The sequence below is a fragment of the Crenothrix polyspora genome (genome assembly GCF_900163755.1).
In the GTDB taxonomy this organism is placed as follows: domain Bacteria; phylum Pseudomonadota; class Gammaproteobacteria; order Methylococcales; family Methylomonadaceae; genus Crenothrix; species Crenothrix polyspora.
This window is the reverse complement of record NZ_FUKI01000159.1, coordinates 1-45,890: the sequence shown is the minus strand read 5'-3', so window position 1 is coordinate 45,890 and position 45,890 is coordinate 1. Positions and strand designations below refer to the sequence as shown.

Below are 45,890 nucleotides of genomic sequence, written 5' to 3'. Positions count from 1 at the left end.
CTAAAGGTAACGCCATGATATTAGCTAGCTTTGGCTTGGTTTAAAAAGTGTACGGTACTGAAAGGGGCGTAATACTTATGTCAGTCAGCCCTCAAGCGAACGGTCATCTTCCCGTAACATAAGTTTGATAGTGTGTTAAAAAATTAACGACAACGACAGAGTGTGGTTATGGCAGTTATTAAGATAGTTCAGCCTACCGGCAATAAAGCCGCTATAGCTTTGGATGGGATTTGTCACCAGGTCTTGGCGCTTGGGGAATTGGTCGAGCAACAAATGGATCTGGCCATGATGGCATTGACGAAGGGGGACTTTAAGGCGGCCAAAAAAAGCTTTAACCTCATGGATCAAATTAATTCAGACAAGGCCTCGTTGGATCATCAATGCTACCAAATGCTGGCTTTAAACCAATTGGGTGGATTTGACCTAAAGCTTTTAATAACCGTGATTAAAATCATTCATGAATTGAAATTGATAGGCCAATTAACCGAGGCTTTTGCAAAAATGGCTATCCAATTTTCAAACGACCACGGAATACCCAGCATTTACCATGAAATAGAGACCTTGTTTAACAGGGTAAAAGAGCGGTTGCAACTTACGTTGGATGTTTTTTCTAAAATAATCATTATCGATATTGCTGTTACCCATGTGCATAAAAATGACGATTGTTCGTATACTATGTTTTTGCAGTTGACGACACAGATAATGAACGATGCCAATCACATTAAACGCAACCTGCGTATTCTTAGCATGGCAAAAACGTTAGAGCGTATAGGCGATCATGCTTTTCATATTTATAAAGAGCTTGAGTATTTAACAAGAAGCCAGTACACCATTGAACAGTAAGGTTGAGTGTGAATTTTTTATTTTAGCCTGTTGATTTATGACGTTATTAGCTGATTATTTATCTTAAGGCCTGCCGATACAATAATACTGAATATTTTTAGATTTTAGCTGTGCTGGCTGGTACAGGTTTCGGCCATCAAAAATAACCGTATCGCGCAGTTTGTGTTTTATGGCATCAAAATCAGGGCTCCAAAAGTTTTTCCATTCGGTAACAATGCATAAGGCATCCGCATGTTCCAAGGCTTCATCTTGGGTATTGCAAAGGCTCAATCCCTGTTTGTCACCATAAACACGGCGTATTTCTTCCTGTGCTTCTGGGTCATAAGCCTGTACTTTTGCATGGGCCGCAAGCAAGGCTTCAATCAATACGCGACTGGGTGCTTCTCGAATATCATTGGTTTTGGGTTTAAATGCTAACCCCCATAATGCAAACGTCTTGCCTTTAATATCCCCTTGGTAATGGTGCATAATCTTTTCAAATAAAACCTGTTTTTGGCGATTATTAATATTCTCTACGGCCACTAATAATTCCGTGTTATAGCCAACATCGCCCGCTGTTTTTATAAGCGCTTTAATATCTTTAGGGAAACAAGAGCCACCATAACCGCAACCAGGGTATATAAACTGATAGCCTATTCGACTATCAGAGCCAATGCCTTGCCTGACATTTTCTATATCAACCGCTAAAAATTCAGCCAGATTGGCCAATTCATTCATAAAGCTGATTTTAGTGGCCAACATGGCATTGGCGGCATATTTGGTAAACTCGGCATAACGAATATCCATCGCAATAATACGCTCGTGGCTGCGGTTAAAGGGCGCATACAATACTTTTAATAATTCAGTGGTTCTGGGGTTATCAGTGCCAATAATAATGCGGTCAGGCTTCATGAAATCAGCCAGTGCTGCGCCTTCTTTTAAAAACTCCGGATTAGAGACGACATCGAATTGAATATGTTGGGTGTTTTTATCCAGTGTGTCTTGCACCAGGCATTTAACCTTATCGGCTGTACCGACCGGCACGGTAGATTTGTTAATGATAATCCGATAACCCTGCATGTGTTTTGCAATGCTGTGAGCCACATTCAGTACATATTGCAAATCGGCAGAGCCATTTTCACCCGGCGGGGTACCCACAGCAATAAATTGAAACAAACCATGCTCTACGGCGTGCTTGATGTCGGTTGTAAAATGTAAGCGCCCGGCCTTTTGGTTGTCCCGCACCATGTTTTCTAGGCCGGGTTCATAGAGGGGGATAATACCTTGTGCCAGTTGAGCAATTCTGGCGACATCAATATCCACACATAAGACATCGTTACCCACTTCTGCCAGGCAACTCCCCGTAACCAGGCCGACATAACCTGTACCAAATACAGTGACTTTCATTGTGCAGCCCTCAACGTGCTTATTAGGTAACAGGTACTAAATTATTTAAAAATTGTGCGGAACAGTTTTGCCACGAGTAGCCCAGCGCCTGTTGCCGACAATCTTCGCTGTGTAAGGCCAATGCGCCGTAAAAGGCCTGCTGTAAGTCTTCTTGCATGCAGCCGGTTTTGTTATTAATTAAGATATCGATAGGGCCTTGCACTGGGTAGGCGGCTACTGGAACGCCACATGCCAGGGCATCCAGCATTACAATACCAAACGTGTCTGTCCGGCTAGGGAACACAAACACATCGGCCGCCGCCATGGTTTTGGCCAAATGCTCTCCGGTCTGAAACCCCGTGAAGACCACATCGGGGAATTGTTTTTTTAATTTATGGAGTTGCGGGCCATCACCCACGACAATCTTAGTGCCCGAAACAGGCAAGTTAAGGAAAGCGTGCAGATTTTTTTCAATAGCCACTCGGCCCACATACAGGGAAATAGGTCGGCGGTAGCTAATGAAATTTTTATCCCTCGGCCTAAAACGATCAACATCCACCCCTCTGGACCAGCGTACACATTGTGCTTTATCAAAGCCTCTATTAACCAAGTTGGCTTCTACGCGAGCGGTGGCGATCATGATATGGCTTGCCGGTTTATGAAACCACCGTAAAAAACGATACCCAAGGGCAACAGGCATACCGAAACGCAGGTTGATATATTCGGCAAATAAAGTATGGAATGACGTGCTGAACGCCAGCTTATATTTCAGGCAATACTTACGTGCAGCGAGTCCTAATGGCCCTTCTGTAGCAATATGGATACGGTCAGGGGCAAATTCATTCAGTAACCGCCTGACTTTGGGATAGCAAAAAATAGCCAGCTTAATGGAGGGGTAGCTAGGACAGGGTATCGTATAAAATCGGTCTGGGGTGATCAAAAACACGTCGTCACCCCCGTTATTAAGAGCCTTACAGGTGTTCTCGATGGTGGTGACCACCCCGTTAATTTGTGGATACCAGGCATCGGTAATAAAGGCGATTTTTAAGCCCATATGCGTTTTCCATACTTGACAAATATTACGACTGAAGCAGCATGGTAAAACCTTGATATGAAAAAATGATGACAGCCCTGTGACGATTTGATGACGGACAGGTTTTAGGTATCGGGTGTTGGTTAGTCGATTAATAAAAATGCAGCTGACATATTGATGACACAATAAAGCGTTAGTCTAGTGATTCCACTGTCAAGCCTTAATGGAGTCATAATGTTCAGTAAAAAATCAAAAATAGTCGGTGCTTTGGTGTTATCACTCAATCTCCCCTTTACAATTTGCAATGCTGGCGAAGCTTATGAATCGCCTGTTTACAGCTTTGCACTGTGGGGTGACATGCCTTATGCAAAAGCCAACGATGCCCCAAAAATTTCGGCATTGATCAATAACATCAACGCGTCCAATGTCGCCTTCACCGTATTCGATGGTGATATCAAAGATGGCAGCTCACTGTGTGAGGATAGCCAGTACGCCAATGCTATCACCTATTTCAATACCTTTAAGAAACCGATGGTATATATCCCAGGGGACAATGAATGGACAGATTGCCATCGCACCAATAACGGCGGTTATAATAATCTGGAGCGATTGACGCACATTCGGCAAGTGATGTTCAATACACCTTTCAGCTTTGGCCAACATAAGCTTAAGTTGGAACACCAAGGCTGGCTTGCCGGTGAATATGCTGAAAATACACGCTGGACACGCGGCAAGGTGGTGTTTGTTGGCCTGAACATACCCGGCAGCAACAACAATAAAGTGAATTCTGATAGCGAATGCACCAGCAAAAGTGCCCGTACCCTGGCCGATTGCAGTGCGGATAATACCGAATATCGGGCGCGTGATGCAGCCAATATAGAATTCCTGAAACAATCATTCCAGTTGGCCAAAAACAAAAAAGCCAAGGGGATAATGATTACTATCCAGGGCGATCCTGGTTTTGACCTGCCAGAAACCGAGACCGTCAACGAGCGCACTTTGCCAGGGGTTGATGGTTACAGCAACTTTTTGGCGGCGCTGGTTGAGGAAACCAATACGTTCGGCGGCGAAGTAGTGCTAGTGCATGGTGACGTGCATTTTTTCAAGATCGATAAGCCGCTGGTTGACCAAGCCCATCTGGTCAAAAACTTTACGCGGGTAGAAACCTTCGGTAGCCCGAATGTGCATTGGATAAAGGTGAACGTTAACCCCTACGCCCGTAATCTGTTTAGCTTTGAACCCATGCTGGTGCCGGGCAACTAAAGTCCATCGGCACAGTCTCAGTAAGGTATGGCCGTGTTGTCATATCTTACTGCTTCACGCGCAGCTACCCCTCATTTCCCATCTGCGACTAATGGGCGGTGTTGTCACGCAACTGTCAACAAGCCTTCATATTGCTGTCATATTACCGATTTACTCTGTCTACCATTCTAATGGGAAATTACAGTACCCATTCTCTTTGCTTTCCGGCTATAGGTACAGATCATGAAACTTTTATATGCAATACATCACTATGACACCGTTGTTTTTTTACGCTTTATCAACATGTGTTTATATCAGCCTTTGTACAAACTGTGCCGGTGGGTTTCCAAATCTGCCGATGGTTACTTGTATGTGTTGATCGCCTTTGGCGTGGTATGGAAAGATGGTGTGAGCAACCCGTTTGTTCAGGCGCTGGCAATCGCCTTTATGGTTGAACGCCCGTTATATTTCGTATTAAAAAATGGCTTAAAACGTGACCGCCCACAAGCGGCATTGAATAATGTCAAAAGCTTTATTGTGCCCAGTGACCAATTCAGCTTTCCCTCCGGCCATACCTCGGCGGCTTTTATGATGGCAACTTTATGCAGTGCGTTTTGGCCGTCACTGGCAGTCGTGCTGTATGGTTGGTCTATTAGCGTTGGTTTTTCCAGGGTGCTGCTGGGGGTGCATTTTCCCAGTGATGTGGTGATTGGCGCTGCTATGGGTACGGGTATTGCCTATTTAAGCCTATACAGGGTGGTGTTATGAAAATATTTTACGGCGTACAAGGTACGGGCAACGGCCATATTACCCGTGCGCGGGTAATGGCAAGGGAACTGGCTTATGCAGGCATGGACGTGACCTTTATGTTTACCGGCAAAAATACCGCGCATTATTTTGACATGGAAGTTTTTCAACGTTATCTGGTTAAGTCAGGACTGACATTCAGCATGCGTAACGGCCAGGTACGCTACCTTAAAACCGCTGTTGATGCGAAACCTATCCAATTTTTAAAAGATGTGGTTGCCTTGGATTTGGGAGATTATGATCTGATTATCAGTGATTTTGAACCGGTGACGGCTTGGGCGGCTAAACGCTATAAAAAAACCGTGCTGGGTATCGGTCATCAATACGCATTTAATCATGATATTCCCAAAACAGGTTCTGACCCTATTGCCAACATGGTGATGAAAAATTTTGCGCCGGTGGATGTGGGTATTGGTTTGCATTGGCATCACTTCAACCAGCCTATTTTGCCACCCATTATTGAAATAACCGAATCCAGCTCCAATATTAACAAGAGAAAAATCATTGTCTATCTGCCTTTTGAAGAGCATGAGACCGTGATGAAGTTTTTAACGCCGTTTGTAGATTTTGAATTCCATGTGTACATTTCAGCTCAGGTAATGAGTCGTTTGAGTCATATTCAGTTCAAGCCGTTATCGCGTGATGGTTTTAGGCGCGATTTTCATGACTGCGCGGGTATCATCAGCAATGCCGGTTTTGAGCTGGCCAGCGAATCGTTGCTGGCAGGGAAAAAAATCCTGGCCAAGCCCCTGCACTCACAAATGGAGCAGCTCTCCAATGCGTTTGCCTTACAGCAATTGGGGTATGGCCAAACCATGTATGAGCTTGACACGAAAGTTGTAGCCGCCTGGTTATACGATCAACACGCCGTGCAGATAAATTACCCGAATGTCGCCCAAATCATTGTGCAATGGATAGGGCAGGGCATGCCCAAAATGACCAATGAGTTTATTGCCTCAGTTTGGCGTAAGGCAGAGGTAACTAAAATACTGCATTGATGATGACCGTCTTTTAAACACCCCAGCAGCTAATTTGATATGTTTGGCTTCAGGCGGCCTACTAGCCTGTCAACACGCTTGCTATCTTTTGGAAATTATTAAGTTGTCTATAATGAGTAACAACAAAACTAACGATACGTCGCACTATGCGCACCGCCTTCACCTTGAAATGTTAGACAGCTTTGATGAAGAGTTGGAAATGGAAGTCGACGATTACCCGATTAATGCGTTAACAACCGATGCTATGGGATTTGATGAACAAACCGACATAGACCGACATTTTTATTTTAATGAACTGTTTCGCTTGCAAGGCGAATTGGTAAAACTGCAAGATTGGGTTACGCATAAAAAATTGAAGGTGGTTGTGTTATTTGAGGGACGTGATGCAGCAGGCAAAGGAGGGGTGATTAAGCGCATTACCCAACGCCTCAATCCGCGAATTTGCACAGTGGTAGCCTTGCCAGCCCCCAGCGAACGTGAACGCACACAATGGTATTTTCAACGCTATGTCCCCCATCTCCCTGCTGGGGGAGAGATCGTTTTGTTCGACCGCAGCTGGTACAACCGCGCGGGTGTAGAAAAAGTCATGGGGTTTTGCAACACAGAAGAATACGAAGAGTTTTTCCGTTCCGTGCCAGAATTTGAAAAAATGTTGATCCGCTCCGGTATTATTTTGATTAAATACTGGTTTTCCATTTCCGACGGCGAACAGCACGTACGTTTTATCAGACGCATCCACGATCCGCTTAAACAGTGGAAGCTAAGTCCGATGGATCTGGAATCTCGACGGTTTTGGGAGCAATACACTAAGGCCAAAGAAACCATGCTGGAACGCACGCATATTCCTGAGGCACCGTGGTGGATAATAGAAGCCGATGACAAGAAAAAAGCTCGGCTTAATTGTATCCGGCATTTCTTGAGCCAAGTGCCTTATACTAAAATTGAACGGGAACCCGTTGCTTTGCCTCCCAGGCTACATAATCCGGATTATTTGCGTAGGCCGCTACCTGGTGAGATGTTTGTTCCAGATTTCTATGATCTCTAAAATCATGCTGTGGATAAGCTTAAAAAACCAGCGGCTGTAAAATGTTGATTTTTTATCGCCTCAAGATTGGAATGGAGACTATACTGTGGTTTCGTTCAACCAGAGTAAGGGATATGCGTAATGAGTACAGTAAAATCGAAATCAACCAAAGCAGTAGCCGTCGCACCTAAAGCCCTAGCAACTACAGAGCATCCAATAGAAAAGGAAGCTATTAAAAAAACACCTGGCAAGCCCTCGCCAGCCAAAAAAACCAAGGCTGCCGACATTCAACCGATTGTTGAGCCCATTGAACATGACGTTATCACCGCCGTTGAAAAGCGTGACAAGATAAAAATTGTCAAGCGTAGCTTTCCGTTTCCAGAACAGGATTATTTGAAAGTTGTCGAACTTAAAAAAATCTGTTTGGCGGAAGGTATCCTTGTTAAAAAAAATGAGCTGATTCGTGTAGGGCTAAATTTATTACTAACTCTAAGTCTGGCAGAAATTAAACAAGTCGTTGATAAGTTAGATAAAATATAATATATAAGCCAGATCCCTATTCAATCGACGGGGCTTCTTTTTCGACACATCCGTAACGGGCATTAATCTTCATCTTCCACCAATGTTTTTGGTTGGGTCATGGACAACAAGGTGGCACAGCCTTGATTCAACAAAGACCAGTCATCCGGTAAGCTCAAACGAGCCAATGTACCCGTAGGCAACAGTTTTTTAACTTCAAACAGTTCGCTGTCGTATACCAGGCAGGTTACCAGCTTTTCCAGTTCTGGGTTGTGGCCTACCAATAAAACACGGCTAAACTGTTTCGGGCAATCGGCCAGCACTGTTTTAACTCGATATAAGCCTTCATCATACAAACGGTTTTCTTGCCGGATGTCCTTATGGTTTATGCCGATGACATCACAGACTATTTTTGCCGTGGCAATGGCTCGCAGGGCAGGGGAACTGATGACAACATCAGGCCGTAAATCATTTTCGTTTAGCCATTGTCCTATCAGGGTGGCATCACGCTTGCCCCGTTTTTTTAGGTTGCGGTCAAAATCTTCAGCGCCATTAAGTTGTTCAGCCTTGGCGTGGCGTAAAAGCCATAATTCTCTGCTCATCGTATTAGTCCTGTTTTTTTTATAAAATCGCTTGAGTGTTGATATGTTAATGAAGAATGACATAGCTTTCCGCACGGTTATTTATGACGGATTAACGCAGTTGTCATCAAAGATTAACACAGGAATATTACAGTGACGTGTCGAGACAATAACTAAGAGGCCTTGCATAATAGATAGCAACAGATTTTGAGTTACCCACAAATTTAACAGAAGAATTGCTGATTGTGTTGGGCATCCGTAAATACGGCTACTCACTTAAGGTGGGACAGTTTCAGGTTAAGCCGTTCATGGTGAGCTTGTCGAACCATGATCGGCTTAACCGCCCACTCTTCGACAGGCTCTGGGCGCACGGTTAAGCCTTACACCGTGCCTCGCCTTCAGTGGGTAGCCGTAAACACCAAACATTTTGTCCAGATAGCAGGATTGTTACTTGAACGCTATCTGCTAGAAAAATAACCCAAAAGCTGAATTATTTTTTCTGCACGTAAAAAATAATGCTGTCAGCGTGCTTGATAAATTCAATAATCTGATGCCCAGCTTGCTGGCAATACACGCCAAAATCCAAATGCGCGGCAGGATCAGTGGTGATTATTTTGACGGTTTCGCGGCTGCTCATTTCCATTAAGGCTTTTTTTAAACGCAACAAAGGCAGCGGGCACATTAAGCCGCTGGCATCAACTTCCAGGTGAGTTTCAATCATGAGTAAAGTAAGTTTTCCTAATCATTTGCAGGGACTTATAATAACACTCTCAGTCGCTCACTTTTCTATTGTCAATGGATTATTTCCCGATTTTTGTCAAACTTACCCATCAACCGTGTTTAGTCGTAGGTGCGGGTGAAATCGCCGCTCGAAAAATTGATTTATTATTACGCGCGGGCGCACAGGTTACGGTTATTGCACAAAATATAGGTACTGCGGTGGCTGTATTGCAAGCACAGCAATTGATTACTGTGTTGCAAAAAGCATTTGCTGTTGACGATATCGGTGCTTATCGATTAGTGATCTCAGCAACTAATGATGCTGCAACCAATCAATTAGTCGCTAAAATTGCCCATGAGCGCGATATTTTGGTTAACGTAGTGGATAAGCCTGCGCTGTGCAGTTTTATTTTTCCGGCTATTATTGACCGTTCGCCAATTATTGCCGCGATTTCGTCCGGTGGTGCGGCACCGGTTTTGGCCAGATTGTTACGTGCTAAAATAGAAACGCTGATTTCACCTGCCTATGGGCAACTGGCGGTGCTGGCAGAAAAATTCCGCACACCGGTTAAGCAAGTTATTAAGCAACCTGCACAGCGCCGTGTGTTTTGGGAGCGGATTTTCCAAGGCTCGGTGGCCGAATTGGTGTTTGCCGGTAACGTAGCAGCGGCAGAAGCGCAATTGCACAAGCAGCTGATTGATGACCAAGACAGTGCCTCAGTAGGCGAAGTATATTTAATTGGCGCAGGCCCAGGTGCGGCGGATTTATTAACCTTTCGTGCCTTACGCCTGATGCAGCAAGCCGATGTGGTGGTGTATGATCGCTTGGTATCGCCAGAAATACTGGATTTGGCGCGACGTGATGCGGAAAAGATTTATGTTGGCAAACAGCGGCAAAACCATGCGTTGCCGCAAGAATCTATCAATGAATTACTGGCCAATCTCGCCAAACAAGGTAAATGTGTCGCACGGGTAAAAGGCGGTGATCCGTTTATTTTTGGTCGTGGTGGTGAAGAGATAGAAACCCTCATGCAACAAGGTATTCATTTTCAGGTAGTGCCGGGTATTACGGCGGCTTCTGGTTGTGCCAGTTATGCGGGTATTCCGCTTACTCACCGCGATCACGCGCAATCGTGTACTTTTGTAACCGGGCATTTAAAAGATGATTCGGTTAATTTAAACTGGACACAATTGGCAGCACCCAATCAAACAGTGGTTATTTACATGGGCTCGGTGGGCTTAGATAAAATCTGTCAGGCGTTGATAGCGCATGGCAGTGCCAAAGACTTACCGATTGCACTTATACAGCAGGGCACAACCGTTAATCAAAAAGTGATTATCGGAACATTGGCAACAATTTCTGCGTTAGTGGCTAATCAGCACATTAAAGCCCCCACTTTAATTATAATAGGCACAGTGGTAACCTTGCATAACAGTTTGGCGTGGTTTTCGAATGAGTCATCCGCATAATTGGCTGCCCATTTAAGTTGGAGGTGTTGTAGGTTGGGGTGACGCTGGGGTTCATTCCTTACCCCAGCCTACAGAAGTAACATTACACTGTGTTCCACCTTAAGAATATTGCCCTTAAAGTAAGTGATTACGCCTGCCCACTGGCTAAAAATAGCAGGAAAAATTCAGCCATTGTTCATATACGCTCGATGATAATATGGCTAAGTTAGAAAACAGTGGTTGGTAATAACAAAAACAATTGAATTATTTCGTCAAATTCCCTATCCTTTGCGGGTTTGACTTTTAACTGAACTGTGTAAAGCAGTACTTTTTTAACTATAAGAGAGGTTGGTATGAAAAAATTATTAGGCGTATTGGCAGGTGTGGTATTGGTAGCGTTAAGTGGCCAAGTGGTAGCAGATGAAGCAAATGACATCGGTAAGAAAATTTATGACCGCGCTTTTGGCCGTGGTTGTGGTACTTGCCATGATATCGCGTCAAACCCACAATTGACTGCCAATATTAAATCAGGTGCTTTAACCAGAGCCGGCTTTGAAGAAGTTATTAAAAATGGCAGAGGCGGTATGCCGAAAGCGATTGATGAAATCATGAAAAATGGCGCTGTTAAAACTGCCGGTTACGGCGAAGTGCAAGCGCTGGATGCATTATTTGCCTATATCAGCAATAAGTAAAATTTAAGTCTGCATAAAACAAAGCCGCTTTAGCTAATTGGCTAAAGCGGCTTTTTTGTTTGAGCAATAATACAGCAGAGACAGTATCAGTGTTTGCCCAAATAACGGGTAATGACTTCTGGTTTTTTAAATGGCAGTTGTTTACGATTTTTAATCCACGTTCCTGCAATTGCTGCAATCATCAACCCGCATGAGCTGAGGGTAAGATAAATAAGATTTCTTAAGTGCGACATTTCTTTCATTAGCTGTGCATTAGACACCACCGTGCTGTTTTCGGGTGTACTAGGCTGTGAATACGCACGCAGCACTTTAACGTCATTTTTTAAATCTTGTATTGTGCCCAAAGAATTACTGACCGCACCGACACGGATATTATCTTCCAAGGTTTTTAACTTGTTTTCAATAGAGCCACTGATTAAACCAACAAACTGACCTTTCAGGTTATTAATTTCCGAAGACAGCACAGGATTGGCTGGTGTAGCAACGTGTTTAGTCATGCGAACAGTTGTTTCCATGTTGTCATCAGGTGACACTGCAAAGCCTAGCGCTATTACCACAGCCATTGCTGCAAGCAGCGCTGTAACACGCCACCGCTTAGGTTTTACTAGATCGTGATGGGGAGATATTTTTTGTAGCGCCCTTCGATGATCAACAATTTCAAACTTTATATCGCGCCTATCGGCCATTATTCCCCCTCAAACCAGGCGCTATTATCGCGCTGTATTCTATGTGAACAAATACTGTTTTGGTTAGCGCGGCGCACCCCAAAAAGCTGATTATACAAGCTTATTGAGATTTGTCGCGCGTTTTCTTTGTGGTTATTTTAAGCGTTTAGCCGCCGCGATTCGCATTCTGAGCGCATTCAGTTTAATAAAACCTTCAGCATCTTTTTGGTTGTACGCGCCGCCATCGTCTTCAAAGGTGGCAATACTTTCATCAAACAAGCTGTCGGTACTGGAGGCGCGGCCAACAACAATAACATTACCTTTGTATAATTTTAGACGTACTTTGCCGTTAACGTTAGTTTGTGAAGCGTTAATCATGGTTTGTAGCATTTCGCGCTCAGGACTCCACCAGTAACCGTTATAGATTAAAGACGCATAGCGTGGCATGAGATCATCTTTTAAATGCGCCACTTCACGGTCTAAAGTTAGCGATTCGATAGCACGATGGGCTTTAAGCATGATGGTGCCAGCGGGAGTTTCGTAGCAGCCGCGTGATTTCATGCCAACATAGCGATTTTCAACAATATCCAAACGGCCAATACCGTTAGCGCCGCCGATTTTATTGAGTTGTTCAAGAACAGTAGCCGGTGAGCACGCTACGTCATCAATCGCCACAATGTCACCGTGTTGATAAGTTACTTCAATATAAGTGGCTTTATCGGGGGCGGCTTCGGGCGACACTGTCCAGCGCCACATATCTTCTTCGGGCTCTGTCCACGGATTTTCTAATACGCGGCCTTCGTAGGAAATGTGCAGTAAATTGGCATCCATAGAATACGGTGAGGTTTTACCTTTTTTCATTTCCACAGGGATGCTGTGTTTTTCGGCGTAATCGAGCAGGGTTTGGCGTGAGCTTAATTCCCATTCGCGCCACGGTGCAATCACCTGAATATCAGGACGCAGTGCATACGCGCCCAGTTCAAAACGCACTTGATCGTTACCTTTGCCGGTTGCGCCGTGCGAGATGGCTTTAGCGCCGGTTTCGTTAGCAATTTCAATTAAGCGTTTGGCAATTAACGGGCGGGCGATGGAGGTGCCTAATAAATACTCACCTTCATAAACGGTATTGGCGCGAAACATGGGGAACACGAAATCACGGGCGAATTCTTCGCGTAAGTCGTCTATGTAGATTTCTTTAATGCCCATGGCTTGGGCTTTGGCGCGTGCAGGTTCTACCTCTTCACCTTGGCCTAAGTCGGCGGTAAAGGTAACCACTTCGCACTGATACACATCTTGCAGCCATTTAAGGATAACGGAGGTATCAAGGCCTCCGGAATAAGCCAAGACTACTTTATTGATTTCTGACATAACGCACTACTACCTTGAGTTAAAAATACCCGAATTATACCGGAAAATACTAGTGCCATAGCGCGGACTTTGCATTTTAAAGCGCGATATTTTGATGTGGGTTATTGGTTTTTTAGTGGCATTAATGCCGAATAACCCGCTGTGTAATCGGCATAAATAAACTGATAGCCCAGTTTTGTAAGTCTGTCATTACGACAGCGTTTGTTCATGTCGCTAGCGTGATCGGGTGCAGTTATTTTTGCTGTGGGCGGGGTACAGTTTAATTGCCCTGTCATCCAAGACATCACTTCCCACAGCGGGGCAGGATTATTATCGCTGGCTAAGTAACATTGCTCAAGCCTAATACCTGCCAAGCGCTGTGCTAGCAAAAACACTAATACGTTCACGCAGTCGTGTTGATGAATTCTATTGGTATAGTACGGGGGGCTTTGCTGAATTAATGGCGATTGCTGGGCTGATCGTAGCAGATACTCGCGGCCTGCCCCGTAAATACCCGAAAAACGCACCACAACGTTGGTTGGATTATGTGCCATCAGTTTTTGTTCAGCGGCGACTATTTTAAGACTGGTGCTTTTGGAAGGTAGGGTAATTGAATTTTCATCAACCCACTCGCCCTGCGTTTGGCCATATACACTGGTGGATGACACAAAAATCCACGCTGCTTGACAATGGCTTTTTGTGAATTGGTTAAGTAAGTTATTTAAGCCGGTCTCATAAACGTCATGATAACTGCTGTCATTACGGCCATCGGCAGATACAATAAAGAATACGTGTTCAAAATCGCTGTCCAATGCTTGCAAGTCAGTGGGCGAGGTGATGTCAGCACGGATAAATTTAAAGTTTTCAGTAGCTGCTTGCGGTGGATTGCGTTTTAAGCCAGTGACATCATGCCCCGCATCAGCCAAGGTTTTGGCCAGTTGATAACCCATAGAACCGCAGCCGATAATTAAAATTTTAGCCATGTTATAGCGCGTTGCTCAGTTGCAAGGGTGCTGGGTAAGGGCACATGTAATAAGAGTCTTCTATGTAAGCGTCAGGGTTCTTTCTAAAATGATGTTTTAGCAAGGTTAACGGCACAATGAGCGGTACTTCACCAAGTCGGTAGCGTTCAATTAACTCACTGAGTTCGGCTTTGTCATCAGCCGTTAATTCTTTTTTTAGATAGCCTTGAATATGCTGTAATACGTTAACATGGCTTTTACGGCTGGCGAGTTTTTTAAGTGTCGTCATCAGTTGTGCGATGTAGATTTTTGCGACTTCAACAATATTTTCTTTACTTACCGTTGCCAATAATTGCCCTAAATCTGCATAGTTGGCATGGCTCATAATAATCAGTTTGTGTTGGGCATGAAAACGCGTTAATCGCTGAGGTGTCAGGCCTTCTGTGATTAATAGCTTCCAGCGGTGCAGCACATAAACCCGCTGGATAAAGTTTTCACGTAATCGTGGATCACCTAAGCGCCCTTCTTCCTCAACCGGTAGTAATGGATTATTACGCATCATTACTTCGGCATAAATCCCTGTGCCGATTTGTTGCGGCTGACCATTGCTATAGACTTTTACCCGTTCCATGCCGCAACTGGGCGAACCTTTTTTTAAAATATAACCACATAAATCACTGTGAGGGCTTTTTTGCTGATTAGCGTAATCGCGTAGCTGGTCTGTAACATCTATATCAGGATTTTTCACACCGATACTGCGTATTTGCTTATTGCTATTTACCAGGTGTATGGTCGGGCGCGGTGTGCCCATACCGATGGCAATTTCAGGACAAAAGGGCTGAAAATCAAAATAGTCTGCTAACGTGCCAACGATGTAGTTGTCGCGTTTGTGGCCGCCATCGTAGCGGACGGGTTGGCCAAGGAGGCAACTGCTGATACCGATGGGAATTTTAGTCATAGACATTTTGTTTGTGAGTAAACATAAAAGCTTATCTGTGTATTTTTAAATGGCAAGGGGAGGGGGGTGTTAATCTTTCGTGGCAGTCACTTTAGGGGCTCTTAAATTTATGCTTTAAGCGGATAAACGGCTTTTCAAACAGATGGTAGGACAGCGGTGTGACAATGATTACCCAAAATAATCCGTTAAGCTGACTTGTCGGTGGCCAAAAATGCCCTGCATGCCGTGCGGGGCCTGTGGCTAAAAACAAGCCTTGGTACATATAAATGCCGTAGGAAACTGTGCCTAAGTATTTAAGTGGTCGGCATTCTAAGCATTTTGCCGCTAACGAGTTCTGATGGGTGTAAAGCCAGCCTATCATGCCGGCAATGCCGATACATCTGATGTAGCTACTGAAAATATTGTCAAAACTTACCGATAAACCATACACCGTAGCGGGGAAAACGTATAGAAAACCACTGACGATAAGTGATCTGCGGCCACTTAAGTAACGTCGAATAATTGATTGAGCCGAACCTGATAGCATGAGCATGGCTAATAAACAGCCCATAGCAATATTGTAACTGGCGATGAATGTCCAGCGTGCCACAAAATAGCTTTTAGATAAGCCGATGTTATCTAAGTAAGTATGTAATACAGGTGTGCTGAGTAAATACAAAACAATAACAATCAGCAGTGGGGTGCGGTGTTTTTTAAAAGCTATTACAAAAATAAACGGCCAAAACAGATAAAAATGCTCTTCAACTGCCAGCGACCAGGTATGTCCTAAAAAAGGTGTATAGAGTGATTTGGGGATGAAGTTATAAAGATAGCTGTAAGCAAAGAGCAGCGAGGCTGTTGTGGTTACTCTGCTATCGATGTAATAGATCAGTGTGACGAGGGCTAAAAATAAGAGGTACAGTGGGAAAATTCGCAGTGAGCGGCGGATAAAAAAATATTTTAGGGAAATGCTGCCTGTGCTTTCTAGCTCAGTAATAAGCAGTGCGGTAATTAAAAATCCTGATAGTATGAAAAAAGCTTGCACACCGGTTGCGCCAAACAGCGGTGTGAGGGCTGGGTTGAGTAGGTGATGATTCTCAAGCAATTTCCAGAAATGTAGGTGAGTTAAAACAACAAAAACCGCCGCTAGGCCACGAATGCCATCAAAGCCTAGGATTCTTTTAGTCATGTTGCTGCCATCGAATAATTTCTAGCGAGGATGCTGGGGAATCTATTTTGTTATGATTAGATGCCCCCAGATACTGTTTTATATGGGTTACAGCGTTTAATCCATACGGTCAGTTTGTTGTGCGTTTTCTACTTTAAACAGCTCAGCAAGTAAGCCAATATGCGGTTGCAATTGTGGAATTACCGGAATTTTCCAGGCTTTATCAACAATGCGAGCCAAAATATTATTCAGCCAAGGTCGGTTGGATTTTGCTTGCTGCATGATAAATTGGTACGATTCGCCATCGTTAATGATAGCAAAACCGTTCATTTGAACTTCAATAGGTTCTGCTTCGCCTAATAGCTGTACTTGCGCGTAGGCGGTTCTGGTATCAAGATTAAAATTAAAATCGATGATTTCTGCAATACCCTTCAGTTTGTAATTGGCCACCCAGGTGATTAATTTGTTGGGTGTCCATTTTATGGCTGACTTTACGATGCCGATTTTAAAACTCATTAGTTGCCTTGGGTTAATTTTAGGGAATGGATTGACACGGTGTTACCCAATAATGCTTAGGTTGATGGATTCGTAATCATTCAGTTTCCTTCTTTGAAAAAGGGGGAAGTGAATACTTACAGCGTAACCGTTCGCACTGAGCCTGTCGAAGTGTGCCGTTCATGCTTCGACAAGCTCAGCACGAACGGTGGCTGTAACTGTCCTAAGTTGAAAACGCTGTACATGGATTTAAGCAAGCCCCAACACATCCTGCATATCATAAAGCCCCGTGTGTTTGTCTTCTAACCAACTTGCTGCACGCACTGCGCCATTGGCAAAGGTCATGCGGCTGGATGCTTTGTGGGTAATTTCAACCCGCTCACCGTCATCGGCAAACATCACTGTATGATCGCCGATAATATCGCCAGCGCGGATGGTAGAAAAACCGATGGTTTTACGATCACGTTCGCCGGTATTGCCTTCACGCCCGTAAATTGCACAATCATTTAAATCACGCCCTAACGCTTTGGCGACCACTTCGCCCATACGCAATGCCGTGCCAGAAGGTGCATCAACCTTATGACGATGGTGCGCTTCGATGATTTCAATATCGGTGTAATCGCCCATGACTTTAGCGGCCATTTCCAATAATTTTAGCGTCAAGTTGACACCCACGCTGAAATTGGGTGCAAACACGATGGCAATATCTTCAGCGGCAGCGTGTATGGCCAATTTTTGCTCATCTGTGTAACCGGTTGTACCGATTACTAATTTTTTTCCTGCTTTGCGGCACACTTCAATCACCGCCATAGACGCATCAGGGCGGGTAAAATCGATCAATACATCAAATTGATCTAATACGTGTGTTACATTATCAACAACAATAATGCCCAAAGCCCCGATTCCCGCTAATTCTCCGGCATCTTTACCAATAGCGGCACTATCGGGTCTGGAAATAACCGCAGTCAGCAGGTTATGATTGCTGACCGCTGCTTTAATTAAACAAAGTCCCATGCGCCCTGATGCGCCAATAACTGCAATCCGCATGATGATTATCCGGTTAATTTATCAAAAAAGCTTTTTACGCCGTCTGTCCACGAGTGTTCTTGCGGGTTATGTTTTTGGCCACCACCACTTAAGGATGCGCCAAATTGCTCAACCAGGGCTTTTTGGTCTTTGGTTAGATTGACAGGGGTTTCAATTTGCACTTTACACAGCAAATCGCCCACTGCACCGCCGCGTACCGGTTTAACGCCTTTACCACGTAATCTGAACAGCTTGCCGGTTTGGGTTTCGGCAGGGATTTTAAGGGCTACTTTGCCGTCTAATGTTGGCACGTGAATATCATCGCCTAAACAGGCGGTGACAAAACTGATCGGCACTTCGCAGTATAAGTTAGCGCCGTCACGGGTAAAGATGGCATGATCTTTCACCTGAATTTGCACGTATAAATCACCTGCGGGAGCGCCGCGTTCGCCGGCTTCGCCTTCGCCGGTTAAGCGTATCCTGTCGCCAGTATCGACACCAGCAGGAATTTTTGCTGATAAGGTTTTACTTTCTTGCACACGGCCTTGGCCATGACATTTACCACACGGATCTTTAATTTGTTTGCCCGTGCCTCGGCACGTAGGGCAGGCTTGTTGCACAGAAAAAAAGCCTTGCTGCATACGCACTTGGCCGTGGCCATGACACATGGAGCAGATAACGGGACTAGAACCTTTTTTAGCCCCCGTGCCAGTGCATTCACCGCACGCCACTGCAACGGGGATGCGAATTTTAGATTCAGTACCGGCCACTGCTTCTTCAAGCGATAATTCCAGGTTGTAGCGTAAGTCATCGCCGCGTTGCGTTGTGCCGCCACGTCTGCCGCCACCGAAAATATCGCCAAACACGTCGCCGAATACGTCACTGAAGCTTTCTGCACCAAAACCGCCTGGCCGTCCGCCACCCGATTGATCGACACCGGCATGGCCGAATTGGTCATACGCCGAGCGTTTTTTTGCGTCCGACAGAATCTCGTAAGCTTCCTTAATCTGCTTGAATTTCACTTCAGCCGCTTCAGGGTTGTCTGCATTGCGGTCGGGATGATATTTCATCGCCATACTGCGATAGCTTTTTTTGATTTCTGCGTCGCTGGCGTTTCTGTCTACGCCGAGGAGTTTGTAAAAGTCTTCTTTTGCTGCCATGGAATATTATTTTTGTTTGTTGTCAGGGTAAAAATCTTCGTCTAATAACTGCTTGTCGCTGTAGGGGCATTGTTGTGGAAAATTCGATAATCGAGTTTCTCTAACAGCGATTTCTATGGCTTTAGGGTATGCCCTAAGAACTGATTGTGGCATTTTATTTTTTAAACTGGGTACGTCTTCCAGCAAAAATAAAATTTGCGCACGCTGTTCAATAATTGAGCTCGACCAGCTATTGCCTTGCATGTCAGGCTGATATTGCCATTTCAACAAGTGTGCTATTAGGATAATAAGGCGACTAATTAATTCACGCTCATCTTTTTTGGCCATGCCTTCTAGCTCTTCTATTAGATTAGCCACATCAATGTCGTCAAAACGTGACTCTTTTAGTAAAGCAACATGGTGTTGTATCCATGAATAAAAATCTTGTTCGTAGAGGTTTTTGATATTCATTAAGTCCCTCATCGTCAATTAAACAGCGGGTTTATGGGTTGGTATAAGCCCACTTTCAAGACATGTTACCCATAGTCCACGGAAAATACAAAAACACGAAAAAAGCTTAGGCATTAGTGTTGCATTGTTTGCCGCTTAACGCAGAAAAGACCTGTCAGCTATATAGGCTGACAGGTCTAATATCCATTAACTGCTTGGAATGTTACTTATCGTCTTTAACTTCTTCAAACTCGGCATCAACCACACCGTCATCGGCGGCGTGAGCAGATGATCCACCCGCAGCGTTACCCGCGTCATCGCCACCCGCTTTTTGTGCATAAACACGTTCTGCCAGTTTACCAGACAATTCAGTCAGTGCATTAGTCTTGGCTTCGATGGCATCTTTGTCTTCGCCTTTAACCACTTCTTTCAAGGCGTTGATGGCTTCTTCAATGCTGGATTTTTCAGCAGCATCCACTTGCTCACCGAGTTCTTTCAGCGATTTTTCCGTGGCGTGCATCATGCCTTCGGCATGGTTACGGGCATGTACCAGCTCGGTCAATTTACGGTCTTCATCGGCATGGGCTTCGGCATCTTTAATCATGCGTTCCACTTCATCATCCGACAAACCGCTAGAGGCTTTAATGATGATGGATTGCTTTTTACCAGTCGCCTTATCTTTGGCCGATACGTTCAAGATACCGTTGGCATCAATGTCAAACGACACTTCAATTTGCGGAATACCGCGTGAAGCCGGTGGAATGTCCGCCAAATCAAAGCGACCTAATGATTTATTCGCCGAGGCTTTTTCACGCTCACCTTGCAAGACATGAATGGTCACCGCAGTTTGGTTGTCGTCAGCGGTGGAGAATACTTGCGAGGCGTTGGTAGGGATGGTGGTGTTTTTTTCAATCAGCTTGGTTAAAATGCCGCCCATGGTTTCAATACCCAAAGACAACGGAATAACATCCAGCAACAACACGTCCTTAACATCACCTGCCAATACACCGGCTTGAATGGCAGCGCCCAAGGCCACCGCTTCATCTGGGTTAACGTCTTTACGCGGTTCTTTGCCGAAAATGTTTTTGACCATTTCCTGCACTTTAGGCATACGGGTTTGGCCGCCTACCAAAATGATGTCATGAATATCTGATGCAGACAGGCCAGCATCTTTCAATGCGGTAATACACGGGCCTTTGGTGCGTTCAATCAACTCGTCTACTAACGATTCGAGCTTGGCACGGGTTAATTTAACGTTTAAATGCTTAGGGCCGGTAGCATCCGCAGTGATGTACGGTAAGTTAACGTCGGTTTGTTGCGCGGATGACAGTTCGATCTTGGCTTTTTCTGCGGCTTCTTTCAAGCGTTGCAGCGCCAACGGGTCGTTGTGCAAATCCACGGTGGTTTCTTTTTTGAACTCATTGGCCAGATATTCAATGATGCGTGAGTCAAAATCTTCGCCGCCCAAGAAGGTGTCGCCGTTAGTGGACAACACTTCAAATTGGTGTTCGCCATCGATTTCAGCAATTTCGATGATGGATACGTCAAAGGTACCGCCGCCCAAATCGTACACGGCAATTTTAGTGTCGCCCTTGGGTTTGTCCATACCAAACGCCAACGCCGAAGCCGTGGGTTCGTTGATAATACGTCTGACTTCGAGACCTGCAATACGGCCAGCGTCTTTGGTGGCTTGACGTTGTGAATCGTTAAAATACGCCGGTACCGTGATAACCGCTTCGGTGACTTCTTCGCCCAAATAGGCTTCAGCATCTTTTTTCAGCTTCATTAAAATACGTGCTGAAATTTCAGGCGAGGCCATTTTTTTGCCGCGCACTTCAACCCAGGCATCGCCGTTTTCTGCTTCAACGATTTTATACGGTACCATTTTGATGTCTTTTTGTACCACATCATCTTTAAAACGGCGGCCAATCAAACGTTTGATGGCAAACAAGGTGTTTTGTGGGTTGGTGACCGCTTGACGCTTGGCGGATTGGCCAACCAGCACTTCGTCATCGCTGGTAAAGGCGATGATAGACGGTGTAGTACGTGCGCCTTCGCTGTTTTCGATGACTTTAGCAACGCCGTTTTCCAGCACGGCGACACATGAATTGGTGGTTCCTAAATCGATTCCGATTATTTTAGCCATTGACTATACTCCAGACTTTAATGATGTTGTAAATGATGATACCAATATGGGGGCTGTTTTAATGTCTTCAAGCCTTTTAGTTGTCGGCTAACGGTTTTTCTGCGGCTTTTGCCACCACAACCATCGCAGGGCGCAATAAGCGACCATTTAATAGATAGCCTTTTTGGAATACGGTCACCACGCTATTGGGTTCAGCGCCGTCCACTTCCTGTACCATAACGGCCTGATGGTGCTCGGCATTAAAGGTTTGGCCAACCGGGTCTAGGGTTTCAATTTTAAAGCGGGCAAACGCAGCTTCAAATTGTTTAATGGTCAGTTCACTGCCTTCACGAAATTTTTTGACTTCTTCGCTGTCGCCGGTTGCCGCTTGTAGACCTAATACCAAACTGTCTAGTACCGACAGCATTTCCTTGGCAAAATTGGTCAGCGCAAATTTATGTGCGTCTTCCAGGTCTTTTTGGGTACGGCGTTTCAGATTTTCCATTTCCGCCATTGTGCGCACGGCTTTATCCCAGTTATCTTGGGCTTTTTGCTCGGCATTGGCCACCGCCTCTTGCAACTCGTCAATAGTAGGCTCTAATTCAAGTACTTCGGTGTGTGCTTGGTTTTCAGTGTCATCTTGAATTTCAGGTGTTTCCTGATCAATACTCATCTTTGGGTTTCCTGTGGGTCGTTAGTGTTTTATGTAACGCTTCAGTTAGTAAGCCAGAACACGGAGGGTACTGCTGATAAAGACTGATTTACACGGATTAAAGTCGCTGTAATCCGTGTAAACCCGTTAGTTTGGCTTGTCCGTGATCTATTGTGTTACTTTTCAATACAAACCGAGTTGTTACGGCTGGTTAAATTATGGGGATGTTGGTTTAGGATTCAAGGCTGCACTTAATAATTTTGCGGTAATATCGACAAACGGGATGATTTTTTCATACGCCATGCGCGTAGGACCAATCACCCCTAAAACACCCACCACTTCATCGTTGATCGAATACGATGAGGTCACCAGGCTGCATTGGTCGAAGACTTTGTAGCCGGATTCTTCGCCGATAAAAATCTGCACGCCATTGGTTTTCATGCACTGGTCGAGCAGATAAATGACATCTTGCTTTTGGTTAAAGGCGTTAAACAGGTTTTTTAAGTGCTCACGACCCGCCAGTTCGGAAAATTCCATCAGATTAGTTTCACCGGTCAGCACGTAATCTTCTTTGGGATTTTCATCTTCAAAAGCCAGTTGCGCCAGGTTGACGGCATCCAGCAGGCTTTGGTTGATGCGCTGCTGATCATCCTGCAATTCTTTAAATACCGATTCGCGTACGGCGGCAAGGCTATGGCCACTGTAAATGGCATTAAGGTAATTGCCGACCTGCTGTAATTCCGCCGTACTAAAGGCGCGTGTCGTTTGAATGATTTTATTGTGAACTTCCTGTTCGTTGGTGACAAAAATCACCAGCACACGGGCATTGGATAACGGTAAAAATTCGATGTGGCGCAAACACACCAGTTCGCGTTTCGGTAAAGTCACCACGCCCGCCATCTGGGTTAACTCAGATAATAAACGTGAGGCACGGCCTATGATTTCCTTGTTGCCATCACGGGTGCTTAACTCGAGGTGTACACGTGACAAGTCTTTTGATTCCAAAGGTTTTACGGTCAGTAACGAATCCACAAACAAACGATAAGCACTGGCAGTGGGGATGCGTCCTGCGGAGGTGTGTGGTGAGTGCAAAAAGCCCATTTCTTCTAAATCGGCCATCACGTTGCGGATGGTGGCGGGGCTGAGTTTTAAATCCGAATCTTTGGATAATGTTCTAGAGCCTATCGGTTGGCCATCGCTGATATAACGCTCAATCAACATTTTTAACAGTTGTAACGATCTGTCATTTAAAACTTGCATACTGCTCACATTAACCCCTTGATTGGTGCGGCTTTAGCACTCATGTAAATGGAGTGCTAAGCGTTTAAAAAGTAGCAGTTCATTGTAATATTGTCAATCAATAACTGTAGCAGGTGAATCACCCGGCAGCGGACATATTGTGTCTTCGGCAGGTACAAAAGCACGCAAATTAGTGAAACATTGGGTGATTTTGTGCTTGCCAGCGCAAACAACAGATCAGGCTATTTCGCTGTCCTCTTCTATACTGTTTGTAAATACGGCTTTTTATGATTAACTGGCGACTTTAGCGAGAACCATAAGCGTATTAACGGCAATTTTTAAGCGACCAGCCTAGAAATTGTGTGTCACAATCAACACTATCCGAAGCTCAGTGTGTATGGGATAATAAACGATTGCAACAGCAACCGTGTTTTATCGCCGTTTACAAACGGGATACTTTTAGTGTTATGGCTAAAGGAAAATAAACAGTGGATGACAACAAAAAGAAAGCCTTAGGCGCGGCTTTAATGCAGATTGAAAAGCAGTTCGGCAAAGGTTCGGTCATGCGTATGGGTGATGCGACCGCCTCGCGGGATATTGACGTGGTGTCTACCGGATCCTTAGGGCTGGATATTGCTTTAGGCTGCGGTGGCTTGCCGCGTGGCCGTGTTGTTGAAATTTATGGCCCAGAGTCATCCGGTAAAACCACATTGACTTTGCAAGTGATTGCCGAAATGCAAAAGCTCGGCGGTACGGCGGCGTTTATTGATGCTGAGCATGCGTTAGACCCTGGTTATGCGCAAAAAATCGGTGTTAATGTCGACGATTTACTGGTTTCCCAGCCCGATACCGGCGAACAGGCGTTAGAAATTGTCGATATGCTGGTGCGTTCCGGTGCGGTCGATATTGTCGTTGTCGATTCGGTGGCAGCCTTAACGCCACGCGCTGAAATCGAAGGCGATATGGGCGATTCGCACATGGGCTTGCAGGCGCGGTTGATGTCGCAAGCGTTGCGCAAACTCACGGGCAATATTAAACGTGCCAATACGCTGGTGATTTTTATCAACCAGATACGTATGAAAATTGGGGTGACGTTCGGCAATCCTGAAACCACCACCGGCGGCAACGCGCTTAAGTTTTATGCCTCGGTACGCTTGGATATACGCCGTACCGGTGCGGTTAAAAAAGGCGACGAGGTTATCGGCAACGAAACCCGTGTTAAAGTGGTCAAAAACAAGGTCGCTCCGCCGTTTAAACAGGCTGAATTTGAGATTTTATACGGTGAAGGCATTTCTTTTCACGGTGAATTAGTTGATTTGGGGGTGGCTTATGGGTTTATTCAAAAAGCCGGTTCCTGGTACAGCTACGGCGATGATAAAATTGGCCAAGGCAAAGATAATGTTAAGACATTTTTGAAAGAACACCCTGAAAAAGCCAAGGAAATTGAAGCTAAAATACGTACTCAAGCGTTTAGCAAACCGTTGGCCAGTGCTGTGCTTGAAGTTGAGCTGTGAATAAGCAATGGATGAAACGGCTGAGCCATCGGTAGCTGACATTAAGGCACTGTGTTTGCGCTTATTAACGCGCCGCGAACACAGCCAGCAAGAATTATTGCAAAAGTTGCGGCTTAAAGGTTATAGCAAACAAGATTGCTTGCCGGTGATTGAAGTATTGACGCAACAAAATTGGCAAAGTGATAGCCGGTATGCCGAGATTTATGCACGATCCTGCATCCAGCGTGGCTATGGGCCTGTTTTCATTCAGTATAATTTGCGGCAACATGGCGTGGATGACATTGACCTTGACGGTTTAGTCCAAGAAATAGCAGGCAGTTGGGCTGAACAGATAGAACAGGTTTATGCCAAGAAATATAGTCAAAAAGCCATTACTGATAAAAATGATTGGGCTAAGCGCAGCCGATTTTTGTTGCAAAGGGGTTTTTCACAGATAATGGTCAATGGCTTATTTGATGCGTTGAAATAGTCGAGCTCAGCGGGAAATTACTGCGTAAAAGTTACCGAGATACTAAGTATTATCGAGAAAGATGGTTGGTATCTTGTCACAACACGAGGGAGTCATCGGCAATTTAGGCATCCCAATAAAAGTGGACGTGTAACAATACCTGGAAAGCCTAGCGATGATCTGGCTCCAGGTACTTTAAACAGCATACTCAAACAAGCAAAATTAAAGGGGTAACTATGCGTTACGCAATCGTTGTCGAAAAAGCGGCGAATAATTATTCGGCCTATGTGCCGGACTTGCCTGGTTGTGTAGCAACTGGCCAGACGGTTGAAGAGGCTGAACGGGAAATTCGGGAAGCTATAGAATTTCACATTGAAGGGATGATTGAAGAGGGATTGCCTGTACCGCAAGCTACCAGTACGGTTCACTATATTGAAATTGCTGCGTAGTGATATTTTGCGTGAACAATGAAGACACCTTAAAATCTGAATATCCGGCAGAGGTAATTAAATCCGGCGTGCGTGGGAAATATGCTAATCGTTATCGGCAAGGTACAAATCTAGTTTTAGTTGATGCTGATTTGTGTAAGATTTTCTTAGATTCTGCATCAGCCAACCGCGGCCTACGCAAATATGCCGAAGAACGCCCTATATTATACCGTTAACCCGTATAATCGTTTTAAAATATGGTCATCGCCGCCACCTGACGCGCTTAACTAATTACATAAACCACACCTACGCTCTTAAAATCGTTAATCACCTATGAAAAAAATGACTAGCGCGGAACTGCGTTCTGCCTTTCTGGAATTCTTTCGTCAACGCGGCCATGCGGTTGAACCGTCAAGCTCCTTAGTACCTGGCAATGACCCGACTTTGCTGTTTACCAACGCCGGTATGGTGCAGTTTAAAGATGTATTTTTAGGCCGCGATCAACGCGATTTTGACAAAGCCACTACCAGCCAGCGTTGTGTCCGTGCTGGCGGCAAGCACAACGATCTGGAAAATGTCGGCTATACCGCACGCCACCACACCTTTTTTGAGATGCTAGGCAACTTCAGTTTTGGTGATTATTTCAAGAAAGAGGCCATACAATACGGCTGGGAATTTTTAACCCAGGTGCTGGATATCCCACCGGAAAAGCTGTGGATTACCGTGTTTGATGAAGATGCCGAAGCGGAAAGCATTTGGCTGAACGAGATGAAAGTCGATTCTGCGCGGCTTTCTCGCATTGGCGCGAAAGATAATTTCTGGTCGATGGGCGATGTTGGGCCGTGTGGGCCGTGTTCGGAAATTTTCTACGATCATGGTGAACATATTCCTGGAGGCCCGCCCGGTTCGCCGGATGAAGACGGCGACAGATACATCGAAGTCTGGAATCTGGTGTTCATGCAATATGACCGTGCCGCCGATGGCACGTTAACGCCGCTACCTAAACCGTCTGTCGATACCGGCATGGGGCTGGAGCGTATTGCCGCCGTTTCGCAAGGCGTACACAGTAACTACGAAATCGACTTGTTTCAAAACTTGTTGGCTGCTGCCGCAAAATTGGCCAACACCAGTGATCTTAACAACAGCTCACTACGGGTGATTGCCGACCATATTCGATCCTGCGCGTTTCTGATTACTGATGGCGTGATGCCATCTAATGAAGGCCGTGGTTATGTGCTACGGCGTATTATTCGCCGTGCTATACGCCACGGTTACCGTTTGGGTATCCAGGATGCGTTTTTCTACAAACTGGTCGCGCCGTTGGCAGATGAAATGGGCGAGGCGTATCCAGAATTAAAACAGGCGCAGGCGCAAGTGGAGCGCGTACTGAAAAAAGAAGAAGAACGCTTTGCTGAAACGCTTGAACAAGGCATGAAAATTCTGGAAACCTGTGTCGCCAAGCTGGAAGGCTCGGTTATTCCAGGTGACACCGTGTTTCAGTTGTACGACACTTACGGCTTTCCGGTGGATTTGACTGCCGATTTCGCCCGTGAGAACAACTTGACTGTCGACCATGCTGGCTTTGAAACGGCTATGTCAGCACAGCGCGACCGCGCCCGTTCCGCCAGCAGCTTTACAGCCGATTATGACCAAAATATTAACCACGACGGCCAAACTGAATTTACCGGCTATACCCATTTGCACGACCAGGCGCACATCGTCGGCATTTATAAAAAAGGCGAGTTGGTTGATAGCCTGCAAGCCGGTGAAGAAGGTTTGCTGATTCTGGATAAAACCCCGTTTTATGCCGAATCCGGTGGCCAAGTGGGTGATTGCGGACAGATTGTTACGGACAGTGCAGTGTTTGAAGTTAGCGACACCCAAAAGCAAGGTGGTGATTTGTTCTTGCATAAAGGCAAGCTGATTTCTGGTACGTTGAGCAAAGATCAGTTATGTGATGCACGGGTCAGTGCTGCGAATAGAAAAGCCACCGAGCTCAACCATTCGGCCACGCATTTACTGCATGCGGCATTACGCCAGGTATTGGGTGACCATGTTAGCCAGAAAGGTTCGCTGGTGAATCCTGAACGCTTGCGCTTTGACTTTGCTCATTTTGAGCCGATGACCGCTGATGAAATCAGCACGATTGAAACGCTGGTTAACGAACAAATTCGTTTGAACAACCCCGTGTCCGCACAAGTCATGGCCAAGGATGATGCCGTAAAAGCCGGCGCAATGGCTTTGTTTGGTGAAAAATACGGCGCGGAAGTGCGCGTATTAAAAATCGGTGATTTCTCAACTGAATTGTGCGGTGGTACGCATGTCGAACGGGCGGGTGATATTGGCTGCTTTAAAATTATCAGCGAAACCGGTGTTGCAGCAGGTGTTAGACGGATTGAAGCAGTTACCGGCGCAGGTTGCTTAGATTGGATAGCCAGTCGTGATAAGACCTTGACGATTATTGCCGGATTATTGAAAAGCGCCCCTGAAAAGACAGCGGAAAAAGTAGAACAGTTACTGGAAAAGACCAGAGCCCTGGAAAAACAGCTGGAACGCTTGAATTCCAAATTGGCCAGTTCAGCCGGTGATGAACTCAGTAACCAAGCGGTTGAGGTTGCCGGTATCAAAGTATTGGCGATCAAGCTGGAAGGCATTGATCCCAAGACTGTAAAAGACATGGTCGATCAGCTTAAGAACAAGTTAGGCAGTTCTGCGATTGTGTTGGCGGTGGTTGAAGGTGATAAGGTCAGTTTGACGGCGGGTGTTTCCAAAGATCAAATCGGCCGACTTAAAGCCGGTGATTTAGTCAATTTTGTGGCGACGCAAGTGGGCGGCAAAGGTGGCGGCAGGCCGGATATGGCACAGGCGGGTGGTAATAATCCGGCGGGTTTGGCAGCTGCATTGGCGGGTGTTGCGGATTGGGTGCAGGGGCAGTTGGGTTAGTTGCGTAACTGAGGGCGATAGAGGGTTAGCGCATGGCTAAAATTACTGAATTATCGCAACTGGACTTAAACCAAACCTACAGCTATGCCGATTATTTAACTTGGCAGTTTGATGATGCGCTTGAGTTAATTAAAGGCAAAATCATGTTGATGTCGCCTGCGCCGAATGTGCGACATCAAGATATTTCTGTTAATTTAATGCGGTCGTTGTCTGTGTTTTTTTATCATAAGAAATGCCGACTGTATGCGGCACCATTTGATGTTCGTTTATATGACCGAAAAAAATCCATTTTAGCTAATAAAGACATTCATACGGTTGTTCAGCCTGATATATGTGTAATTTGCAAACCTGATCTGTTAGATCAACAAGGCTGTAACGGCGCTCCAGACTGGATTATTGAAATCCTGTCACCTGGAAATTCCAAACGGGAGATGAAAATTAAATATGCGCTTTATCAGGAAAGTGGAGTGAGTGAATATTGGTTAGTCGATCCTGTACATAAGGTTATTCAACAATTGGTTTTAGATGAAACGGGATGCTACCAACTCAAACGAATTGCGACTGATGAAGATATTGTTACACCACACCTGTTCCCTGATTTACTGGTTAATGCGGCCGAAGTGTTTGATACTTGGCAAGACCCGCTGGAGAATTGATTATGTTGAAAGTGACTGAGTTATCGCAACTGGACTTAAACCAAACCTATAGCTATGCCGATTACATGACATGGCAGTTTGATGACGCGCTTGAGCTAATTAAAGGTAAAATTATGCTGATGTCGCCTGCGCCGAATGTCAACCACCAGAGGATCGAACGGAAATTATTGGTGAAAATTGATGATTATCTGAATGGTAAACGATGCGAAGTATTTCCGGCACCGTTTGATGTGCGCTTATATGACCGCAAAAAATCCATTTTAGCGAGTAAAGACATCCATACTGTAGTGCAGCCTGATATATGTGTCATCTGCAAACCTGAACTGTTAGATCAGCAAGGTTGTAACGGTGCCCCAGACTGGATTATTGAGATCCTGTCTAAAGGTAACTCCAAGCGGGAGATGAAAATAAAATATCCGTTATATCAAGAAAGCGGCGTTACAGAATATTGGCTGGTTTATTCAGAGCAACACGCAATTCACCAGTTTGTTTTGGACGATAACGGTCAATACCAATTCAAACAAATGGTTACCGATGAGGATGTGATCACACCGCATTTATTTCCTGACTTAGCGATTAGCGTCACTGATATTTTTGCAGGACAAACTTAGTAACGCGCACGAAATAACTTGAGCAAGTTCATGCTTCGACAGGCTCAGCACGAACGGTGGTGGCGTTTAAGTTGTTCAAGTTATTTCATGCACGTTCATTAGCAGCACGCACCCAAAATAAAAACCCAAAACAATAGGATAACAATGGCACTGTATGTCTATAAATTTGGCGGCACCTCGGTAGGTTCGGTGGAACGTATCAAGATGGTCGCTGAAAAAGTTAAAAAAGCCCACGATCTAGGCGATAAAATTGTGGTGGTGGTTTCTGCCATGAGCGGTGAAACTAACCGTCTGATTGGTCTTGCCAAACACATGCAGCCGCAACCCAATGACAGAGAATTGGATACTCTGGTATCCACCGGCGAACAAGTGACGATGGCGCTGTTAAGCATGGGGTTGGAAGAACTGGGTTGTCCTGCACGATCTTATACCGGCAGCCAGGTTAAAATTTTAACTGATAGCTCATTTACCAAGGCGCGTATCCTCAACATTGAAAACCATAACATCATGGCTGATCTTAATGACGGCAAAGTGGTGGTGGTGGCGGGTTTTCAAGGCGTTGATGAAGATAACAACATTACGACCCTGGGACGTGGTGGCTCTGATACTACCGCTGTAGCTTTGGCAGCGGCGCTTAAGGCGGATGAATGCCATATCTATACCGACGTGGACGGTGTGTATACCACTGATCCGCGCGTAGAGCCCAAAGCGCGTCGCTTAGATCGCATTACTTTTGAAGAAATGCTGGAAATGGCCAGCTTGGGTTCTAAAGTCTTACAAATCCGCTCGGTGGAATTCGCCGGCAAATACAACGTTAAGTTACGCGTATTATCATCATTTACACAAGGGTGTGGCACACTCATTACTTACGAGGATTCAGCTGTGGAAAGTGCTTTAATTTCTGGTATTGCTTTTAACCGAGACGAAGCAAAACTCACCATTTCCGGTGTGCCGGATTTACCCGGTGTGGCGTATAAAATTTTAGGCCCGATTGCTGATGCCAATATCGAAGTCGATATGATCATTCAGAATGTCGCCGACGATGCCACCACCGATTTTACTTTTACTGTACATCGTAATGATTACGCGCGTGCCAAAGCAGCATTGGATAAAACCTGTGTTGAATTAAATGCTAAAAAAGTGATGGGTGATGAAGGCATTGTTAAGGTGTCTATTGTCGGTGTCGGGATGCGTTCTCATGCCGGTATTGCCAGCACCATGTTTAAGACCTTGGCAACTGAGGGCATTAACATCAAAATGATTTCTACATCGGAAATTAAAATTTCGGTGGTCGTTGATGAAAAATATATGGAGCTTGCGGTACGGGCGTTACATGCCGCGTTTAAGTTAGATCAAGACAGCGCTGTATAGCTGTAAATGTAGAGACGTAGCCATGCGTCTTTACGCTACGAAGTATTTCGGTACTGTATTTCCATGTTTTATAAGCCAAAATAGTCCATGCAAAAAACCGATTCCAATCCGCGCCTGGTCGTTCTTGACACCGAAACCACTGGTTTAAATCCACAAGACGGCCATCGTATTATAGAAATTGGTTGCGTGGAGCTGGTTAATCGGCGCTTAACCGGTAAGCGTTTTCACGTTTATATCAACCCTGATCGTGTCATTGATGACGGTGCGGTTGCCGTCCACGGTATTACCAGTCAGTTTTTAGTAGATAAGCCGCGTTTCAATGAAATTGCGGCAGAATTTATCGCTTTTATAAAAGGTGCGGAATTGGTTATCCATAACGCGCCTTTCGACGTGGGTTTTATCAACCACGAGTTTGCCAAGCTTAAGCACGGTGATGTTAGCGAATACAGCACGGTATTTGACACTTTAGCTTACGCCCGCAAAAAACACCCAGGGCAACGTAACAGCCTGGATGCGTTGTGTAAACGCTATAACATCGACAACAGCCACCGTGAATTGCACGGTGCGTTATTGGATGCGGAGATTCTGGCTGAAGTGTTTTTGCTGATGACCGGTGGGCAGATTTCTTTGCTCGATGAGTCTCGAGCCGATGACACGGCAGCCAGCCAGCAACATACCGTCAAGCATCTTGCAACCAATCGGCCAGTATTAAAAATTATTCGTTGTGGCGAACAGGAGTTGCAAGAGCATCAGCAGCGCTTGGAGGCTATTCAAAAAGCCAGTGGGCAGTGTTTGTGGCAGTAAAGTAGTTTTTTTGTCTACAGCTTAGTGCCGCAGCAAGAAAGAGAACATGTGTTTTTAATGTGCTGACAGTGCGAATAGGGTGACTATTTGGTCATTGTGAAATTGATTCTTTGTTAATATACAAAATCACAAATGCCTAAAGGACAAAAAATTTCCTGTGCTGTAATGCCTTAAAATCCTCTTTTATAGCATTGTGGTGTTCGTCTCATTTCAATCAATCCAAAATAGGAATACACTAAGCGTACTGTGATAGTACGCCAGCTACAGTAAGGCCTGTCCGGTACATTAATGTTAGACACCCTAGCTATTTATCTTAAATGGATTGTATGGTTTATATGAAATGTGTCTGTATTTTCAACAGGATAATACACCGTTTACAGGCCAGCTCATGGATTTATTAACCCGCCCTCGCGTTATTGAGACCCTTAAAAAAATTTCAGAAAATAGCCTTGTTGATTACACTCTAATTTACATAGAAATCAATAATACACTGCAAATTACCAGCCTATTGCAAGGCATGGCCAGAGAAGAGGAATTAATCAGTGCTATTCAACGGTTAATTTTTGGCAAAATTGGTCATTTGCCCGATTCTTACATGGGTAAACTCAGTTGGAATCGTTTTGGTATTATCGCTAAATTGCCGGTTGAAACCTGCGTTGAAATCGCTGAAGAATTAACGGTGTTTTTTGAAGACAAGTGTATTAACATTGGTCCACACCCGTATTATCCGAAAATAATTACCGGTGTTATCGCTTTATCAGAAAAATATCGCGTGCCAGAAAAAATACTCACGGCGGTGGATGAAGCACTCTACCAAGCCAGACGTACAGGCAATAATGCAGTGAAAGTGATCGATCATAATGCGCCGGTCTTTCACAGTTATTATGATGCACTCAAGCGCATACCTGTTTTAAAAGCCGGTTTGAGTAATAATACGCTTTTACTGTATGCGCAACCGATAGTTCCGCTTAATAAAGCGTTGATGGAGCCTAAAGCAGAGGTCTTGGTGCGTTACAAAGAGCCAGATGGCGCAGTAAATTCCGATTATCACTTTTTAAAGACCGCTAATCTATTTCATGTGGGGCGTGACATTGATTTATATGTCGTTAAGCAGTTTTGCCGTTATATGCAACAGAATAAACACGATGATGTGGTGTACTCTATTAATATCTCTGGCTTTACTGTACGCTTTCCCGCATTTTTAGATATTGTTAGTCATGCTTTTAAAAAATACGGTGTTAACGCAGAGCAAGTGTGTTTTGAAATCACCGAAACGGTGATTGATCGCGATTATCCCCAAGCCATACAGTTTATGCATGCGTTAAAAAATCAGTTAGGTTGTCAATTGGCATTGGATGATATTGGTATGGGTTCTAGTAATCTGGCTAATTTATCGAAATTTAATGTCGATTTTATGAAAATAGATGGCGCGTTTATCAATAATGTCTTAACTGATCCTTATTCTGAACTGGTAGTTAACTTTATTACCTCAGCAGCCAAGCTGTTTAATAAAAAAACGATTGCAGAATGTATAGAAACTCCCCAGCAATTAGAAAAAATAAAGCTACTGGGTGTTGATTATGCACAGGGTTTTTTAACCGGCAGACCCAAGTTATTATTTGACCCTTTATTAAGTCGAACTTACTTATAATTCATGCACTATTGCACTCAACATGACTACGCCACAGAGTATTGCGCTGTCGTATTTTCTAAGTAATGCATTAATGTCAAAATGTGGTGAAATACCAAACAAACTGCCTACAATAAATAGCCATCGGACGTATAATACCGCGACTTAATCTTACATTTGTATAGACGTTGAATACAGGACAGCTATGTTTAAAATAAAGTGTGTAGGTTTTGGTGTTAATTAAGCTTATTGGCATATGACAAATACGTTACATTGTCAGTCGTTCAGCTGTGTAGTGTATGATTTTCTTAATATAAAGTCAGGTGTGTCAGATTTTAGATTCATGAAATTACCCTTGCTGTGAGTATTCCCTCTGTTGTCTGTGTACTAAAAATTAACAACAAATAAACAGATAACACCCGCTACCCGCCCCCTAGAGCAAACTTTTATGAAAATCGCCATATTGTCCCGTAATACCAAGCTGTATTCTACTGCCAGGCTGGTTGAAGCGGCGGAAGCGCGTGGCCATGAAGTACGAGTATTAGATGTATTGCGCTGTTATATGAATATCACCTCTTATAATCCGTCGATTCATTATCGCGGTGAGGTATTGACCGATTTTGATGCGGTTATTCCGCGTATTGGCGCATCGGTCACATTTTATGGTACTGCTGTTTTACGGCAATTTGAAATGATGAATGTCTATCCGTTAAATGAATCGGTGGCCATTTCCCGATCACGCGACAAATTGCGATCTATTCAATTGTTGGCACGTAAAGGCATTGGTTTACCCGTCACAGGTTTTGCGCATAATCCTGACGATATTTCGGATTTGATTGCGCAAGTGGGCGGTGCGCCGTTAGTGATTAAGCTCTTGCAAGGTACGCAGGGAATAGGCGTGGTATTGGCAGAAACTCACAACGCTGCCGAAAGTGTCATCCAGGCGTTTATGGGTTTAAATGCCAATATTATGGTGCAAGAGTTTATTAAAGAAGCTGATGGCAGTGATATACGCTGCTTTGTAGTTGGCGATAAAGTGGTGGCCTCTATGAAGCGCCAAGGCGCACCGGGTGAGTTTCGTTCTAATTTGCATCGGGGTGGCTCGGCCAGCTTGGTGCGATTAAGCCCAGAAGAGCGAGCAACTGCTGTGCGTGCAGCAAAAATTATGGGTTTGAATGTCTGTGGTGTGGATATGTTACGTTCTAATCACGGCGCGGTAATTATGGAAGTTAATTCGTCACCTGGGTTACGTGGTATTGAAGCGGCCAGCGGTAAAAACATTGCCGATATGATTATTCAGTTTATTGAAAATCGCCTTAAGTCATTGGAAGCTGTCAAACAAGATGCTTCGGGGCAAGCGCCCACGCGAACACGGACGCGCGGTAAAGGCTAAGTTTTAAAGTTGGCTACCTACTTAAGGCGAGGCACGGTGTAAGGCTTAACCGTTCGGTCTGAGCCTGTCGAAGGGTGGATGGTTAAGCCGATCATGGTTCGACAGGCTCACCACGAACGGCTTAACCTGAAACCACCCTACGTGTTTAAAACACTAATTTTTAATACAGGCCTAATTGCAATTGTGCCACTTCTGACATCATTTCTCTTGACCACGGTGGATCAAGCACGACTTCGACTTCAACCTTGTCAACGCCAGGCAAGGCGCGGATAGATTTTTCAACATCGCCCTGAATAACTGGCCCCATGCCACAGCCGGGTGCGGTTAGCGTCATAATAACATGGACATTATTTTGATCTGTGTACACTTCTGACGGCTTGGCATTGCAGTAATACACCAAACCTAAATCCACAATATTAACCGGAATCTCGGGATCATAAATGGTTTTCATCACTTCCCAGCAATTTTGCTCAACCGCTTCGGCACTGGTTTCTGTGACTAGCGTATGTAATTGATGCGACTCTTTACCCAGTGCATCCGCATCTTCGCTCGCGATACGTACCATATGGCCATAATCGGTTACCACGGTATAGTTATTGCCCAAAGCCTGATGTATGGTAACAATAGCGCCTTTGGTTAAAGTAGTGGTGTTGCCCTCTGGAACTGTAATGACGTTAACGTCACGGGTTAAAACGACATCTTCTCTTTCTGCCATAATCGTAATTATAAATGTAAGGTTTGTGCGTTAATAGTTTGGCCGGTAACGCCAATACTGGCCTCACCAAATAAGTATAAAAAAGCCCCTGCTAATGAGGTTACAGGCGGTAATTCGGCTTTGTCTTCACCTGGAAATGCACGGGTTCTAAGTGGCGAATCCACAGGCCCTGGTATTAAGGTATTCACGCGTATTTTTTGCGAGGATTCCAGTTCTTCTGCCAAAATTTTAGCCAAAGCTTCCAGTGCAATTTTAGAGACACCATACGCGCCTGTGTAAGCCTGTGCGTTTCTAACGGCCGAGTCGGAGACGAAGACAATAGAGGCGTGTTTGCTTTTTTTCAGTACCGATAATAAAACACGGCTGAGCAAAAATGGTGCATTTAAATTAACATTTAAACTGTGCCCCCAGTCTTTGGTGTCTAATAAGGCCATTGGGGTAAAGGCAATAAATTCTACTGCACAGTGCAATAAACCTTGTAATAAACCGTAGCTGGTGTCAATGCGCTCGGCTAATTCAAGGTAATCACTCTCGGTTGCACCTGCTAAATCAAACGGATACATAATGGGGTCGGGTGCGCCGATGGCGACAATCGCATCATAGATTTTTTCTAGTTTAGCGATACTTTTATCGAGCAATATAATATGTGCCCCTGCTTGTGCTAGCGTTAACGCAGCCACGCTGCCTACACCGCCACCGGCACCGGTAATCAAAATAACGTTTTTATTTAATAACATAAGCCAGTTGCCGTAAATGCTAAAGATTAGTACACACTGAAAAATACGTAAGTATTCACTTCCCCCTTTGAAAACGGGGACTGAGGGGAATTTTTCTAATAAATCTCCCCTAACCCCTCTTTTTCAAAGAGGGGGACTGAATGATTACAAAAACACATGTATGGCGGCTGTGTTACAGTCGCATTTTAGATTAGCAACGTGCATGAATAAGGTGAGCAACTTAAACTCCACTCCCGTTCGTGCTGAGCCTGTCGAAGTACGAACTTGCTCATGCGCGTTCCTTGGTAACTTAAGCTAGTCATCTGTGCGTTTGTAAGCTGCAATATAATTAATATCGATGTTTTTACCAAGGCTAAAGCGTTTGTTAAACGGGTTGTATTCAATACCTACCATACCTTGCAATTCAAGCCCTGCTGCGCGTGCGGACTGGCTTAATTCGGAAGGTTTAATAAATTTTTTATAATCGTGCGTGCCTTTAGGCAGCATTCTTAGCACATGCTCAGCTGCGACAATAGCGAGCGCGTAAGCTTTGGGTTGGCGGTTAAGTGTGGAAAAAAACACCATGCCGCCAGGCTTTACCATGCGGGCACAGGCCGAAATAATCGAGCCGGGATCGGGGACATGCTCCAACATTTCCATGCAGGTCACATGATCAAAACTGTCAGGTTGTTGTTCAGCCAAGTCTTCTGCGCTGATTTTTTGGTAGTGGGTGACGATCCCAGATTCCAGTGCATGTAAATCGGCAATGTCAATTAACTCCTCGCTCAAGTCGATACCTAAAGCATCAGCGCCGTGTTTGGCTAAACCTTCGGTTAAAATACCGCCGCCGCAGCCAACGTCAACAATGCGTTGACCTGTTAAGCTGACAAAACGTTCAATAAAGGCAAGTCGTAAGGGATTAATATCGTGTAAGGTTTTAAACTCGCCGTGTAAATCCCACCAACGCTCAGCCATTGAGCCAAATTTGTTGATTTCGTCCAAGTAAACGTTTTCTTTTGCGGTCATGGTATAAGTCCTGAGTTAAGCCGTCATAGTTTACTATACCTGTCGTGGTTCGTCATGGATTGATCTGGTTGATGTTAAACGCTAGGATTTATGCAACCAATCCTAGCAAAATAGCGGAGTAGATTTTTGCTGATGATAGCAGCAGCTTTTGTTATGTTAACCAAATGCCGTCTAGCAAATGTCCCGTGTTAGTTAAACCTTTGGCAGTATCGCCTATCAGTTGAACCAAGGTGTCACTTGTTCCCTGATTTTGAAATACATAAGTGCTTCCGCCAGAATGAAAAGCAACGGTCTCACCGGCATCAGTAATATTAGCTTGCAGGTAGTTAATTACCGAATTGAAATTGGCTTTATCAATCGTAATAGCGCCTGCATAGCGGTCGACATTATCAAAGCTAATAAGGCCCTTATTGATATGATGGCTTTGAATATCGCCTGCATCTTTGCCATCGTCACGTACTATATTAGCAGCGATATGATGACTGGGTAAATCCAGTTTATCGATAGCGGTGAGCAATGTGGAAGTAGCACTTAGTTTAAAATCTATGATTTTATCGAAGTTTTTGATACTGCTGTCACCAAGGGTAATACGCACGGTATCTGTGGCGGCTACGCCTTCTGTTAGTATGTAAGTATCTTTACCTGTAGCGCCTATTAAGACATCTTGACCATTGTTACCTTTTAACGTGTTATCGCTTTTATTGCCAATTAATTTATCGTTGTAGTGGCTGCCAGATAGATTTTCAATTTTAATCAGTGTATCAAAACCCGCACTCAGAGTATTTTGAGCTTTAGTTAGCGATAAATTAACGCTAATTCCTGATTTTTCTGTGCTGTAATAAGCCCAATCTGAACCATTACCGCCAAGCAATATATCATTACTCATACCACCGTTGAGTATGTCATTACCATCTCCACCCAGTAGTCTGTCGTTACCCCCCTTGCCCATTAAGGTATCATTTCCCGACAAGCCAGATAGGGTATCGTTAGTATTGGTATCAATTTTATCGCCTATTAAACTATCGTTACCTTTACCGCCGTTGATGTTCAAATGATCTATTACTGACGATACACTAATTGACATGTCGTAAGCTTCTTCAGAAGCATTAATGCCATCACTGATGAGGAAAGTAAATGTGGCGTAATCTTCTCCATACGCATTAGCAGCAGGTATAAATTTGAGTGCGCCTGTATTAAGGTCAGCAAGGTGAATAATTTGGTTGGTTTTAATGGCAGTATTGTTTAAGGTGAGCGTGCCTGCGGTGGGTAAAGTAATAATTTGTATACCTTGTAGGCTGTCTTCAATATCATCGTCATCTACAAAAGTAAATGAATCGGTTCCGAATGTGTAAGCGGTATCTTCTGCTGTTGTAATGTAAGAGAATTCAGAGCTGGGTGGGTCGTTAGATAAATAATGTCCATTACCTCTTAAGCCATCACGGCCATAAATCCATTGCAGTGCTTTTATGTCGTCTTTTTGAAATGCTGTTTCTATTGCACTGTTCCAAAAGCCATCCATTACGGTTTGAAGATCAGTTGGTGAATCAGGAGCTGCTAATCCTAGCGCACTACCTATGTCTTTTAGCAAAGATGAATAGCCTGGTGTGCCTTTATTAGCATTGGCCGAATCTGGATTATGAAGAGAGATAAAGATATTGCCTTTCTCAATGGGATAGCTGGTTGTGAGAGAGTAACTTTCGGGCAGATTAAACGCGGCAAAGTGAAAATTCACGATGTTGGCATTTTTTGTTTCAGTAAAATGAATGCCGGTAATTTGTGTAACCTGATTCAATATGGTGTTGACCGCATTTATCTGTGAGCCATTAAATGTTACAGGTGGGTAATTAGATTCAAGTAAAAGATTATTAGTATCAAAGGAGTAGTAAATGGTGCTATCTAGCCATTCTAAATTCCAATTTATAGAGCTATTTTGATCGATAAGCTGTTTAAAAGATTGCTCAGGCAGTGGGATTTTTTTAAAGTTTATCTGATCAGGAGAAGAAGTGAAGGAGGTAGTTGATATTTCAGACATGATATATTCCCTTATTTTTAGATTTAGAGTATTTACAATTCTTATACTATCATGGCAAATATGAATACAATATGAATGATAGTGTAAAAAATAATTGTGACAAAAATATAAGATGAACTCAACTGGCCATCAGTTGGTTGAGTAGAATGAAATCCAACATCAGGGCTTCGATACGCCTTTGAATGTCAGCCCAACCTACATTAGCTTGCACACGGGTAGCCAGCTTTTTAAACAAGTCTCCAATTTTTTAAAGTAATACCAAATTTGCATACCAAAGTTGCAGCGACTGCAATTTTGGTATGATATTTTACGGTACTGTAAAAATATTATCATTAATAGTCATGTATTTTGCATTATGGCGTGGTTTGTGCTTTGTTTTTGGACAGCTAGACTGGCGTATGGGCTTAAAGTAAGGTTGTTTTATAAGCTTGTGCTCTGGTTAAGGCTATTAAGTATCGTTGTAAAACGATAATTTTTATGTTTTTAAACAAAACGAAGGGCTGAGTTATGAACAAAAAAAATGTTATTAAGAAGGTGTTATGCACAAAATGAATAGGTTAAAAAGTTTTTTTTCTATTTTTTGGGTAATGCTTGCTTTTTTCGTCTTTTCAGGAAATGCAAATGCTGTTGTTGGTACTTATGCGGGAGATTGTGCGGTTTGTCATGGTCCAAGTGGTGCCGGAACAGTTATTGCCCCCAAAGCGATAACGGGCGGCAGTGCTTCTAAGATTAAATCGGCTATTGTAGGTGGTGTGCCTATGATGGCGGGTTTAGTTGGCTTGAGTGATACGCAGCTTAACGCGATTGCCGCTGAGATAGGTGGGGCGGCGAATCTTTCTGTTGCGCCTCTCCCTGTTGTGTGTACTTCACCAGCAGTACGTGATGCCGCTACTAACACTTGTAAAACACCTGCGTGTCCAACAGGGCAAGTGCGTAATGCATCTGGCGTATGCGCCGTAGTACCTGTGAGTTGTACAGCACCGCAAGTGCGAGATGCGGCGAGCAATACGTGTGTAACACCTGCGTGTCCAACAGGGCAAGTGCGTAATGCATCTGGCGTATGCGCCGTAGTACCTGTGAGTTGTGCAGCACCACAAGTGCGAGATGCGGCGAGCAATACGTGTGTAACACCTGCGTGTCCAACAGGGCAAGTGCGTAATGCATCTGGCGTATGCGCCGTAGTGCCTGTGAGTTGTGCAGCACCGCAAGTGCGAGATGCGGCGAGCAATACGTGTGTAACACCTGCGTGTCCAACAGGGCAAGTGCGTAATGCATCCGGCGTATGTGCTGTAGTACCTGTGAGTTGTACAGCACCGCAAGTGCGAGATGCGGTGAGCAATACGTGTGTAACCCCAGCGGTAGTACCTGTAAGTTGTACAGCGCCAAAAGTGCGAGATGCAGCAACCAATACGTGTGTAACCCCAGCGGTAGTACCTGTAAGTTGTACAGCGCCAAAAGTGCGAGATGTAGCAACCAATACGTGTGTAACCCCAGCGGTAGTACCTGTAAGTTGTACAGCGCCAAAAGTGCGAGATGCAGCAACCAATACATGTGTAACGCCAGTGGTAGAACCTGTGAGTTGTACAGAACCTGAAGTGCTAGATGCAGCAACCAATACATGTGTAACGCCAGTGGTAGAACCTGTGAGTTGTATAGAGCCTGAAGTGCTAGATGCAGCAACCAATACATGTGTAACGCCAGTGGTAGAGCCTGTGAGTTGTACAGAACCTGAAGTACTTAATGTAGCTACTAACGCCTGTGTAATACCGGCGTGTTCAGTGGGTGAAACTATGAATGCAGAAGGGGTGTGCGAAGTAATACCGTCAGTGGCGTGTGTATTGCCTAAAATGTTAATTAACGGTGCGTGTGCTTTAACAACTACATCATGTGATGATGCTTTTAAGAAATTTGAACATGAGCAGCATGAAGCATACGAGCGTGCAGAACATGGCGATAAAGCCAAACTGGTGATTGCAGTGCCAACTACACAAGCTATCCATGCGGAACAAGTGCTTAATTTAGGTATGGTGGTGTATGGCGATGAACGCAAGATAGCAATGGGTGTTAATTTACCTAAAGGTGCACGTTTTACAGAAAGTTATAATGGCGATCTACAGTTGCACCAAGGTATGTTGGGTTGGAAAGTGCCGAAGAGTGCATCTGGCAAAACCATAAAAATCAAACTATGTGCTGAAGCGCACAATGAGGGTGGTTATAGTAAAAAAGACATGAAGTTTGTTTTTAAAACTGTATTAGTTAAGGTTTTACCTGAGCTGAAATCTACTTTGGTTACAGAGCCTGTTATTGGTAGAAATGTTATTTCTAGTGCGGTTTACAACACAGCAATGCAGCGTCTTGAAGTGTCTGGCCAAGTTAAATTGTCGGCACAAAAAGTCAATGCAGTACGTAAAAAATCTGGCGCTCAGTTGATACAACTGAGTAATGCGCATAATGCTGCCTTATTGGGCGCAGTAAAAGCGAAAGCGGATGGCAAGTGGTTTGTTGCTATACCGTTGTCCAGTGCTTTAATGCCGCGTGTTATTGATGCGACATTTAATGGCAAAGTGGTAACTGTTATGGTTAAAAAATTGCCGTAATGTTGTTGAATAATTCATTGTTATTCAGTGTGTAGTGTTGTGGGTTTAGCCATAATCGATATACGGTAAGTGCTAAATGATAGAGGTGGTGTGATTGGTAAGCCGGTTACACCGCTGTTAAAAGCTGTAGACCGTTGTGTGTTTTGTACATTACGGTCTACATTTAATGGATTTTTATAAAAAATGCCGTTAGTTATTTTGTGCAGGCGCTTTCTGCGTCCGCCTCTGTTTTGCTGTCTGTGCAAGCACTGTCACCTCTTGTGTAAAAGATGATATTTTTGCCAGTATTGTATACCGACAAATAAATTTCTAATCTAATTAATGTCTTATATTTCGACATATTTTGTGCTTTATTTCTTATATCGGCTGAGCTATTGTGTAAGTTTAAAAAATACGCGCTTATTTTTTAAGTGAAGCAGCCGTGTTAAGGAACGTGCATGAAATAAGTTGAACAACTTAAACGCCATTTCCGTTCGTGCTGAGCCTGTCGAAGCATGAACTTGCTCACGTTATTTCATACACGTTCCTAAGCAATCGAAATGGGTTATTTAGAGACAACGAGGTTTAAGGTTATGAAAACAAAAAATGCACTAAAAATGAAAGCACAGCCGGTAAAAAGTATGGCTTTTTTAGCAGTAACTTCTTTGCTTATGTCGGCTAATGTGTCGGCGACTTACGGTATTTATGCTGCCGCAGCGGGTGCGGGTATTAATATCGAGGCAGGCTGCCAGACGTGCCATGCCAGTGCATCTGGTTCTGAAAAGAAGGCCAATCTTAAAGCCGGTATTGCAGCGGCGTATAATAAAAGTGGTATTCCAGGGGTTGCCGGTGTACTCAAACCGCCGGTGGTAAAGCCACCTACAGTAGCGGCTTGCCAGTTACCTAAAATGTTGGTAAAGGGTAAATGCACGGTAACAGCAACGTCTTGTCGCGATGCGGCTAAAGACTATGCGCGTGAAAATGATGATGATGACGATAAATTAACCACTGGGTTGGTTATATCGACACCCAGCACAAAAACTATCCATGTAGGCCAGACACTTACGTTAGGCGTAACCGCGTCTGGTGATAGCCGTAAAATTTCAATGGGTGTTAATTTACCCTCTGGGGCGCAATTTACCGAGACTTATAATAATACGCTGCAAGTGCAACAAGCCGTGGTGACCTGGAAAGTGCCGAGCAGTGTATCTGGCAAAACTGTGGCGATTAAATTCTGCGCCGAAACTCATACCAATACGAGTTCTGGTAAACAGCAAAACAAACGTTTTGTTGCGCGTGACGCTATGGTTAAGGTGTTACCAAAACTCAAATCGGTTTTCATAACGCAGGCAACTGTTGAACCTGTGATTGCGAGTGCAGTGTATAACGCCGTATTGCAACAACTGGTGGTGTCTGGGCAAGTGGTTTGGCCGGTAAAATCAAGCCAAGCGCAGCGTAATGCGGCGCTTGCCGGTTCTGTGCAATTGACTAATGCTAATAACGCTGCTTTTTTGGGCGTGGCCAGTATTCAATTAAATGGTAATTGGTCGGTGTCTATACCTCTGTCTGGCGCAGCCGTACCCCGTGTTGTTGATGCTACGTTTCAAGGTGCGGTAACGAGTAAGCTGGTTAAAAAGTATTAACGGTGTGGGGCGCTGCCATTAAGTTAAGGATTCCGATTACGGCTACCAACTTAAAACGGGACAAAATGTAGGTTGGGTTGAACGCTTTTCTCAACCCAATATTCCCAAGGCCTTGTAAAATGTTGGATTGCCAAACAGCAGGCAGCCCAACTTACTTGAATGTTATTGTTTTTTTGTCCCACGTTAAGTTGATAGCCCCGATTACCAAGCGATAGGGTGGGCACATGCTTTTCGTGCCCACGCGGAACATACGGTAATAAATAAGTTGGGCATTGAGCTTTACCCCACCCGTACGCGATTTTTCTTAACTTAATGGCAGTGACGATATGGGGGTAACCCTACCAAATTTGCAGACCATTATTGCAGCGTATGCAATTAAGGTAGGCTAATAAAAGCGCTTTAAAATTAAATAATGTTATTAATTAGCGTGTTATAAGTTGGCATTGTTTGTGCTTATATTTATTATGTTGGTTTGATTATTAGCTAGGCTCAAAAACACCAAGCTCAGTTGGGTCTAAATAATAGATGAATCATTTAATGGCTGCTGTAAAGCAGCAATGGGTTATTTTTAAAGCACAAAGGTTTATGTTATGAATAAAAAAAATGCGCTAAAAGCTAAAATGATTAAAGCCAATCAGTTTAAAAGCCTGGCTTTTTTGACAGTAACATCTTTGGTTATTTCGGCTAATGTGTTGGCAACACCTAGCATTATGGCGCAAAATAATGCGCCTGCGTGTTCTTCTTGTCATGGCAACAGCACTCCTGATAAAGCATCAGGAAAAGCCGGTCTGGCTGCTTTCTTGGCATCTAAAGCACCACCACCTGTAGTGGTAAAACCACCTGTAGTAAATCCACCTGTAGTAGTAAAACCACCTGTAGTAAATCCACCTGTAGTAAATCCGCCTGTAGTCAATCCGCCTGTAGTCAATCCAAAGCCAGTCGTTAAACCTGTGGTAGTAAAACCAAAACCTATAACAACTGGAATATCCTGTAACAGTAAGGGTGAAAATGATAACGAGAAAGGTGAAAATGATAACGAGCAGAGGGAGAATCATAAAGAAAAGTCTAAGCAAGTTGCTGGATTAGTCATGTCCGCACCGGGTGTAAAAACAATTCATGTAGGGCAGGTTCTTAGAGTGGGTGTAACCGCTTCTGATGATGGCAGTAAAATTAGCATGGGTGCTAATTTACCGGCCGGTGCAAAGTTTACCGAAAGTTATAATACTACGCTGCAAGCAGAACAAGGTGTGGTTACTTGGAAAGTACCGAAAAGCGTATCCGGTAAAACCATAAAAATTAAAGTCTGTGCGCAATCGCATAGTAACTCCGGTAAAAAACAAGATAAGCGTTCTATTTCCAGCGACATTATTGTTAAGGTTTTGCCACAACTCAAATCCGTTGTTATAGCGCAATCGACTGCTGAACCTGTGATTGCCAGTGCTGTATACAATACCGCTGTGCAACAGCTTGCTGTTTCTGGTCAAATCACTTGGGCAACAAAATCCACCCAGGCAGAGCGTAATGCGGCACTTGCTAACCCTGTGCAGCTCAGCAATGCGAATAACGCAGCGGTGTTAGGTTCGGCTAATGTAAGCGCTAATGGCAGTTGGTCGGCTTCTATACCGGTAGCAAGTAACGCCATGCCCAGTGTTATTGACGCAGCATTTGAAGGCGCAGTAGCGAGTAAATTGGTTAAAAGATTACCGTAGCTGAGGTTTTTGATCTTCCTCTGTTAATTTTAGCAGGGGAAGATTATTACTAATTGTTGGTTAATCTTTTTAAAATGGTTAGTACTCAGTCAATTTTATTTTGGCGAGTGTGAATTTTAAAAAACCGTTCGTGCTGAGCTTGTCGAAGTGTGCCGTTCATGCTTCGACAAGCTCAGCACGAACGGTGGCTGTAACTG

At 44.4% G+C, this 45,890-nt stretch carries 43 protein-coding genes; 23 read left to right on the top strand and 20 right to left on the bottom strand.

Annotation, left to right across the window (positions count from 1 at the left end):
* Positions 1–168 precede the first annotated feature (168 nt).
* Positions 169–843, top strand: a complete 675-nt coding sequence (locus CRENPOLYSF2_RS16200) for a phosphate signaling complex PhoU family protein (protein ID WP_087144991.1) — start codon at positions 169–171, stop codon at positions 841–843.
* A 63-nt stretch (positions 844–906) separates the two neighbouring features.
* Here the strand turns inward: CRENPOLYSF2_RS16200 and CRENPOLYSF2_RS16195 are convergent, their stop codons facing one another.
* Both CRENPOLYSF2_RS16195 and CRENPOLYSF2_RS16190 read right to left on the bottom strand, forming a co-directional pair.
* Positions 907–2,229, bottom strand: coding sequence for a UDP-glucose dehydrogenase family protein (locus tag CRENPOLYSF2_RS16195; RefSeq protein ID WP_087144990.1), 1,323 nt, complete (start codon positions 2,227–2,229; stop codon positions 907–909).
* 22 nt (positions 2,230–2,251) lie between these two features.
* Positions 2,252–3,262, bottom strand: coding sequence for a glycosyltransferase family 4 protein (locus CRENPOLYSF2_RS16190; protein WP_087144989.1), 1,011 nt, complete (start codon positions 3,260–3,262; stop codon positions 2,252–2,254).
* A gap of 213 nt (positions 3,263–3,475) precedes the next feature.
* Here CRENPOLYSF2_RS16190 and CRENPOLYSF2_RS16185 point away from each other — a divergent pair, with 213 nt between their 5' ends.
* The 5 genes from CRENPOLYSF2_RS16185 to CRENPOLYSF2_RS16165 all read left to right on the top strand — a co-directional run bounded on the left by CRENPOLYSF2_RS16185 (position 3,476) and on the right by CRENPOLYSF2_RS16165 (position 7,852).
* A complete protein-coding gene (locus CRENPOLYSF2_RS16185; RefSeq protein ID WP_087144988.1) occupies positions 3,476–4,504 on the top strand; it encodes a hypothetical protein in 1,029 nt (342 codons plus the stop codon).
* Between the two features lie 222 nt (positions 4,505–4,726).
* Entirely contained in the window at positions 4,727–5,251 is a 525-nt protein-coding gene (locus CRENPOLYSF2_RS16180) for a phosphatase PAP2 family protein (RefSeq protein ID WP_087144987.1), read from the top strand.
* The gene (locus CRENPOLYSF2_RS16175; protein WP_087144986.1) at positions 5,248–6,288 is read left to right on the top strand and encodes an MJ1255/VC2487 family glycosyltransferase; all 1,041 of its coding nucleotides are present in this window, start codon (positions 5,248–5,250) and stop codon (positions 6,286–6,288) included. The genes CRENPOLYSF2_RS16180 and CRENPOLYSF2_RS16175 overlap by 4 nt, the downstream gene beginning before the upstream one ends.
* A 112-nt stretch (positions 6,289–6,400) precedes the next feature.
* Positions 6,401–7,333 carry a polyphosphate kinase 2 gene (ppk2, locus tag CRENPOLYSF2_RS16170; RefSeq protein ID WP_087144985.1) on the top strand — a complete coding sequence of 311 codons (933 nt, stop codon included), beginning with the start codon at positions 6,401–6,403 and terminating at the stop codon, positions 7,331–7,333.
* Between the two features lie 120 nt (positions 7,334–7,453).
* Positions 7,454–7,852 (top strand): hypothetical protein, encoded by a 399-nt coding sequence (locus tag CRENPOLYSF2_RS16165; RefSeq protein WP_087144984.1) that lies wholly within the window; start codon positions 7,454–7,456, stop codon positions 7,850–7,852.
* Positions 7,853–7,914: 62 nt separating this feature from the next.
* Here the strand turns inward: CRENPOLYSF2_RS16165 and CRENPOLYSF2_RS16160 are convergent, their stop codons facing one another.
* Positions 7,915–8,433, bottom strand: a complete 519-nt coding sequence (locus tag CRENPOLYSF2_RS16160) for a SixA phosphatase family protein (protein WP_087144983.1) — start codon at positions 8,431–8,433, stop codon at positions 7,915–7,917.
* A 469-nt stretch (positions 8,434–8,902) separates the two neighbouring features.
* Positions 8,903–9,133, bottom strand: a complete 231-nt coding sequence (locus tag CRENPOLYSF2_RS16155; protein WP_087144982.1) for a sulfurtransferase TusA family protein — start codon at positions 9,131–9,133, stop codon at positions 8,903–8,905.
* Between the two features lie 74 nt (positions 9,134–9,207).
* On the opposite strand from CRENPOLYSF2_RS16155, the gene cysG reads away from it, so the two are divergent.
* Together cysG and CRENPOLYSF2_RS16145 are read left to right on the top strand one after the other, a co-directional pair.
* Positions 9,208–10,602 carry a siroheme synthase CysG gene (cysG, locus tag CRENPOLYSF2_RS16150; RefSeq protein WP_087144981.1) on the top strand — a complete coding sequence of 465 codons (1,395 nt, stop codon included), beginning with the start codon at positions 9,208–9,210 and terminating at the stop codon, positions 10,600–10,602.
* Positions 10,603–10,934: 332 nt separating this feature from the next.
* A complete protein-coding gene (locus tag CRENPOLYSF2_RS16145; protein ID WP_087144980.1) occupies positions 10,935–11,273 on the top strand; it encodes a c-type cytochrome in 339 nt (112 codons plus the stop codon).
* A gap of 86 nt (positions 11,274–11,359) precedes the next feature.
* Here CRENPOLYSF2_RS16145 and CRENPOLYSF2_RS16140 read toward each other — a convergent pair whose 3' ends face one another.
* The 12 genes from CRENPOLYSF2_RS16140 to hrcA form a co-directional block, all read right to left on the bottom strand.
* Complete coding sequence (locus CRENPOLYSF2_RS16140; protein WP_087144979.1) at positions 11,360–11,959, bottom strand: hypothetical protein; 600 nt, start codon at positions 11,957–11,959, stop codon at positions 11,360–11,362.
* Between the two features lie 132 nt (positions 11,960–12,091).
* Complete coding sequence (locus CRENPOLYSF2_RS16135; RefSeq protein ID WP_087144978.1) at positions 12,092–13,306, bottom strand: argininosuccinate synthase; 1,215 nt, start codon at positions 13,304–13,306, stop codon at positions 12,092–12,094.
* Between the two features lie 101 nt (positions 13,307–13,407).
* Positions 13,408–14,268 carry an NAD-dependent epimerase/dehydratase family protein gene (locus CRENPOLYSF2_RS16130; protein ID WP_087144977.1) on the bottom strand — a complete coding sequence of 287 codons (861 nt, stop codon included), beginning with the start codon at positions 14,266–14,268 and terminating at the stop codon, positions 13,408–13,410.
* Position 14,269: 1 nt separating this feature from the next.
* Positions 14,270–15,205 (bottom strand): YbgA family protein, encoded by a 936-nt coding sequence (locus CRENPOLYSF2_RS16125; RefSeq protein ID WP_176371146.1) that lies wholly within the window; start codon positions 15,203–15,205, stop codon positions 14,270–14,272.
* A gap of 91 nt (positions 15,206–15,296) precedes the next feature.
* Complete coding sequence (locus tag CRENPOLYSF2_RS16120) at positions 15,297–16,373, bottom strand: acyltransferase family protein (RefSeq protein WP_087144975.1); 1,077 nt, start codon at positions 16,371–16,373, stop codon at positions 15,297–15,299.
* 96 nt (positions 16,374–16,469) lie between these two features.
* Positions 16,470–16,868, bottom strand: coding sequence for a hypothetical protein (locus CRENPOLYSF2_RS16115; protein ID WP_087144974.1), 399 nt, complete (start codon positions 16,866–16,868; stop codon positions 16,470–16,472).
* 228 nt (positions 16,869–17,096) lie between these two features.
* Positions 17,097–17,894, bottom strand: a complete 798-nt coding sequence (dapB, locus tag CRENPOLYSF2_RS16110) for a 4-hydroxy-tetrahydrodipicolinate reductase (protein ID WP_176371145.1) — start codon at positions 17,892–17,894, stop codon at positions 17,097–17,099.
* Between the two features lie 5 nt (positions 17,895–17,899).
* The gene (dnaJ, locus tag CRENPOLYSF2_RS16105; RefSeq protein ID WP_087144972.1) at positions 17,900–19,033 is read right to left on the bottom strand and encodes a molecular chaperone DnaJ; all 1,134 of its coding nucleotides are present in this window, start codon (positions 19,031–19,033) and stop codon (positions 17,900–17,902) included.
* A gap of 6 nt (positions 19,034–19,039) precedes the next feature.
* The gene (locus tag CRENPOLYSF2_RS16100; protein ID WP_087144971.1) at positions 19,040–19,483 is read right to left on the bottom strand and encodes a DUF29 domain-containing protein; all 444 of its coding nucleotides are present in this window, start codon (positions 19,481–19,483) and stop codon (positions 19,040–19,042) included.
* Positions 19,484–19,685: 202 nt separating this feature from the next.
* Positions 19,686–21,608 carry a molecular chaperone DnaK gene (dnaK, locus tag CRENPOLYSF2_RS16095; protein WP_087144970.1) on the bottom strand — a complete coding sequence of 641 codons (1,923 nt, stop codon included), beginning with the start codon at positions 21,606–21,608 and terminating at the stop codon, positions 19,686–19,688.
* 76 nt (positions 21,609–21,684) lie between these two features.
* Positions 21,685–22,260, bottom strand: a complete 576-nt coding sequence (gene grpE, locus CRENPOLYSF2_RS16090; RefSeq protein WP_087144969.1) for a nucleotide exchange factor GrpE — start codon at positions 22,258–22,260, stop codon at positions 21,685–21,687.
* 195 nt (positions 22,261–22,455) lie between these two features.
* Positions 22,456–23,508: a heat-inducible transcriptional repressor HrcA gene (gene hrcA, locus CRENPOLYSF2_RS16085; protein ID WP_087144968.1), complete on the bottom strand. Its 1,053-nt coding sequence runs from the start codon at positions 23,506–23,508 to the stop codon at positions 22,456–22,458.
* A gap of 458 nt (positions 23,509–23,966) precedes the next feature.
* On the opposite strand from hrcA, the gene recA reads away from it, so the two are divergent.
* From recA to rimK, 12 genes are all read left to right on the top strand, one after another.
* Positions 23,967–24,992 (top strand): recombinase RecA, encoded by a 1,026-nt coding sequence (gene recA / locus CRENPOLYSF2_RS16080; RefSeq protein WP_087144967.1) that lies wholly within the window; start codon positions 23,967–23,969, stop codon positions 24,990–24,992.
* 7 nt (positions 24,993–24,999) lie between these two features.
* A complete protein-coding gene (locus tag CRENPOLYSF2_RS16075; RefSeq protein ID WP_087144966.1) occupies positions 25,000–25,461 on the top strand; it encodes a regulatory protein RecX in 462 nt (153 codons plus the stop codon).
* A gap of 39 nt (positions 25,462–25,500) precedes the next feature.
* Positions 25,501–25,674, top strand: coding sequence for a type II toxin-antitoxin system HicA family toxin (locus CRENPOLYSF2_RS16070; protein ID WP_087144994.1), 174 nt, complete (start codon positions 25,501–25,503; stop codon positions 25,672–25,674).
* Positions 25,675–25,676: 2 nt separating this feature from the next.
* Positions 25,677–25,889, top strand: coding sequence for a type II toxin-antitoxin system HicB family antitoxin (locus CRENPOLYSF2_RS16065; RefSeq protein ID WP_087144965.1), 213 nt, complete (start codon positions 25,677–25,679; stop codon positions 25,887–25,889).
* 11 nt (positions 25,890–25,900) lie between these two features.
* Positions 25,901–26,104 carry a hypothetical protein gene (locus tag CRENPOLYSF2_RS16060; protein WP_087144964.1) on the top strand — a complete coding sequence of 68 codons (204 nt, stop codon included), beginning with the start codon at positions 25,901–25,903 and terminating at the stop codon, positions 26,102–26,104.
* Positions 26,105–26,201: 97 nt separating this feature from the next.
* Positions 26,202–28,811 (top strand): alanine--tRNA ligase, encoded by a 2,610-nt coding sequence (gene alaS, locus CRENPOLYSF2_RS16055; RefSeq protein WP_176371144.1) that lies wholly within the window; start codon positions 26,202–26,204, stop codon positions 28,809–28,811.
* Positions 28,812–28,843: 32 nt separating this feature from the next.
* Entirely contained in the window at positions 28,844–29,467 is a 624-nt protein-coding gene (locus tag CRENPOLYSF2_RS16050; RefSeq protein WP_087144963.1) for a Uma2 family endonuclease, read from the top strand.
* Between the two features lie 2 nt (positions 29,468–29,469).
* Entirely contained in the window at positions 29,470–30,078 is a 609-nt protein-coding gene (locus CRENPOLYSF2_RS16045; RefSeq protein WP_087144962.1) for a Uma2 family endonuclease, read from the top strand.
* Between the two features lie 144 nt (positions 30,079–30,222).
* Positions 30,223–31,449, top strand: coding sequence for an aspartate kinase (locus CRENPOLYSF2_RS16040; RefSeq protein ID WP_087144961.1), 1,227 nt, complete (start codon positions 30,223–30,225; stop codon positions 31,447–31,449).
* An 87-nt stretch (positions 31,450–31,536) separates the two neighbouring features.
* A complete protein-coding gene (gene dnaQ / locus CRENPOLYSF2_RS16035; protein WP_087144960.1) occupies positions 31,537–32,253 on the top strand; it encodes a DNA polymerase III subunit epsilon in 717 nt (238 codons plus the stop codon).
* 388 nt (positions 32,254–32,641) lie between these two features.
* Positions 32,642–33,904, top strand: coding sequence for an EAL domain-containing protein (locus CRENPOLYSF2_RS16030; protein WP_087144992.1), 1,263 nt, complete (start codon positions 32,642–32,644; stop codon positions 33,902–33,904).
* Positions 33,905–34,331: 427 nt separating this feature from the next.
* Positions 34,332–35,276 carry a 30S ribosomal protein S6--L-glutamate ligase gene (gene rimK / locus CRENPOLYSF2_RS16025; RefSeq protein ID WP_087144959.1) on the top strand — a complete coding sequence of 315 codons (945 nt, stop codon included), beginning with the start codon at positions 34,332–34,334 and terminating at the stop codon, positions 35,274–35,276.
* Between the two features lie 160 nt (positions 35,277–35,436).
* Here rimK and sufT read toward each other — a convergent pair whose 3' ends face one another.
* The 4 genes from sufT to CRENPOLYSF2_RS18645 form a co-directional block, all read right to left on the bottom strand.
* A complete protein-coding gene (sufT, locus tag CRENPOLYSF2_RS16020; protein ID WP_087144958.1) occupies positions 35,437–35,991 on the bottom strand; it encodes a putative Fe-S cluster assembly protein SufT in 555 nt (184 codons plus the stop codon).
* Positions 35,992–35,999: 8 nt separating this feature from the next.
* A complete protein-coding gene (locus CRENPOLYSF2_RS16015) occupies positions 36,000–36,728 on the bottom strand; it encodes an SDR family NAD(P)-dependent oxidoreductase (protein ID WP_087144957.1) in 729 nt (242 codons plus the stop codon).
* Positions 36,729–37,022: 294 nt separating this feature from the next.
* Positions 37,023–37,733: a bifunctional 2-polyprenyl-6-hydroxyphenol methylase/3-demethylubiquinol 3-O-methyltransferase UbiG gene (gene ubiG, locus CRENPOLYSF2_RS16010; RefSeq protein WP_087144956.1), complete on the bottom strand. Its 711-nt coding sequence runs from the start codon at positions 37,731–37,733 to the stop codon at positions 37,023–37,025.
* A 151-nt stretch (positions 37,734–37,884) separates the two neighbouring features.
* Positions 37,885–39,765, bottom strand: a complete 1,881-nt coding sequence (locus tag CRENPOLYSF2_RS18645) for a hypothetical protein (protein ID WP_140396886.1) — start codon at positions 39,763–39,765, stop codon at positions 37,885–37,887.
* Positions 39,766–40,313: 548 nt separating this feature from the next.
* Here CRENPOLYSF2_RS18645 and CRENPOLYSF2_RS15995 point away from each other — a divergent pair.
* The 3 genes from CRENPOLYSF2_RS15995 (at position 40,314) to CRENPOLYSF2_RS18640 (ending at position 45,693) form a co-directional block, all read left to right on the top strand.
* Entirely contained in the window at positions 40,314–42,362 is a 2,049-nt protein-coding gene (locus CRENPOLYSF2_RS15995; protein ID WP_087144953.1) for a c-type cytochrome, read from the top strand.
* A gap of 572 nt (positions 42,363–42,934) precedes the next feature.
* Positions 42,935–43,984, top strand: a complete 1,050-nt coding sequence (locus CRENPOLYSF2_RS15985) for a hypothetical protein (protein WP_087144951.1) — start codon at positions 42,935–42,937, stop codon at positions 43,982–43,984.
* Positions 43,985–44,574: 590 nt separating this feature from the next.
* Positions 44,575–45,693, top strand: a complete 1,119-nt coding sequence (locus tag CRENPOLYSF2_RS18640; protein WP_140396885.1) for a hypothetical protein — start codon at positions 44,575–44,577, stop codon at positions 45,691–45,693.
* Positions 45,694–45,890: the final 197 nt, after the last annotated feature.

Bases quoted from the DNA above. Each gene is read 5' to 3' on its own strand.
- CRENPOLYSF2_RS16200 (WP_087144991.1), top strand. From the start codon at position 169: ATGGCAGTTATTAAGATAGTTCAGCCTACCGGCAATAAAGCCGCTATA.
- CRENPOLYSF2_RS16195 (WP_087144990.1), bottom strand. From the start codon at position 2,229: ATGAAAGTCACTGTATTTGGTACAGGTTATGTCGGCCTGGTTACGGGG.
- CRENPOLYSF2_RS16190 (WP_087144989.1), bottom strand. From the start codon at position 3,262: ATGGGCTTAAAAATCGCCTTTATTACCGATGCCTGGTATCCACAAATT.
- CRENPOLYSF2_RS16185 (WP_087144988.1), top strand. From the start codon at position 3,476: ATGTTCAGTAAAAAATCAAAAATAGTCGGTGCTTTGGTGTTATCACTC.
- CRENPOLYSF2_RS16180 (WP_087144987.1), top strand. From the start codon at position 4,727: ATGAAACTTTTATATGCAATACATCACTATGACACCGTTGTTTTTTTA.
- CRENPOLYSF2_RS16175 (WP_087144986.1), top strand. From the start codon at position 5,248: ATGAAAATATTTTACGGCGTACAAGGTACGGGCAACGGCCATATTACC.
- ppk2 (WP_087144985.1), top strand. From the start codon at position 6,401: ATGAGTAACAACAAAACTAACGATACGTCGCACTATGCGCACCGCCTT.
- CRENPOLYSF2_RS16165 (WP_087144984.1), top strand. From the start codon at position 7,454: ATGAGTACAGTAAAATCGAAATCAACCAAAGCAGTAGCCGTCGCACCT.
- CRENPOLYSF2_RS16160 (WP_087144983.1), bottom strand. From the start codon at position 8,433: ATGAGCAGAGAATTATGGCTTTTACGCCACGCCAAGGCTGAACAACTT.
- CRENPOLYSF2_RS16155 (WP_087144982.1), bottom strand. From the start codon at position 9,133: ATGATTGAAACTCACCTGGAAGTTGATGCCAGCGGCTTAATGTGCCCG.
- cysG (WP_087144981.1), top strand. From the start codon at position 9,208: ATGGATTATTTCCCGATTTTTGTCAAACTTACCCATCAACCGTGTTTA.
- CRENPOLYSF2_RS16145 (WP_087144980.1), top strand. From the start codon at position 10,935: ATGAAAAAATTATTAGGCGTATTGGCAGGTGTGGTATTGGTAGCGTTA.
- CRENPOLYSF2_RS16140 (WP_087144979.1), bottom strand. From the start codon at position 11,959: ATGGCCGATAGGCGCGATATAAAGTTTGAAATTGTTGATCATCGAAGG.
- CRENPOLYSF2_RS16135 (WP_087144978.1), bottom strand. From the start codon at position 13,306: ATGTCAGAAATCAATAAAGTAGTCTTGGCTTATTCCGGAGGCCTTGAT.
- CRENPOLYSF2_RS16130 (WP_087144977.1), bottom strand. From the start codon at position 14,268: ATGGCTAAAATTTTAATTATCGGCTGCGGTTCTATGGGTTATCAACTG.
- CRENPOLYSF2_RS16125 (WP_176371146.1), bottom strand. From the start codon at position 15,205: ATGACTAAAATTCCCATCGGTATCAGCAGTTGCCTCCTTGGCCAACCC.
- CRENPOLYSF2_RS16120 (WP_087144975.1), bottom strand. From the start codon at position 16,373: ATGACTAAAAGAATCCTAGGCTTTGATGGCATTCGTGGCCTAGCGGCG.
- CRENPOLYSF2_RS16115 (WP_087144974.1), bottom strand. From the start codon at position 16,868: ATGAGTTTTAAAATCGGCATCGTAAAGTCAGCCATAAAATGGACACCC.
- dapB (WP_176371145.1), bottom strand. From the start codon at position 17,894: ATGCGGATTGCAGTTATTGGCGCATCAGGGCGCATGGGACTTTGTTTA.
- dnaJ (WP_087144972.1), bottom strand. From the start codon at position 19,033: ATGGCAGCAAAAGAAGACTTTTACAAACTCCTCGGCGTAGACAGAAAC.
- CRENPOLYSF2_RS16100 (WP_087144971.1), bottom strand. From the start codon at position 19,483: ATGAATATCAAAAACCTCTACGAACAAGATTTTTATTCATGGATACAA.
- dnaK (WP_087144970.1), bottom strand. From the start codon at position 21,608: ATGGCTAAAATAATCGGAATCGATTTAGGAACCACCAATTCATGTGTC.
- grpE (WP_087144969.1), bottom strand. From the start codon at position 22,260: ATGAGTATTGATCAGGAAACACCTGAAATTCAAGATGACACTGAAAAC.
- CRENPOLYSF2_RS16075 (WP_087144966.1), top strand. From the start codon at position 25,000: ATGGATGAAACGGCTGAGCCATCGGTAGCTGACATTAAGGCACTGTGT.
- CRENPOLYSF2_RS16065 (WP_087144965.1), top strand. From the start codon at position 25,677: ATGCGTTACGCAATCGTTGTCGAAAAAGCGGCGAATAATTATTCGGCC.
- alaS (WP_176371144.1), top strand. From the start codon at position 26,202: ATGAAAAAAATGACTAGCGCGGAACTGCGTTCTGCCTTTCTGGAATTC.
- CRENPOLYSF2_RS16050 (WP_087144963.1), top strand. From the start codon at position 28,844: ATGGCTAAAATTACTGAATTATCGCAACTGGACTTAAACCAAACCTAC.
- CRENPOLYSF2_RS16045 (WP_087144962.1), top strand. From the start codon at position 29,470: ATGTTGAAAGTGACTGAGTTATCGCAACTGGACTTAAACCAAACCTAT.
- CRENPOLYSF2_RS16040 (WP_087144961.1), top strand. From the start codon at position 30,223: ATGGCACTGTATGTCTATAAATTTGGCGGCACCTCGGTAGGTTCGGTG.
- dnaQ (WP_087144960.1), top strand. From the start codon at position 31,537: ATGCAAAAAACCGATTCCAATCCGCGCCTGGTCGTTCTTGACACCGAA.
- CRENPOLYSF2_RS16030 (WP_087144992.1), top strand. From the start codon at position 32,642: ATGGATTTATTAACCCGCCCTCGCGTTATTGAGACCCTTAAAAAAATT.
- rimK (WP_087144959.1), top strand. From the start codon at position 34,332: ATGAAAATCGCCATATTGTCCCGTAATACCAAGCTGTATTCTACTGCC.
- sufT (WP_087144958.1), bottom strand. From the start codon at position 35,991: ATGGCAGAAAGAGAAGATGTCGTTTTAACCCGTGACGTTAACGTCATT.
- CRENPOLYSF2_RS16015 (WP_087144957.1), bottom strand. From the start codon at position 36,728: ATGTTATTAAATAAAAACGTTATTTTGATTACCGGTGCCGGTGGCGGT.
- ubiG (WP_087144956.1), bottom strand. From the start codon at position 37,733: ATGACCGCAAAAGAAAACGTTTACTTGGACGAAATCAACAAATTTGGC.
- CRENPOLYSF2_RS18645 (WP_140396886.1), bottom strand. From the start codon at position 39,765: ATGTCTGAAATATCAACTACCTCCTTCACTTCTTCTCCTGATCAGATA.
- CRENPOLYSF2_RS15995 (WP_087144953.1), top strand. From the start codon at position 40,314: ATGAATAGGTTAAAAAGTTTTTTTTCTATTTTTTGGGTAATGCTTGCT.
- CRENPOLYSF2_RS15985 (WP_087144951.1), top strand. From the start codon at position 42,935: ATGAAAACAAAAAATGCACTAAAAATGAAAGCACAGCCGGTAAAAAGT.
- CRENPOLYSF2_RS18640 (WP_140396885.1), top strand. From the start codon at position 44,575: ATGAATAAAAAAAATGCGCTAAAAGCTAAAATGATTAAAGCCAATCAG.